Source organism: Companilactobacillus huachuanensis, assembly GCF_005404815.1.
Lineage (GTDB): Bacteria > Bacillota > Bacilli > Lactobacillales > Lactobacillaceae > Companilactobacillus > Companilactobacillus huachuanensis.
The window spans coordinates 1-57671 of sequence record NZ_BJDF01000011.1 but is presented as its reverse complement, the minus strand read 5'-3'; the positions used below and the strand labels follow the sequence as shown (position 1 = coordinate 57671).

46 protein-coding genes (1 of these 46 running past the window's edge) are annotated in these 57671 nt (G+C 37.6%); 16 read left to right on the top strand and 30 right to left on the bottom strand.

The genetic code is table 11. The features are described 5' to 3' along the window. From FFM71_RS07670 to FFM71_RS07655, 4 genes are all read right to left on the bottom strand, one after another. On the bottom strand, window positions 1–1682 hold the 5' portion of the coding sequence (locus FFM71_RS07670; protein ID WP_137611589.1) for an FAD-dependent oxidoreductase. It extends 97 nt beyond the left edge of the window; the window shows 1682 of its 1779 coding nt (coding positions 1–1682); its start codon is at window positions 1680–1682; its stop codon lies off the left edge, out of view. A gap of 57 nt (window positions 1683–1739) precedes the next feature. After that, on the bottom strand, window positions 1740–3239 hold the full coding sequence (gene glpK, locus FFM71_RS07665; protein WP_137611588.1) for a glycerol kinase GlpK: 1500 nt from the start codon (window positions 3237–3239) through the stop codon (window positions 1740–1742). A 131-nt stretch (window positions 3240–3370) separates the two neighbouring features. Next, entirely contained in the window at window positions 3371–4306 is a 936-nt protein-coding gene (locus FFM71_RS07660; protein WP_137611587.1) for a nitronate monooxygenase, read from the bottom strand. 692 nt (window positions 4307–4998) lie between these two features. Next, window positions 4999–5778 carry an alpha/beta fold hydrolase gene (locus FFM71_RS07655; RefSeq protein WP_137611586.1) on the bottom strand — a complete coding sequence of 260 codons (780 nt, stop codon included), beginning with the start codon at window positions 5776–5778 and terminating at the stop codon, window positions 4999–5001. Window positions 5779–6175: 397 nt separating this feature from the next. Between FFM71_RS07655 and FFM71_RS07650 the strand changes: the two genes are divergently transcribed. After that, window positions 6176–7090 (top strand): LysR family transcriptional regulator, encoded by a 915-nt coding sequence (locus tag FFM71_RS07650; protein WP_137611585.1) that lies wholly within the window; start codon window positions 6176–6178, stop codon window positions 7088–7090. Window positions 7091–7717: 627 nt separating this feature from the next. Here the strand turns inward: FFM71_RS07650 and FFM71_RS07645 are convergent. Both FFM71_RS07645 and fabV read right to left on the bottom strand, forming a co-directional pair. Then, entirely contained in the window at window positions 7718–9313 is a 1596-nt protein-coding gene (locus FFM71_RS07645; RefSeq protein WP_137611584.1) for an acyl CoA:acetate/3-ketoacid CoA transferase, read from the bottom strand. Between the two features lie 85 nt (window positions 9314–9398). Then, a complete protein-coding gene (fabV, locus tag FFM71_RS07640) occupies window positions 9399–10610 on the bottom strand; it encodes an enoyl-ACP reductase FabV (RefSeq protein ID WP_137611583.1) in 1212 nt (403 codons plus the stop codon). 578 nt (window positions 10611–11188) lie between these two features. Between fabV and FFM71_RS07635 the strand changes: the two genes are divergently transcribed. Continuing rightward, on the top strand, window positions 11189–11911 hold the full coding sequence (locus FFM71_RS07635) for an MIP/aquaporin family protein (RefSeq protein ID WP_137611582.1): 723 nt from the start codon (window positions 11189–11191) through the stop codon (window positions 11909–11911). A 642-nt stretch (window positions 11912–12553) separates the two neighbouring features. On the opposite strand, the gene FFM71_RS07630 is transcribed toward FFM71_RS07635, so the two are convergent. Continuing rightward, the gene (locus FFM71_RS07630) at window positions 12554–13306 is read right to left on the bottom strand and encodes an MIP/aquaporin family protein (protein ID WP_137611581.1); all 753 of its coding nucleotides are present in this window, start codon (window positions 13304–13306) and stop codon (window positions 12554–12556) included. Between the two features lie 387 nt (window positions 13307–13693). Between FFM71_RS07630 and FFM71_RS07625 the strand changes: the two genes are divergently transcribed. Next, the gene (locus tag FFM71_RS07625; RefSeq protein ID WP_223876499.1) at window positions 13694–14500 is read left to right on the top strand and encodes an enoyl-CoA hydratase-related protein; all 807 of its coding nucleotides are present in this window, start codon (window positions 13694–13696) and stop codon (window positions 14498–14500) included. A gap of 507 nt (window positions 14501–15007) precedes the next feature. Here FFM71_RS07625 and FFM71_RS07620 read toward each other — a convergent pair. Next, the gene (locus FFM71_RS07620) at window positions 15008–15445 is read right to left on the bottom strand and encodes a MaoC family dehydratase (protein ID WP_137611580.1); all 438 of its coding nucleotides are present in this window, start codon (window positions 15443–15445) and stop codon (window positions 15008–15010) included. Between the two features lie 686 nt (window positions 15446–16131). Between FFM71_RS07620 and FFM71_RS07615 the strand changes: the two genes are divergently transcribed. The 3 genes from FFM71_RS07615 (at window position 16132) to FFM71_RS07605 (ending at window position 18949) form a co-directional block, all read left to right on the top strand. After that, window positions 16132–17052, top strand: coding sequence for an aldo/keto reductase (locus FFM71_RS07615; protein ID WP_137611579.1), 921 nt, complete (start codon window positions 16132–16134; stop codon window positions 17050–17052). Between the two features lie 136 nt (window positions 17053–17188). Continuing rightward, the gene (locus tag FFM71_RS07610; RefSeq protein ID WP_137611578.1) at window positions 17189–17830 is read left to right on the top strand and encodes an FMN-dependent NADH-azoreductase; all 642 of its coding nucleotides are present in this window, start codon (window positions 17189–17191) and stop codon (window positions 17828–17830) included. A 258-nt stretch (window positions 17831–18088) separates the two neighbouring features. Next, window positions 18089–18949, top strand: a complete 861-nt coding sequence (locus FFM71_RS07605) for an NFACT RNA binding domain-containing protein (protein ID WP_137611577.1) — start codon at window positions 18089–18091, stop codon at window positions 18947–18949. Window positions 18950–19308: 359 nt separating this feature from the next. On the opposite strand, the gene FFM71_RS07600 is transcribed toward FFM71_RS07605, so the two are convergent. From FFM71_RS07600 to FFM71_RS07590, 3 genes are all read right to left on the bottom strand, one after another. After that, window positions 19309–20985 (bottom strand): glycoside hydrolase family 13 protein, encoded by a 1677-nt coding sequence (locus tag FFM71_RS07600; RefSeq protein ID WP_137611576.1) that lies wholly within the window; start codon window positions 20983–20985, stop codon window positions 19309–19311. A 180-nt stretch (window positions 20986–21165) separates the two neighbouring features. Further along, window positions 21166–21927 (bottom strand): YibE/F family protein, encoded by a 762-nt coding sequence (locus tag FFM71_RS07595; protein WP_137611575.1) that lies wholly within the window; start codon window positions 21925–21927, stop codon window positions 21166–21168. After that, the gene (locus FFM71_RS07590) at window positions 21927–23003 is read right to left on the bottom strand and encodes a YibE/F family protein (protein ID WP_137611574.1); all 1077 of its coding nucleotides are present in this window, start codon (window positions 23001–23003) and stop codon (window positions 21927–21929) included. The genes FFM71_RS07595 and FFM71_RS07590 overlap by 1 nt, the downstream gene beginning before the upstream one ends. A gap of 379 nt (window positions 23004–23382) precedes the next feature. Here FFM71_RS07590 and trpX point away from each other — a divergent pair, with 379 nt between their 5' ends. The 3 genes from trpX to FFM71_RS07575 are packed head-to-tail and all read left to right on the top strand — an operon-like array spanning window position 23383 to window position 26023. After that, window positions 23383–24390, top strand: coding sequence for a tryptophan ABC transporter substrate-binding protein (gene trpX, locus FFM71_RS07585; protein ID WP_137611573.1), 1008 nt, complete (start codon window positions 23383–23385; stop codon window positions 24388–24390). Then, a complete protein-coding gene (locus tag FFM71_RS07580; RefSeq protein WP_137611572.1) occupies window positions 24387–25277 on the top strand; it encodes an ABC transporter permease in 891 nt (296 codons plus the stop codon). The genes trpX and FFM71_RS07580 overlap by 4 nt, the downstream gene beginning before the upstream one ends. After that, a complete protein-coding gene (locus FFM71_RS07575; RefSeq protein WP_137611571.1) occupies window positions 25274–26023 on the top strand; it encodes an ABC transporter ATP-binding protein in 750 nt (249 codons plus the stop codon). Before FFM71_RS07580 ends, FFM71_RS07575 begins: the two co-directional genes overlap by 4 nt. 51 nt (window positions 26024–26074) lie before the next feature. Here the strand turns inward: FFM71_RS07575 and FFM71_RS07570 are convergent, their stop codons facing one another. The 15 genes from FFM71_RS07570 to sufC form a co-directional block, all read right to left on the bottom strand. Beyond that, window positions 26075–27115 carry a hypothetical protein gene (locus tag FFM71_RS07570; RefSeq protein ID WP_137611570.1) on the bottom strand — a complete coding sequence of 347 codons (1041 nt, stop codon included), beginning with the start codon at window positions 27113–27115 and terminating at the stop codon, window positions 26075–26077. Window positions 27116–27464: 349 nt separating this feature from the next. Then, window positions 27465–28589, bottom strand: coding sequence for an SLAP domain-containing protein (locus FFM71_RS07565; RefSeq protein WP_137611569.1), 1125 nt, complete (start codon window positions 28587–28589; stop codon window positions 27465–27467). A gap of 212 nt (window positions 28590–28801) precedes the next feature. Beyond that, entirely contained in the window at window positions 28802–29122 is a 321-nt protein-coding gene (locus FFM71_RS07560; protein ID WP_137611568.1) for a metal-sulfur cluster assembly factor, read from the bottom strand. A 28-nt stretch (window positions 29123–29150) separates the two neighbouring features. Then, window positions 29151–29417 (bottom strand): sterol carrier protein domain-containing protein, encoded by a 267-nt coding sequence (locus FFM71_RS07555; protein WP_506256162.1) that lies wholly within the window; start codon window positions 29415–29417, stop codon window positions 29151–29153. A gap of 10 nt (window positions 29418–29427) precedes the next feature. Continuing rightward, on the bottom strand, window positions 29428–30234 hold the full coding sequence (locus FFM71_RS07550; protein ID WP_171000507.1) for a GNAT family N-acetyltransferase: 807 nt from the start codon (window positions 30232–30234) through the stop codon (window positions 29428–29430). An 88-nt stretch (window positions 30235–30322) separates the two neighbouring features. Then, complete coding sequence (locus FFM71_RS07545) at window positions 30323–31693, bottom strand: family 4 glycosyl hydrolase (protein WP_137611565.1); 1371 nt, start codon at window positions 31691–31693, stop codon at window positions 30323–30325. A 28-nt stretch (window positions 31694–31721) separates the two neighbouring features. Further along, window positions 31722–32174 carry a PTS glucose transporter subunit IIA gene (locus FFM71_RS07540; protein ID WP_373278798.1) on the bottom strand — a complete coding sequence of 151 codons (453 nt, stop codon included), beginning with the start codon at window positions 32172–32174 and terminating at the stop codon, window positions 31722–31724. 13 nt (window positions 32175–32187) lie between these two features. Further along, window positions 32188–33606 carry a PTS transporter subunit EIIC gene (locus FFM71_RS07535; protein WP_137611564.1) on the bottom strand — a complete coding sequence of 473 codons (1419 nt, stop codon included), beginning with the start codon at window positions 33604–33606 and terminating at the stop codon, window positions 32188–32190. 12 nt (window positions 33607–33618) lie between these two features. Next, on the bottom strand, window positions 33619–34395 hold the full coding sequence (locus FFM71_RS07530; RefSeq protein WP_137611563.1) for a carbohydrate deacetylase: 777 nt from the start codon (window positions 34393–34395) through the stop codon (window positions 33619–33621). Window positions 34396–34481: 86 nt separating this feature from the next. Continuing rightward, a complete protein-coding gene (locus tag FFM71_RS07525; protein ID WP_137611562.1) occupies window positions 34482–35318 on the bottom strand; it encodes a PRD domain-containing protein in 837 nt (278 codons plus the stop codon). A 436-nt stretch (window positions 35319–35754) separates the two neighbouring features. Further along, on the bottom strand, window positions 35755–37146 hold the full coding sequence (gene sufB / locus FFM71_RS07520) for a Fe-S cluster assembly protein SufB (RefSeq protein WP_171000506.1): 1392 nt from the start codon (window positions 37144–37146) through the stop codon (window positions 35755–35757). Next, on the bottom strand, window positions 37139–37585 hold the full coding sequence (gene sufU, locus FFM71_RS07515; protein ID WP_137611560.1) for a Fe-S cluster assembly sulfur transfer protein SufU: 447 nt from the start codon (window positions 37583–37585) through the stop codon (window positions 37139–37141). Before sufU ends, sufB begins: the two co-directional genes overlap by 8 nt. Next, on the bottom strand, window positions 37582–38811 hold the full coding sequence (locus FFM71_RS07510; protein WP_137611559.1) for an aminotransferase class V-fold PLP-dependent enzyme: 1230 nt from the start codon (window positions 38809–38811) through the stop codon (window positions 37582–37584). Before FFM71_RS07510 ends, sufU begins: the two co-directional genes overlap by 4 nt. Then, window positions 38780–39970, bottom strand: coding sequence for a Fe-S cluster assembly protein SufD (gene sufD / locus FFM71_RS07505; RefSeq protein WP_137611558.1), 1191 nt, complete (start codon window positions 39968–39970; stop codon window positions 38780–38782). Before sufD ends, FFM71_RS07510 begins: the two co-directional genes overlap by 32 nt. 11 nt (window positions 39971–39981) lie before the next feature. Then, on the bottom strand, window positions 39982–40776 hold the full coding sequence (gene sufC, locus FFM71_RS07500) for a Fe-S cluster assembly ATPase SufC (RefSeq protein ID WP_137611557.1): 795 nt from the start codon (window positions 40774–40776) through the stop codon (window positions 39982–39984). Window positions 40777–40985: 209 nt separating this feature from the next. Between sufC and FFM71_RS07495 the strand changes: the two genes are divergently transcribed. Further along, window positions 40986–44771: a Cna B-type domain-containing protein gene (locus FFM71_RS07495; protein ID WP_137611556.1), complete on the top strand. Its 3786-nt coding sequence runs from the start codon at window positions 40986–40988 to the stop codon at window positions 44769–44771. 403 nt (window positions 44772–45174) lie between these two features. Here the strand turns inward: FFM71_RS07495 and FFM71_RS07490 are convergent, their stop codons facing one another. Continuing rightward, window positions 45175–46056, bottom strand: coding sequence for a helix-turn-helix domain-containing protein (locus tag FFM71_RS07490; protein WP_137611555.1), 882 nt, complete (start codon window positions 46054–46056; stop codon window positions 45175–45177). Between the two features lie 344 nt (window positions 46057–46400). On the opposite strand from FFM71_RS07490, the gene FFM71_RS07485 reads away from it, so the two are divergent. Then, complete coding sequence (locus tag FFM71_RS07485) at window positions 46401–47819, top strand: amino acid permease (RefSeq protein WP_137611554.1); 1419 nt, start codon at window positions 46401–46403, stop codon at window positions 47817–47819. Window positions 47820–48167: 348 nt separating this feature from the next. Here the strand turns inward: FFM71_RS07485 and FFM71_RS07480 are convergent, their stop codons facing one another. After that, the gene (locus FFM71_RS07480; protein ID WP_137611553.1) at window positions 48168–48815 is read right to left on the bottom strand and encodes a nitroreductase family protein; all 648 of its coding nucleotides are present in this window, start codon (window positions 48813–48815) and stop codon (window positions 48168–48170) included. A 421-nt stretch (window positions 48816–49236) separates the two neighbouring features. Between FFM71_RS07480 and FFM71_RS07475 the strand changes: the two genes are divergently transcribed. After that, window positions 49237–49623, top strand: coding sequence for a YxeA family protein (locus FFM71_RS07475; protein ID WP_137611552.1), 387 nt, complete (start codon window positions 49237–49239; stop codon window positions 49621–49623). Between the two features lie 279 nt (window positions 49624–49902). Here FFM71_RS07475 and FFM71_RS07470 read toward each other — a convergent pair whose 3' ends face one another. Further along, window positions 49903–51318, bottom strand: coding sequence for an NAD-dependent succinate-semialdehyde dehydrogenase (locus tag FFM71_RS07470; RefSeq protein ID WP_137611551.1), 1416 nt, complete (start codon window positions 51316–51318; stop codon window positions 49903–49905). Window positions 51319–51729: 411 nt separating this feature from the next. Between FFM71_RS07470 and FFM71_RS07465 the strand changes: the two genes are divergently transcribed. Next, window positions 51730–52668, top strand: a complete 939-nt coding sequence (locus FFM71_RS07465; RefSeq protein ID WP_137611550.1) for an AEC family transporter — start codon at window positions 51730–51732, stop codon at window positions 52666–52668. A 247-nt stretch (window positions 52669–52915) separates the two neighbouring features. On the opposite strand, the gene FFM71_RS07460 is transcribed toward FFM71_RS07465, so the two are convergent. Continuing rightward, the gene (locus tag FFM71_RS07460; protein WP_137611549.1) at window positions 52916–54079 is read right to left on the bottom strand and encodes a MalY/PatB family protein; all 1164 of its coding nucleotides are present in this window, start codon (window positions 54077–54079) and stop codon (window positions 52916–52918) included. 413 nt (window positions 54080–54492) lie between these two features. Between FFM71_RS07460 and FFM71_RS07455 the strand changes: the two genes are divergently transcribed. The 3 genes from FFM71_RS07455 (at window position 54493) to FFM71_RS07445 (ending at window position 57647) form a co-directional block, all read left to right on the top strand. Continuing rightward, window positions 54493–55881, top strand: coding sequence for an amino acid permease (locus FFM71_RS07455; RefSeq protein WP_137611548.1), 1389 nt, complete (start codon window positions 54493–54495; stop codon window positions 55879–55881). A gap of 253 nt (window positions 55882–56134) precedes the next feature. Further along, entirely contained in the window at window positions 56135–56335 is a 201-nt protein-coding gene (locus FFM71_RS07450; RefSeq protein ID WP_137611547.1) for a cold-shock protein, read from the top strand. Between the two features lie 277 nt (window positions 56336–56612). Beyond that, window positions 56613–57647: a hypothetical protein gene (locus FFM71_RS07445; protein ID WP_137611546.1), complete on the top strand. Its 1035-nt coding sequence runs from the start codon at window positions 56613–56615 to the stop codon at window positions 57645–57647. Window positions 57648–57671 lie beyond the last annotated feature (24 nt).

Genomic DNA, 57671 nt, shown 5'->3' with positions numbered 1-57671 from the left:
GTCCAGTCATAGTAAGCGGCCATTTCACTAATAACGCCAGCTTCAATATTCTTAATCTCGTCGTGGTTGAATAATAAATTATTTGTACGACGGAATAGATAATCTTCTGGAGTCATAGCCATTTCATTTTCCATTGAATAACGCAAGCTCAAAGTTTCAGCTAAGCTCAAACCTGGTGCTAATTTAGTATCTTTTGCGCCATCAAGGATTTGTTCCATATTTGAACCAAAGATGTTAGCCATCTTTTCAGCACCGACAGGATCAATTCCTGCAGCAACTGCTTCTTTGGCATAACCCTTAAGTGCATCTTCAGCGTGATCTGAGTCAAAGTCCCCACCAGAAACTTTGATATTTGCTGAATCTACTGGTTTGTAGTCGCGTGCATATTGTGTATTCATAATTTCGATGATCATCTTCATAGCGCCGTCAGCCATCTTACGATAGTCAGTTAACTTACCACCAGCTAAGGTAATCAAGCCATCATCAGCGCGCTTCAATGAACTACCACGTGATACTTGTGAGGCAGTTAGTTTATGGCTACCAGAGTCACTGGCACCAGAAACTACATCTGGTTTTTCTTCTGCTTTTTTATCATCTACCGGAGCAGGTTCTTCGGCAACAAGAGGTCTTACACCAGCCCAACTTGATTCAACATCGTCAAGTGTAATGTGAGCTTCTGGATACTTCTTGTTAATGATTCTTAGCAAGTAGTCAACATCGCCTTGATCAACCTTAGGATGTGTTAAATCACCCTTAAAGTCAGTATCAGTTGTTCCAAAGTATGTCTTACCATCTCTTGGAATTGTGAAGATCATACGACCATCATTTGTACCTGAACCGAAGTATGTTGGCTTTGGAACGTTCAATCTTGATTGATCAACAACTAAGTGAACACCCTTGGTAGGACGCATTTGTGTCTTAGCTTGATCATGATTTTCATCCAAGTCTTTGACAAAGTCAGACCATGGACCTGAAGCATTAAGAACAATTTTGGCCTTGATGTCGAATTCTTCACCAGTAACCATATCTTTGACAGTCATCCCACATGCATTGCCAAATTGGTTATGAAGAACCTTAACAGCCTTCAAACGACTAACCATCAAACCGCCCAAATCATGAGCTTTCTTAATGTTTTCGATAACTAAACGTGAGTCATTGTTCAAGTAATCAAGATAGATCCCACCACCAGCTAAATTCTCTGGGTTCAATTGTGGTTCTAGCTCCAAAACTTGTTCTTTGTTCAAAGTATAGTTAGCATATTGTTTCAAATGTTCTGATTTGTTAATACCTGCCAAGTGATCATATAGATCCATGGCAACTTTAACTGAGAACATGGAGAATGTTGTATCTGGTTCGTCATAAATTGGTAGCAACATTGGATCTGGTCTTGTTACGTGCGGTGCGACATGTTGGATAATTGCACGTTCTTGAACCGTCTCAGAGACAACCTCAACATCAAAGTTCTTAAGGTATCTAATACCACCGTGAACTAGTCGTGTCGATCTCGATGAAGTCCCAGCTCCAAAGTCTTGCATATCGATCAAGGCTGTTCTCATGCCAGCAGCGCTAGCTTGTAGAGCAACACCTGCTCCGGTAATACCACCACCAACGATTAATAAATCAAGTCTTCTAGTTTTTAATTTCTTTATTTCTTCTGCTCTACTCTTAATTGAAAATGTCATAAGTTCGTCCCTCGTTACTACGCAATAGACAACCAATTTGATTATCTTGACTGCATTCTAATTTTTAAAGCTTTGTGCTGATTTAATGGCTCTTTGCCAACCTGTATATAGATGCTCACGTTCTTCAGCACCCATTGCTGGTTTGAAAATCTTACCTGCTGAATGAATATTCTTTAATTCATCAACGTTATTCCAATAGCCTACGGCCAATCCAGCAAGGAAGGCTGCACCAAGTGCTGTTGTTTCCAAGTTAGCTGAACGATCGATTTCAGTATCGAGAATATCTGCTTGGAATTGCATCAAATAATCATTATTTGCTGCGCCACCATCAACTTTTAATTTAGCAATATCGATACCAGAATCAATCTTCATTGTATCGATAACATCACGACTTTGATAGGCTAAGGATTGAAGTGTTGCCTTGATGAAGTCTTCTCTCGTTGTTCCACGAGTTAAGCCAAAGACTGCACCACGGACGTCTGAATCCCAATATGGAGCTCCTAAACCGGTAAAGGCTGGTACAACATAAACTTCATTTTCGTTATCGGATTTTTCAGCTGCTTCTTGAGATTCTGAAGCGTGTTCGAATAAACGCATTCCATCTCGTAACCATTGAATAGCTGAACCTGCAACATAAATACTTCCTTCAAGGGCGTAATTCATCTTGCCATTGACACAGTAGCCGATCGTTGTTAATAAGTTGTTAGCTGATAATTTTGGAGTATCACCGGTATTCATAACAACGAAAGCACCTGTACCATATGTGTTCTTAACCATTCCTGGTTCGAAAGCTAATTGTCCGAATAATGAAGCTTGTTGATCTCCGGCCATACCAGAGATTGGAACTTCACTACCATAGAAGTGATAGTTTGCTGTGTGTCCATAAATTTCTGAATTTGATTTGACTTCAGGTAACATAACCTTTGGAATGTTTAACATCTTCAAAATGTCATCATCCCAGTCTAAATCATGAATGTTAAATAACATTGTACGACTAGCATTTGAGTAATCCGTTACATGTTGTTTCCCACCAGTGAGTTTCCAAACCAACCATGTATCGATTGTTCCGAATAATAATTCACCTTTTTCAGCTCTTTCTTGAGCTCCAGGTACTTGATCCAAGATCCAACGAATTTTTGTAGCTGAGAAGTAAGCATCAATAACCAAGCCAGTCTTCTCATGAATTTGATCTTTATAACCTTTTTCAATCAACTGATCAGCAATTTTAGAACTTTGACGTGATTGCCATACAACAGCGTTGTAAATTGGTAAGCCAGTCTCTTTGTCCCAGATAATTGATGTTTCACGTTGATTAGTAATACCGATACCGCTTATTTGACTAGGTTTAACACCTGATTCAATAAAAGCATCAGCTATAGTTGAAAGAACGCAATTCCAAATTTCATTAGCATCATGTTCAACCCAACCTGGTTCAGGAAAATATTGTGTGAATTCCTTTTGAGAATCGATCACTTTTTTTCCTTCATGATCAAAAATTACTGCTCTAGTACTTGTCGTACCCTCATCGATTGATAGAATATATTTTTTTTCTGTCATTTTAACCTCTCCATATATGGATTTACGAAAGAGGTGTGACTAGCTTAGTAGTCCCACGATTGCCACCATCCCTGGCGACAAATACTAAGTTAATTTTTATTAACTCCTAACATAAACCTATGTTGGTATCCCTATACCAATTCAATTTTTTTGTTAAGAACTTCTTGTGCTTCGTCCATTAACTTCTTAACGATTTCTCCAGCTGGTAATGATTCTTTGATTAGACCTGAAACTTGACCACTAAATACTAGTCCATCATCAACATCATCTTTTTGAACGGCATTTCTTAATCCTTCGTTCATAACTGAGTTGAATTCGTCACGTGATACTTGATCTAATTCAAGTTCTGTTAACTTGTTAGCAATGTTGTTCTTGATAATACGTGATGCATCTTTGATTGTTGCACCAGCAACGACTGTTGAAGTATCAGTAGCGTCGATAACTAACTTTCTCCAGTTATCTCCAACAGGACTTTCCTTAGCGATTGAGAAGATTGTTCCACATTGAACAGCTTGTGCACCAGCAACAAAGGCATTTACAACACCACGTCCGTCACCAACACCACCAGCAGCGATTAGAGGAATTGAAACAGCATCAGCAATTTGTGGCCATAGAGTTTGTGATGTTAGAACACCAATGTGTCCTCCACCTTCCATACCTTCGGCAATAACGGCATCGGCACCCATTTCTTCCATCTTCTTAGCAATCTTAACGTTAGGAATAACAGGACAAACTTTAATACCAGCGGCCTTCAAATCTTTCATGTAAGGTTTAGGTGTACCAGCACCAGTTGTAACTACTTTAACGCCTTCATCGATAACAACTTTGACAACGTCTGGTGTGTTAGGATCCATCAACATCAAGTTAACAGCAAATGTGTTCTTTGTTAGTTTCTTAGCTTTTTGAATTTCTTCTCTTACTTGGTCAGCTGTCTTACCACCAGCAGCGATAATTCCAAGTCCACCACCATTTGATACGGCGGCGGCTAATTCAGCAGTAGCAACTTCTTGCATAGCTCCTTGAACAACTGGGTACTTGATTCCTAAAAGTTCACATACTTTATTCATAATTAAATCCTCCAATAGAAAGTTAAGTGTGAAAAACAAATCCATAAATGTAATTCATAGGTTAAAAATCAATTTTCATTTACCTAGGCTAATTAGTGAAAATCGATCTTGATTTGCAATAAATTTATTTTTGCAATCGTTTACTTATGAAAAACATTTCTTTATCTCTCGAGCGCTCCTACAATTTATATTACAATCGTTATTTAAAATTGCAAATAGCGTTCAATTTTTTACTAATTATTAAATAATCAAAAATGCCGTTTTATCAGCTTTTAGCAAAAAGATGTTTTGTAAGCGTTTTCTATTTTTGAAGCCATTTTTCGCTTAAAAAAGTCTTATAATCCCTGTTATATCAGCGTTTGATAAGCATATAACCTACTTTTATGGCTATTATGATAAACAGTAAAGACTTTTTTCGATAATTACTTATTGATTATTGTTTTGGTTAGTTTACCGCACTTTTATTAAAAATAATTAGCAATTATTGACTATATAACCATAACTTCAAGTTATTGACCTTATGCAGACTGCTTATTACCCCTAAAAAGTGCTAAAATAGTCGGTTTCACTTTTTAGCTATGGTATTCAAAATATAATATGGAAAATTATCAAATAACGGTTCTCACATTTCTTATAAAAAAACGTATAATTTAGATATAGTAGTTTGAACATATTTATAACATTTTCATTGATCATGATTGCAAGAAATCCATCATGATAGTATTGAATAATTCCTGCTGTTCGGACATAATAATATGTCCAGAATCAGGTACAATGATGGCCTTGCCGTTTTCACATAAATTGGCAGAGGCCGTCGCATGCTCGGAAGACCAAAATGGACTTTCTTTTCCCGATAGAAAGAGAACGGGAACTTTCAAAGTTTTAATAACATCTCGCCAATCCTGAAAGGCATGGTCAAACAGCAAAGGTCGGTTCAGTTCATAATCGAATTTCTTACCACCCTGAACAGTTTTGACCAATTTATATGTCTCATCATCGATATTGCGATAGGTCGTGTGAACGTGATACATCTGTTCCGCTTCCTCGGGGAAATTGTCCCAGTTCAAATCCAAGAGACCGTATGGCCACGTTTTATCAGAAATCATCTTGGGTGATTGATCAACACTGATTATTTTATTAATTCGATCATCCCCATATAAGGAACAATATGCCCAGATAGTTGCTGCACCCATTGAATTACCCATCATACTGATCTTATTTATTTTCAAATAATCTAATAACTCAGCAACATCTTTTCCTTGGCGACTCATTCGTAATCCTTTGGTTGTAGTTTCTGAACGACCGTGATTTCTCCTATCTAAATTAATGACGCGATAATGTTGGCTCAGAAGTTCAACCTGTGAACGCCAAATCTCCTTATAGCCAGCGTAACCCGTCATAATTAAAATAGGTTCTCCTTGACCGACGTCATCGTATTCCAGTCTTACATCATCACTTGTAATAAATTGCATATTAGTAACCTCAATACTTTCTTATAGTTTTAGATTTCCGTCTCCGGTTGATGTTCTTTTATATTCAAATTCAGTCCAAATACACTGAAAGACAGTTGATTTAATGTGAAGTGCTGGTTAGTATTTTAATTTTTCCATCATTTTCATTCAGTAAATTTATAAGTATAATAGAAACAATTAATCATAAGAACTCAGAAATATTAGTTGGCGGTTGCACTGACAGTGCATATTTCCCAGTTCTGAAAACAGCACAACTAATCTTCAATTTATGATTGATTTAAATATGTGTATGTGGCCTCTACTATAAATTTTCATTATATTACTGCAGCATTCGTTGTAAGCGGTTACACGTCTAGACCACTTGCTACCGTTACCTTTTGAAAGGGGAAAATAAATTATGGATATTCATCAAATTCAATATTTAATAACCATCGTCGACAATGATTTTAATCTCACTAAGAGTTCACGGGTCCTCAATGTCTCGCAACCTGCATTGAGTAAACTTATCAGTGAATTGGAAAATGTTGAACAGATTCAAATTTTTACTCGTGGCAAAGGTAGAATTACTGGACTAACTCCAACTGGCGAGGACCTTATTTCACACGGCCGTACTATCAGTCAAGATTACGATGATTTGATCAAAAGTATCCACGACCGAGCCGATGATAAGACCGGAACCGTCAAAGTCGGAATCGCACCAGTCATTATTTCCACCGTATTCAATCGAGCGATTCCCAAATTCATTCAAGAAAATCCTAAAATCGACCTACAAATCGTCGAAAAAGGTGCCTATGAGCTGCAAAAGAAGTTAATTTTGCAAGAAATCGATCTGGCAGTGCTAGTTTCACCGGCTACCTACCCTTCAGTTCAAGAAAAGAAGATCTACGATGACTCTGTGGCCGTCTGGTTCAACAAAAATCATCGCTTCCACAATTTCAAAGGACCAATTCCCTTCAAAGAAGTGGCCAAGGAAAAAATCGTCACTCTCGATGACAGTTTCATGGTTACCTATCAAATAAATCAGAAGTTCATTCGAAACGATTTGCGCCCTAACTACTTCTTCAAAACAAGTTCTTGGGATTTGATCCTAAACATCTGTTCCGAAATGGACGATGCCGTCGGAATCATCGCTTCCCCAATTGGTGGAAATTATTCTGGAACTAACATCGAACATCGTGACATCGATCCAAACTTCCCATGGACAATCAGCATGTGCAGCATAAAAGACATCTATCAAAACGCCGTTGTTAAATACACTGAAGATTGGTTCATAAATTATTTCAAGGAACATCAAGATCATATCAATGATTAATTCTGTCATGCCGTCTCCAGAGCTGAGAAATATTCACTGGCTGTGCGGACCGGTCCGAGCCAAAGTGCGGTCTCGAACCTCGGTTTGAAGCCTTGCCACAGTTCGGCAAGGCTCCAAACGCGCCCGGTGGCGTAATGGCTAAAGCCATAACGCCACTTCCACTGCCCACAAATATTTCTCAGCTCTTCCGACTAGTTCTTTAGTTGGAATTGCGTCTTTGTAAATAATTTGTAAATTTCACTTTTCTACTTTCGAAATTAGAAGAATCATTAAATCCAGATTAATTTAAAAATCACCAATTCTAGATGTTAATTAACATAACATTTTAACTAATAACCCAGCCGGAGGGGGACAGTGATGGAATCAGCAGTGCAAGTGGTGTTAGGGCTTTAGCCCTTACTCCACTGACGTATTTTGAGATTCGCGTACCTTGCGAATCTCAAAATCGAGGTGTGAGACCTTGGCTCGCGCCGGTCACACTGTAGATTACCATCACTGTCCCCCTCCGGCGGACTTCAAGAAACATAAAAATGTCTAACTCACTCAAGTGAATTAGACATTTTTTATTCTGGCAGAAAACTAATTTGATCAGTTTGCTTCTATATTATTATATTTTAAGCCAGGACATTAAACAGTCAATGCTACTTTTTCACCTGGTTGGTTAGTGACATTGCCCATCAATGGTTCTTCAAAGATACGAGGATCCATATAGCGTAAATCATTGCTGATTTGTGGCTTGAAGTCCATGTGATCAAGAATATCCTTTTGAAGATTCATACCTGGTGCAATTTCAATCAACTCAATACCACCATCAACCAATTGGAAGACGGCACGTTCTGTAATGTAGTAAATATTTTGCTTGTTGTCGTGTGAAACTGGACCAGAGAATGTGATCTGTTCTACGTTATTAACAAGTTTATTAAATTTACCTTCTTGAAGAATATTGAGTTTACCATCTTTGACTTCTTCTTTAAGTCCACCGGCAGTAAATGTACCAGTAAAGACAACTGTTGGTGTGTTTTGTGTAATATTAACGAAACCACCAGTACCAGCAATCTTAGGGCCAAACTTAGAAACGTTGATATTACCAAGTTTATCCAATTCGGCAAGGCCTAAGAATGTGATGTCAATACCACCACCATCGTAGAAGTCAAACATATATGGTTGATCAATTGTTGATTCAGGTGAAATGGCACAACCGAAGTCACCACCACCCATAGGAACACCACCAAATGTTCCGGGTTCAACAGTTGTCGTAACGTTTTCAGCAGCTCCTTCTTCTTTTAAGATCAAAGAAACTGTTTCTGGATATTTACCGATACCATAGTTAACAATGTTGTCATTTTCGTTCTTATACATGGCAGCACGTCTGGCAATAACTTTCTTAGCATCAAGTGGCACGTTAATTGCACCAGCTGCTTTAACAACGGCTTGGTTAACATAATCCGGATTGAATTGTGTAGCAGTACTTTGTCTTGTCATCAATTCATCATTTGTTTCAACAACGTAATCGACCAATAGTCCAGGGATTCTGATATCCTTAGGTTTCATTGAACCCTTCTTCAAAATTCTCTTTACTTGAACAAAGACTTTACCACCGTTATTGTGAGCAGCCATAGCGATTGATGTTGATTCAAGAGTCAATGGTTCGTCATCAAAAGTGATATTACCATCTTCATCAGCATATGTTCCACGTAAAATAGCAACGTTTGGCTTTGGAACATCATATGCTAAGTAATCTTCACCTTTAATCTTCATCTTTGAAACTAAATCAGTCTTTTTAGCTGCATCGTTTAGCTTGCCACCTTCGATGTCTGGATCGACGAATGTTCCAAGGCCAACTCGACTAATTTGAATAGGCTTATGAGCGGCAGAATCACGGAAAATTTGTGACATAACACCTTGAGGGAAATTATATGCCTCAAAGTCATTGTTTGCGACTAAAGGTTCTAGTTGTGGAGCTAGTGCCCAATGTCCCCCAACTAATCTCTTCAACAAACCTTTAGCAGCAAAGTTATTAGTTCCTTTATCCTTACCATCACCAATACCTGATGCATGCCATACTTCTAGATCCTTAGGATGACCCTCTTTATCAAATCTCTTACGAATATTTTCTAGGATCTCTTCAGCAACATCTGAGCCTAAGAAACCTTCCAAAGCAATAGTTGCATTATCAGGAATAAGCTCTGCAGCCTTTTCACTGTTAATAAATTGTACAGTCATTAAAAACACCCCATCCTTTTCTAACTCATCGATCACAACTACCTACTGCTTTGAAAGTTATAGGTAAGATGCTATTCGAAAAATATTATGGTCTCAATTTCATTAATTTATCTAAATCTACAGTATCATTGTCAGCACCTGGTACTTCAAAACCGTTTAGTTGCATGAATTCTCTTCTAAATTCATCGTAACCAGTTAAGGAACTGTTAAAGTTATCTGGTGTAATCTTCTTCATTAATTCAGAAACTTTAGCTTGGATATCCTCACGTTGCTCCCAAGCATCCGGACGTAAGCGGCCTCTATCATCAGTCTCACGGCGATTTCCGTAAACCATGTCACGGAATAGACGATCTTTATGCATGATTGGTGTCTCGTGTGTTCCCGTTTCTTCTTCAATCTTATAAAGTGCGATACAATACATTGGAAAAATAGGAATAACAACGGATGCCTTAGTAGTAACGGCACGAGATACGGAAATTAGAGCTTCACCGTCAATGTCTTTGATTTTGTCTTGAATCTTGTGAGATGATGCTTCAGCTGCGTCTTTTGCAGCTCCTAGAGTACCTTCATGATAAAAATCATATGTACTCTTTGGTCCAATATATGAATAAAGAATTGTCTTGAATCCATCAGCCAAAACTCCAGCAGCCTTTAATTCATCAACCCAGATCTCCCAGTCTTCACCGCCCATGACGTGTTTCGTAGCTTCTACTTCATCGTCACTAGCAGGTTCAACTGTTTGTTCAAATAATTTATTTTCTTCTAGATTGATATTTTCACCGGTAACTGATTTACCAACGGTTTTAATCACTGAACGCCACGTTTCATCGGCATTGTCGGGATTTGTCCGTTTTGGAGCAGCCACAGAATATACTAAGAGATCAATCTTTCCCCCAAAGCTATCCTTAATATATTGAATAACTTGATCCTTCATATCTTGTGCAAAAGCATCGCCAATAAAGTTTTTACCGATCAAGCCTGCTTTTTCTGCTTCTTGACGGAAGTATATGTTGTTATACCAACCGGCAGTTCCGAGCATATTTTCATCACGAGGTGGTCGTTCAAAGGAAACTCCGATTGTGTCAGCTCCCTGACCAAAAGCTGTTGTAATTCGACTAGCAAGTCCATAACTAGATGACCCTCCAATAATCAAAGCCTTCTTAGCACCTTCATACTTACCTTTTCCTTGTACATAGGAGATTTGATTAAGAATTTCTTGACGGCATCCTTCAGGATTAACTGATCGAGCAACGTTTCCCTTGAGCTTTTCAGTAATTTTTACCATTGTGTCTGACATATTCAACTCCACCTTTATCAATAAATTAATAGAATGAATGAAGTCAATTATTATCTTTTAACATTTGATTGAAAGTACTCGCTGGCGTTTTGAGTTTTCAAATGTTTTTTGATAACTTAAAATGATTTCCCTCATTTGGTTGAAAACCTCGATAGCCACATCACATTGTGATATCAATAACTATCTTCACTTGCTAATGTAAGCCTTTACAATTACTCAAACCAATATTACTTGATTATCAGCGATATAACATTCGGTTATAATCTTGTCATATCAACGGTAAGCGCTGTTATCACTAAAAATAGACAACAAGATATTGCATGTTACAATATCTTGCTATTACTTAGTAAAAAATCGAATCATTTTTTGAATGTTTATCAGATAATATTCAGATTTTAAAAATAAAAGACCGTCTTTTCTCCTATATAACGACAAATTCCAATAACCTATAAAATCTTGTCATACTCTCCATAATAAATTCTCAATAGTTTCACAATAGAATTACATAGTAATCCCTTTATTAGCAATGTATAATTCAAATGTAAGCGTAATCATTGTGAAATTGGAGGAGATTTATTATGACGAATGATAGCTTAACGCTACAGTTACTTGGGGAATTTATTGGGACAATGGTTTTAATCATTCTTGGTGATGGTGTTGTAGCGGCCGTATCACTAAAGAAATCGAAAGCTGAAGGATCCGGTTGGATTGCCATAGCACTTGGATGGGGATTGGCAGTTACACTCGGTGTTTATTGTTCAGCATTCTTAAGTCCCGCACACTTGAATCCTGCAGTTACCTTGGGAATGGCAATCGCCGGATTGTTCAAATGGTCATACGTAATACCATATATGATTGCTCAAACATTAGGTGGTTTAGTTGGTGCCGTAATCGTTTGGATTAACTACTATCCACACTGGAAGGAAACCGATGATCCAGCAGCAATTCTTGGGACATTCGCTACTGGACCTGCAATTCGTGATTATCCAATGAACTTCCTTAGTGAATTTATTGGTACTTTAGTTCTTGTTTTCGCACTTTTAGCATTTACACGTGGAAAGTTCACAGATGGTTTAAATCCAATGGTAGTCGGAGTTTTGATCACATCAATCGGATTCTCACTAGGTGGGACGACCGGTTATGCCATCAACCCAGCCAGAGATTTGGGACCACGTATCGCCCACCAAATTTTGCCAATTGCTAATAAAGGCAAGTCAGATTGGGCCTACAGTTGGGTTCCTATCCTTGGACCTCTAGCCGGTGGTGCAGTTGCTGCCTGGTTGTATATGTTGATTCCTTAGATTTTGATTTTTAAAGTCGGGCCTGTAAAGGTTCGGCTTTTTTGTTTTGGGTTTGCCGCCTGTGGGTGCAAGAATTTTCACCTGATGTGGGACCGGTTCGAGCCTGAGGTGCGGTCTCGAACCTCGCTTTTGAGCCGAAGACCACGTCTCAAAAGACGTCCTGTGATATAAGGACTTACGTCCTTACATCACACTTCACTACAGGTGAAATTCTTGCACCCACAGGCTAGGTTATTTTTTGTACTTGATTGTTATTAGATATGGCTGAGTCTCTTAATACAGAGGGGTTTCTTGATAATGAATCCTCGATATATTGCATATCTGTTAATAAATCAGACTAATAAATGGGGCAAAGGTTGTCAGTCATATAGTACGCGCAATGAATCAGGTTTTAAGACACCTGTCTACGAAAAATCCACGTGTAACTCTGACTCCTTATCTCTGACTGATCCAGTTCATGACTTATAGACTAACTATCAGAGTAGATATATTTCAACACAACAAAAAGGGGCACAAGTGATGGAGACTGCTGTAGATTAAAAATCCACGGCAGGTTCCATTACTTGTGCCCTCAGGCGATTCTATTGGTTAAAACACGTTCGATCTGTTAAATATCTAGTCGGGAGACGACATCATTACATGTTATAGTCCGAAGAAACCTTTAAAAATAAAGATTCCGACAACTGCTCCGACAATTGGAGCAACTACTGGTACCCAACTATAGTTCCAATTTGATGACCCTTTATTTGGTACTGGCATGAATGCATGCACTAGTCTTGGTCCCAAATCACGAGCTGGATTCAAAGCTGGTCCAGTTGGTCCTCCGACTGACATAACTAACGTTGTAATAACTAAACCTACACCGATATTAGCAATATCAATACTTTGTTTGAAGAACATTCCACGATATAATCCCATAGCTGCGAAAACTAGGATTGCTGTACCAATTGCTTCAGTCCAGAAACCGTTCATTGTACTGCCGGCTGTATCACCAGTTGAGAAGGTTGCGAAGATTGCCCCTTCGTCTTTAGTACGTTTGTAGTAAGGCCAATAAATTACTAAGACTAGTAATTGACCTACCATAGCACCTAAAAATTGAAAAATAATATATGGTGCAACTTTGTCCCAAGGAAAGATCCCGGCGGCTGCCTGTGCAATTGTAATTGCTGGATTCAAATGGTTACCAGAGATTGATCCAAACATCATTGCTGGAATCATAACACCTAAACCATATCCGACTGCGATAAAGATCCAACCACCATTGGCTTGGCCGTTTTCCCCATTACCGGTCGTGTCTTTAAGAAATGAGTTAGCAACTGCACCATTTCCGAATAATACCAAAATCATCGTTCCAAAAAACTCTGCTGCGAAGCGTGCGTCCCAAGTTCCGCTCATTGTTAAATACCCCCAAAATAGTTTTACCAAGTCAAAATATAGATCAATACTTTAAGATTTAAATGAATTACGACCTCGTAATCAACTTAGCAAACTGAACTATAACGGAGAAATTTAGCTACGTAAATATTGATATTTATTCATGCTTTTAATAACTATATGTTATAGGCCTCGATTTTCGCCCGTATGATAGCGTTTACATTATCCTATAAAGACGTTTTTTCACAAAGTTTGGGGGTCTAAAAAAATTTTCAAAAATTGAAAAGGCTATGTTCTCGGCATTCATAATTGTCCGATTTCACACATAAATTTGCATTTTAAAAATTTATCTTTAGTATTGGTCTCGAAAGTACTTGCTGGTAACAACTTTGAAGGGAAGTTACTAACATGACAGAATTAACAGGTATGAAAGATTTCGAAAACGTATTACTAGAGGCTAACGATGGAATTGCTACATTAACAATCAACCGTCCAAAATCACTAAACGCTTTGAACTCAGCTACATTAGCAGAAATTGGTGAAGCACTCGATGTTGTTAAGAATAATGAAGATGCTATTAAAGTATTGATCGTTACAGGTTCTGGCGAAAAGGCATTCGTTGCTGGCGCAGATATTTCTCAAATGAGAGACATGAATCCTATTGAAGCCGCTGAACTTTCAAAACTAGCACACAATTCATTTGGCAAGATCGAAAACTTGAAACAATTTACAATTGCTGCCGTTAATGGTTTCTGTTTAGGTGGCGGTCTTGAATTAGCTTCATCATGTGATATGCGTATTGTTTCAGAAAAAGCTAAGTTCGGACAACCAGAAGTTACTCTTGGTATAGTTCCTGGATTTGGTGGTACACAACGTCTAACACGTCTTGTTGGCCGTGGCAAAGCTAAAGAAATGATTGCTACTGGTACAATGATCAAGGCTGATGAAGCTTATCGTGTTGGTATCGCTGATGAAGTTGCTGCTCCTGAAGAATTGATGGACAAAGCAACTGCTATTGCACAAACAATCATGAAGAATGGTTTGATTGCTGTTGGTATGGCTAAATACGTTATCGACCGTGCCGCTGATTTACCATTGGATACAGCTATCGACTTCGAAACACAAATGTGGGCACAAACATTTGCTACAGAAGATCAAACTGAAGGTATGAGCGCATTCCTTGAGAAACGCCACGCTAAATTCACTGGTAAATAAACTCTACACCATATAATTATCGCTGAAGAACAGTCCTATAATAGGGCTGTTTTTTTGTTTTTGGTCTCTTGCCGCCTCATTGTGCAAGAAATTCACCTGCTGTGGGACCGGTTCGAGCCATGGTGCGGTCTCGAACCTCGCTTTTGAGCTTCGCAAGGACCGCGAATCTCAAAAGACGTCCTGTTAAATAAGGACTTACGCCCTTATTTAACATTTCACTGCTGGTGAATTTCTTGCACAATGAGGCTCGTTTATTTTTGACTATTCGATATTGGGTTTAAAATAAACTGACTTAACATAGGAAGTAATTGGAATACTAAAATAGCGTTAGTAATCTTTTTTTTGATTACTAGCGCTGTTTTATATGTATATATGCAGTGGATTCAAAACGAGTTCCGACTGGGCAACTCCTTCCGCTTTGCGTAGCTTCACGAATCATCCGCAAAGTACGCGGATAATTCGTGAAGCTACGCAAATGCTCGGAAATTCCCGGGTCTGCTCCACTCTCTATTCTTTCTTTGCTGGCATTATCTGTGCTTCACCTTCAGTAACTTTGTCACCATTCTGATTAGTTACAATAGTTGATAATGTTACGATTTGGAAATGTGCTTTTTGATCGACTTTCTCAACTTTAACTGTTGCTACTAATACATCCCCAAAGTAAACTGGCTTATCGAATCGCAATGTTTGATTTAAATAAATGGCTCCTGGTCCAGGCATTTTAGTACCTAAACAGGCTGAAATCATACCGGCGGATAACATTCCGTGGGCAATACGTTTATGGAACTGAGTTTTTTCGGCAAATTCTTGATCCATATGCATTGGATTATAATCGCCTGTAACTTTAGCAAAGGTATCAACGTCTTCCTCAGTAATACGTTTGGAAACTGAACCGCTCATGCCCACTTTTAATTCGCCTTCATAAAGTATCTTATATTCTTTCATCAAAAAGCCTCCTATAAATCTATGTGCTTAAGTTCACATATAGCGTAGCTTGTAATCGCTTACATATAAAATACTTTTTATTTATAGACTATATAACTAAATGAAATGCATATACTTTTCAGAAATAAATTCAGCATATTTATGTAAATTTACATTAGTCAATCGTTATTATTTGATATAATTCCTTCGAATTTATTCAATATTTTAAGTTTTGCAAGATTTTGGCTTTTTTCAAAAGGTATACATATTGTAAGCGCAATCTTTTAGGTTGACTTCTACCGACTGGCACACAATAATTAAAGTGTTACGCATGGTGCTAGTTGATAATTAATTACAAATATTCGCTTCAATTATATTTTCCAAATTAAAATTTAAAACGGGCTGGATATAAAATAATTGAGCTTTTCTATACTCAATTTATGAACAATTAACTAGTCGGAAGAGCTGGAAAATATTTGTGTGCCGTGGAAGTGATATAAGGACGGGAGATTGATTCTCCCGTTCTTATATCACCGGGCGTGTTTGGAGACTTGACGACCTATGTCAAGGCTTCAAACCGAGGTTCGAGACAGTAATTTTGGCTCGAACCGTTCCGCACAGCTAGTGAAAAATTTCCAGCTCTGTAGACGGCATATATAACTAGCACCACAGGTAAGTGTTATTAAAAAATATTGGAGGCTTATTTTATGAAACAACTTTATCTTGGTGACACAAATTGGCAGGTATCATCAGTTGCACTGGGCATCATGCGCATGAACAGTCTAACTCCAGAACAAGCTGCTAAAAGCTTAGATGTCGCCGTTGATAGTGGTATCAATTATATCGACTCGGCCGACATTTATGGTGGTGGCGATTCCGAAAAGGTCTTTGGTGCCGCACTAAAACAAAGTAGCGTTAACCGTGACGATATTTATATCCAATCAAAAGGTGGCATTGTTTCTGGTGAAAGATATGACTTTTCTAAGCAACATTTAATTGATGCTGTCGACGGATCTTTGAAACGCATGGGAATCGACTATCTAGACTCCTTCCTACTACACCGTCCCGATCCATTGATGGAACCTGAAGAAGTTGCTGAAGCCTTCGACGACTTACAAAAATCTGGTAAGGTTCGTCACTTCGGTGTTTCTAACTTTAACCCACAACAATATCTCCTCGTTCAGGAAGCTGTTGACCAACGATTAATGATCAATCAACTCCAATTTAGCATTATGCACACTGGTATGATTGACCTAGGAATGCATACAAACATGACTGATACACGTTCAATCAACCATGATGGCGGAATTCTTGAATTTTCAAGACGTATGGGTGTAACTATTCAGGCCTGGTCACCATTCCAATATGGTATGTTTGCCGGAACATTCATCAATAACGACAAGTTCCCAGAATTAAACGAAATTTTACAAAAGTTAGCTGACAAATATAATGTAAGCAAGAATGCTATCGCTGCTGCTTGGATTCTCAGACATCCTGCTAAGATTCAAGTTGTTATCGGTACAATGAACCCTGAACATATCGCTGACAGTGCCAAAGGTGGCGACGTCGAATTGACTAAACAAGAATGGTACGACGTATACTTTGCTGCAGGCAATGATTTACCTTAGATCCCGTCTTCAATATCCAATTTTCTCGTTTCATCTTACAGCAAGTAAAAAAACAAAAAACTCATATATTTATGGGTTTGTTTTTTTATTCAGATATATAATATAAGTAAATTTGTAGAAAGGGGATTTCCTTAATATGCCAAAAATACTCGTAATTTATGCGCACCCCGAAACTGCCAAGGGTTCTTCAACACATGAATTATACAAACACTTTATCAGTTCATATATTGCCAAAAATCCAGATGATGAAATCATTGTCCACAATATCTCGGAATATATGCCTTTCAAATTGAACAAAATCGCGATTTCAATCTACAATAAGAATCTTGCCAAAAGTAAACTGAATCCCGATGAAGAACGTTTCAACGAGTCACGTCAAAAATGGATTAATGAATTCATTAACGCTGATAAATATGTTTTTGTAAATCCAATGTATAACCTCTTTATCCCTGCCGAAATGAAGAGATACATTGACTTAATTATGCAAGCTGGTCAAACTTTTCACTATAATCATGATGGTTTATCAATCGGTGACCTACATGGTAAGAAAGCTATCCACTTACAATCTTGTGGTGGTAACTATCACAATGATCACATTCAAAACGATTCGATGATTTATGATTTAGGCGACCAATATTTACAAACGATGCTCCACATGATGGGCATCGATGATTACTCAGGAGTTTTTGCGGAAGGTATGGACAAAGATCCAATACACGCTATCGAAATTTTGGATCATGCATATGCTAAAGCAGAATTAGCTGGAAAAGAGTTCTAGTCAAATAGAGCTCTTTTTTTGATGCTATCTAAAGTTTGAGAATTTAACATAGCCCCAGTTGTTACAGGCCCAGAGTCCATTTATTTAAATAATTGGGAGTTTTCGTTTTATTATTCATTCTATTAAAAAAAATAATTGGAAGAGCTGCGAGTATTCAATTGCTGAAAATGAATACTCGCAGCTCTAGAAACGGCATATTTAACTAAGCTTTCAACCTTCAGATGTTATAATTAAAGCATTAGGAATTGAGGCTCAAAAATGTCAACTGAACAAAAATCTACTGCTACTGAAGTTATCGAGGCTATGGCCTGGCAAATCGACCACACAAAAAAACAAATCACTTCATTAAAGAAAGCTATCAACAAAATCGGTGATGCCGAAATTCTCCAAGTTAAAGGCACCCTATTAAAAACTTACGTCAAACAAATTGATGGTCAAAAAGGCTATGTAGTTTTACCAGATTATAGCCACCCTAATCAGGACATCACAATTTACTTGGACATTAATAAGTCAGTTATGGAAAACGCTGAGGAATACTTCCATCAATACCATCGTGATAAACGTGGACTTGAGACAATCAAAAATAATTTATCTAACGCCGAATCAGCTTTGGACAAAGAATTGCAACGTCAACACTCATTCGATGCAGAAGATGAAGAACAGGCAAAATTAGTCAGGCAACAATTAATTGCTGAAGACGCTATCAAGACCAAAGTTTTACATTCATCAAAAGCTCCTGAACCAGCCCATCCTCGTCGTTTCTATACTACCGATAATGTTTTAGTTGAAGTTGGCAAGAGCAGTGTCCAAAATGATCATTTAACTCTGACTGCCAGAAAAGATTACTATTGGATGCATGTCAGTGAATTAGCTGGCTCCCACGTGGTTATTCACAGCACTGAACCAAGTGAACAAACTTTGCTTGAGGCTGCCAGCTTAGCTGCTTATTACAGTAAGGGCCGTGGTCTAAAGCAAGTTCCAGTCGATGTTTTGAAAGTTCGTCAGTTGCATAAGCCAAAAGGTGCAAAACCAGGATTAGTCTTGTTTACTGGTAAAGCCGACACCTTGACGGTTTATCCTGATGGAGAAATGGCTGAAAAGTTAGCCGAAAAAAAATAGGAAATTCCCAATTGGGAGTTTCCTATTTTTATCTGCAAATTACTCTTTTACTGAAGGTTGAAAGGCGAAAAATTGATCTGACGATTGCTATTACCGACCTAGAGCCACTTTATTTAAATACTCATAAACCTTCATTTTATTGTTCCAGCTATTAAAAAAATAAACTAGTTGGAGGAGCTGAGAGTATTCATTTGCAGCGAAAGTGGCGTTATTGCTTTAGCAATTACACCACCGGGCGTGTTGGAGACTCGCGGGTTTTGCGAGGCTTCAACCGAGGTTCGAGACCGCTTCCCAGGCTCGGGCCGTTCCGCGCAGCAATTGAATACTCTCAGCTCTGGAAACGGCATACTTAACTAACACTACACGTTAAATAGATAAACTTTACTTTCATAAGGACGAATTTCCATATCCAAATCATCACCATAATTACCAATCAACAGCTTACCTTTCGACTGACCATAATCTCTCGTCACTGTTTCTTTGGTAAAGTTACTGATTACCAGCAAAGTTTCATCGTTATAACGGCGTTTATAAGCAAATACTTGCTCATCCTCGGGATCCAACAATTCGTAATCACCATAAATAATCAAATCACTGTTATGACGAAGTTCAATTAATTTCTTGTAGTAACTAAAAATTGAATCTCCGTCTTCAATTTGACTACGAGCATTGATCTTACCAAAGTTAGGGTTTAAATCAAACCATGGTTTGCCACTGGTAAAACCGGAATTCTTATTCTTGTCCCACTGCATTGGTGTTCGGGCATTATCACGAGAATGAATTGACAAATACTTCAACATTGAATCTTTATCAACAATCTTCTCATCATCAACGAATTCATGATAGGCATTCAATGATTCCAAGTCTTCATATTGTGAAAGTTTCGTATAGTGAACATTCGTCATGCCCAATTCTTCGCCTTCATAGACATAAGGAGTTCCTTGCATCATGTGGAGTGTTGTCCCCAACATTTTGGCTGCACGAACACGATATTTAGGATCATCGGTCGCAAATCTAGAAACAGCTCGAGGCTGATCGTGATTATTCCAATACAAACTATTCCAGCCTTTACCATTGAGTTCAGTTTCCCATTTACTCAAAGAACGCTTCAAATCAACTAATTTAACTGGCTCATCATACCATTTACCCAAACGTTTATCAGGATTGCCTGAAAGTCCAACATGATCAAATTGGAAGACCATGTTCAATTCATGAGAATCCAATCCAGTATATTTAATCGCATCTTCCGGCGTTGAATCAGGCATTTCACCCACCGTCATAACGTCATATTTCGACAAAACCTTTTGATTCATTTCTTGTAAAAATTCATTCAAACGTGGACCATCAGCGACCACCTTACCAACATCCGCATACTTTTCATCGGGAGCCTTCTCACCATCTGGCAAACCTGCTGGTTTAGAAATCAAGTTGATAACATCCATTCGGAATCCATCGACACCCTTATCAAGCCAGAAACGCATAACATTCCAAACTTCATCACGTACCTTGGGATTTTCCCAATTCAAGTCAGGTTGTCCATCAGCGAAGAGATGTAAATAATATTGACCTGTCGTCTTATCAAATTTCCAAGTTGATCCGTTAAAGTAAGAACCCCAGTTATTAGGCTCATGTCCATCTACAGGATCGCGCCAAACATAATAATCACGATAAGGATTATCCTTAGACTTCTTACTCTCTTGGAACCACTTATTCTGATCAGACGTGTGATTGACAACCAGATCCATCATAATTTTGAGTCCTAAAACGTGGGCTGTTTGTAACATCTTGTCAAAATCATCCATCGTTCCATACGCAGGTTGAATACTGCGATAATCGCTAATATCATAGCCATTATCTTTGTCAGGTGACTTGTAAATTGGATTTAACCAAATTACATCAGCGCCCAAATCTTTAATATAAGGCAGGCGACTTGTTAATCCTGGTAAATCGCCAATTCCATCACCATTACTATCTTGATAACTACGTGGATAAACTTGATAAACGACTGATTTTTTCCACCAATCACTGTATGCCATTATGTAATCTCCCCTTTTTTTATTAATTGAAGTGTGTCATTTCCAGAGGATGAAAAATCAAATCTTCTTTTTTCAACTTTTAGAAATTAACAAGGATACATTTCCAATCCATATAACATCTATCTTAGGAGGATTACGTAATTATGGCAACGGTTTCAAGAAATCTGTTATCGTTCACATCTACTCACTTGTTTGCTTTTTTATCTTCTTATTGGCCTTCTGATAGACCAGATAAGAAGTTATTGGTACTGTTAAAATAACACCTATTGTACAGATCAGTGTCGTCAAAATTTCAGCAACAACTAATTTATCATTCAACACTTCCGTGAACTTATATCCTAATGAATGAATAACGAAGAATAATGGGAATGTTGAAGCGAAGAAGTTGAATAATAAGGTATTTGTCTGTGTATTGAGAATTTTATTACCTACTGAGAAACCATCATCAAAAATTTCAGATGGTGTCATTGTTGGTTTATTATCAACGATTTCATTCAAACCACTGGTAATTGCGACACTTGTTTCGGAAATAACTCCCAAACTGTTGATAACAATAATAGAAATTGCTAGTTTTGGATACGAAATTCCAGCTGCTAAGGAGAAGCCTTCCAGTTCGTCTTGATTTTCTGCCGCCATCCCTTGAGCACTAGCCCAGTATTCCAAAGGAATCGTAATCAATAAAATTACGACCATTATTAACAACGAAGTTTTGAAAGCTGTGCTGGCAGTATTAGGATTATCGACATTCATATAAATTGCCACAACTAGAATTACAACTGAAATAATGCATGTCGTAATCAAAGCGTTGAATCCATCAGCAATCAGTATCAATAGTGCAATAATTGAGAAAATATTGATTCCTAGTCCAAACAATAATGTAAATCCACGTGTTCCTGTGACCATCAGTAATAAGACAACGAAGGTCAAAAATAAATACAGCATTATTTCACCCTCTTTGTAATTACTTTACTAGCGATAAAACTCGTAACCGGCACGGTCAAAATAATTCCAATCGCGCTGATCAAAAGCTGCGTCAGTCCGAGACTTAGCGTCATTTCAACAGTATAGCCAATTGAATTGCCATTGCTTAAATACAATAAGACAATGTTTAAATTTTCAGCGATCACAATAAATAACAAAATATTGATCAACGGTCCAATCAATTCTCGACCAATATTAATGCCTGATTTGAACAAAGTTGCTTCCTCAACATCAGCCAATTCCTTTTTCATTTCAATCAATGATGAAGAAATATCCATCGTTTCATCGAGTATAACGCCTAAAACACTAAAAATAACTTGTGCAAAGAAAACGCCCTTATAAGGTTGTAATTCAAAATCATTTAGCTCCACATGGACTCCGCCATAGCCTGACATGCTCAATACAAAGACACTTAGTCCCAGTGCCACCGTTGTTGCAATGACTGTACTCGAATACGCCATTAACGCTTGGTATGTCGGTCCCAGAATAACTAATAGAGCCACAGCCGATATTAATAGTGCCGTTATAACGGTTAATGGTAATAGAACACTGTTATGCGTCTTAATAATTATGTTCAAGAATCCATAGAAAATAATGACATTAAGTAAAATACTGATAAATAATTTGCGACGATCGAATTTCATGCAATACATTAAGAAAACGACCAAACCAATGGTGAAAACTAGAGTCGTATCACGTTTTACATTCTTCGGTGTATAGGCGTGACCACTCTTGGTGAGAATAACTTGCTGACCAACTGTATATTTCGTATCGGTCAACTGTGATTGGTAATAAGTATTCTTGAAGGAAACAGTCTTACCTTTATCCTTTGTATTCAGAAATCGTCCTATTACTCGTTGGGTAATCTGAGTATCGGTATTCTTGTACTCGTCGGTTGAAGTACTCTTATCGAGTTGTTTTACTTGTTGCACCTTGATGACTGGATCATGATACATGAAGCTATCAAAGTATGTTAACCCAGTAACAAATGCCACAATTAAACCAACCAACAACAATATCCGTAAATTTTTTTTCATGAAATAGCCTCGCATTTATGCTCTTCTCTACATTATATGTTTTTTCAGAAAATATTTTATACTTTTTTCATTACAAATTTGTAGTTGACAAGATGACCATGTTGAAATATATTTGAGACATCAATTTGTTAGGAGATAACTATTATGAAAACTATTAATTCTCTAAACATCGTGAATGTTCGTTGGCAAAGCCGATAACTCAGACTAATCCGAGATGGATTCAGTCTGAATAGGATTGAATCCGTGTCGGCTTATTAAACTATGATAATTTCAAAGCCCGCATGGAAAAATTTTTTTAAATTTAACCATGTGGGTATTTTATTTTCTAAGACAATCCCACACACTCTGGGATTGTCTTTTTAATTTGGGGGATATTACGATGAAACATACGAGAAGACTTTACGTAACACTAATTGCACTAGCAATGTTCTTAATTTTTGCATACTTTTATACAGGACGCGCAGATAACCAAAAACAAAATGCGATTCCAAAAGTTGGGGTTCTACAATTGATGTCACATCCCGCCTTGGACCAGATCAATAAGGGGATTGACGACACATTGAAGAAAAATAGTTACATTGATGGCAAGAACGTCAAAATTGAATTTCAAAATGCTCAAGGGGATCAAAGTAATCTAAGAACTATCAGTAAACAATTCGTTCAAGATAACGTTGATGTAGCAGTCGGCATTGCCACTCCTTCAGTTCAATCATTAAAGAATGCCACTTCAAAAATTCCAATTGTCATGGGTGCTGTCACTGACCCTGAGGGTGCTGGTATCATCAGCAACAACCAAAAACCTGGTGGCAATATCACTGGTGTTTCTGACCAAGCCCCACTAGAGGCTCAATTGAAACTAATGAAACAAGTCATTCCTGATCTTAAAACTATCGGTATCATTTACACATCCAGCGATGCTTCCGCCACTAGTCAAATGAAAAAGATGGAAACATTAGCCAAGAAACAAGGTATGACCGTTAAAGTTTCCAGCATCAACTCAGTTAACGATATTCAACAAGTCGGTACTGCTTTAGCACAAGGCGTTCAAACAATTTACGTTCCAACTGACAATACGGTTGCTTCTGGTATGAAGTTGCTTTCTTCTATCGCAGCTAAACAAAATATCGCCGTTTTCCCTGCCGCAACTACTATGGTTAAAGATGGCGGACTAGCTACAGTCGGTCTCAGCCAATATGAACTTGGTGAAGAAACTGGAAAACATGTTGTCCGTATCCTTCAACACAAAGAAGATCCCGCTACAACACCAGTTACCTTCATGAAAAAAGGCCACCTAATGTTAAATGAAAAAATGGCTAAGAAGCTTAACATCGAATTCCCAGATTCACTTGTCAAAGAAGCCCAAAAGAAAGGACAGATCATCAAATGAGTTTAATCGTATCTACTATAAGTCAAGGTTTCATCTGGTCAATCATGGCCATTGGATTATTCATCACCTTCCGAATTTTGGACTTTCCTGATATGACCGTTGAAGGAAGTTTCCCATTGGGAGCTGTCACTGCCGTAAGTCTAATTCAAAGTGGTCACTCAACTCTTTATTCACTATTAATTGCCTTTCTCTTTGGTTGTTTAGCCGGATTTGCGACAGCCTTTCTGTATGCTAAACTCAATGTTCCGATTCTACTGGCTGGAATCTTAACAATGACTGCCCTTTACTCGATCAACTTGAGAATTCTGGGAAAAGCCAACATGTCACTTACGAAATCAACTAATATTTTCAACCAATTCGGTTTAGATAAATTACCAACTAATTTTAACGGTATCGTCTTAGGTATCATTATTATTGCCTTAATTATTTTCCTATTAATTATCTTTTTAAATACTGAAAAAGGGCAGGCTGTTATCGCAACTGGTGATAACGAAACCATGGCTGCATCCCTTGGTATCAATACAACTGTGATGAAATTTATCGGTTTGATGGTTTCTAACGGAATCGTCGCATTAACAGGTGGTTTGATTGCCCAACAAAACGGATTCGCCGACGTCAACATGGGTATCGGTGTCATCGTCATCGGACTTTCTGCCATCATTATCGGTGAAGTTATCTACCCTGATGTTCCACTAAGCGTTCGTCTCATGACAATTGTTATTGGTAGTATCGTCTATCGTTTAATTTTGATGATCGTATTACTACTAGGATTCAATACCAACGATTTGAAACTTATTTCAGCTATCATTTTGGCTCTCTGCTTGGCATTACCAACAATTCGAGCACAATTTTTAAAGACTTTGCGAAATGGGGTTAAAACTAAATGAAACCATTACTAGAAATTAAAGATGCCGTTAAGACAATTTATAACGACGATGATAATTTAAATATTTTGAATAATATCAATTTAACAATTAATCCCAAAGACTTCTTAGTTGTCCTCGGAACAAATGGTGCTGGTAAATCAACCTTGTTGGACGCCATTACCGGAACTAATCAATTAACATCCGGTAAAATTTTGTTAAACGGTGATGATATAACTAGCGAAAATCTAGCCAAACGTAGCCGTCACATCAGTCGAGTTTATCAGGATCCAAAATCTGGTACCGCCCCCAGAATGACCGTGGCTGAAAATCTACTGTTGGCTAAAAGACGTGGCTTACCCAGACGTTTAAGATTACGTAAACTAAATGATCATATGGAAGAATTCCAAAAATTAATTTCTAACCTGCCAACTTTGGATAACCGTTTGAATACATTTACTGAAAAGCTCTCAGGTGGTCAAAGACAGACGTTGAGTTTCCTGATGGCAATTATCCAGAAACCTGAGTTATTGTTGTTAGATGAACACACAGCAGCCTTGGATCCACAAACAAGTAAAGACTTGATGGAACTAACCAGTCGAATTATTTTGGAAAAAGAATTAACGTGCATGATGATCACACATGACCTTTCTGATGCTATGAAATATGGCAATCGTTTAATTGTTTTGAAGAAGGGTGAAATTATTTTAGATTTGAATCAGGAAGAAAAAAATAAGTTAACTGAAGCTGACTTGTTGCAATACTTCTAGGGTATAAAAAAAGTCAATCCAGAAATTAATTGGATTGACTTTTTATTTTCGCTATTTATAAACGTCAGTAGCTTTAACCCATTCGTTAGTTGCTACACGGAACATTTTTTCACCGTTGATCGTTGCATATTGATCTGTGTACCACTTTGAATCGCCACTTAAACCACGGTTTGTAATATCTTTACCTTCGATAGTGTAAAGATGTTTGAATTCACCACTGTTTGTTGTAATAATGCCTTCTTCCATAGTTGAAACTGGCTTGTTCTTGGTAACGTTTAGTTTAAGATTCTTGTTGCTGCTCTTATCAAACTTGATATCTGCATCTTTTGCGTTAACAAGTGAGTAACCTTTTGGTGCTGAGATTTTCCTTGTAGAACTTACATTTCCATTTAATTGTTGAAAACCTACTTCATCACCATATTGATCAATGAATGAGATACGTACTCTTTGTGATGCATGACCACCATGTTTTGAAGGTTTTTTAGTTGTAACAACAGTCTGTTTAGAATCTTCAACTTCAATTTTTGCTATATATGCAGCTACTCCATCAATTTTATCCTTAACAATCTCTACACTTTGACCAGATACAAATTTATATCCTGCAGGAGCTTCACCAGCATCTTTTTCAGTTATTTTTGAATCAATTTTTTTATCCTTAAGTACAATTGGCTTAATATTTGCCGCAGGAATATTATCACCTTGTTTATTCACAAAAATAATATGTACATCAATATTTTCTGATTTATCATCTATTTTTTTTACAGTTAAAGTAATGTTATTTTTGTCATCTATTCTTGCTTTCGTTAAATCTGTAATCAATTTGTACGTTTCAGGAATCCCCAAAAGATTTTCTGTAACGACAGTAGCAGAAGATAGGACATTTATCGATCTTTCACCAGTGAATCCACTATCTGTAATTGAATTTCCGGCTTCATCGATATAATTGACAGTAACTGTCTTTTCTTTGTTATTATCGGCACCTCCTGTTAAATTTTGTTCTGCTGCCATAGCAGTAATACTACCAACATTCACACTACCTAAAATACTTGAAAACAATAAACCTGTAATAATTAAACTCTTCCCTAATTTCATCTCTTATTCCTCCGAAAAGAAAATATTCCTTATTTTCAATAAGGTAGGACTAATATATTACATGTAAAATATTCTCGCAATAAATAAATCACATATTTAAATTTAGTTGAGTTTTTTATAAATTTAATAACCATCAATCAATTATATTTAAACCAGTTATTTATATAATTACATAGAATTTTAGTTGTGTAAGCGTCATTTTATCAGATAAATTTAATTTAAAAACGGAGTATTAGATACCAGTGACAAATCATTATGATAATTGTAAATTTTCTTTACTAATTCGATTTGGGGATAAAAAAAAGACCATGAATCATAAATCGATTCACAGTCATTTATCTAAACTAATTTAGGCGATATCTGAAGCCATCATCCATTCGTTAGTTGCAACACGATAATATTTAACATTATTGATTGTTTGCATTTGATCAGTAGCCCATGCTGAGTTTTTACCTAAGCCACGGTTGCTGATTGTTTTACCATTGCCATCATAAAGTGGTGTATAGTCGACGTTCTTTGTTGTAACAGTCTTTCTATCGGCCTTTTCAGCAGTTGAATTCGTATCTGTATTATTGTCTGTTTGTGAAATGACAGTAACTTTGTCAGCTGGAACCCATTCTGTTGTAGCAACTTGATAGTAAGCTTGACCGTTAAGAACTAACTTGTTGGCCGTCTTCCAGTCACTGTTTGGTCCTAATAGACGGCTTGTAATAGCTTTTCCATCAACGGTATACAATGTTGTAGCGACACTACCAACTCGAACTGTGGCAGTGAATGGTGTAATTCCTTCAACATTCTTTGTAACGGCAATAATTTGGGTATTGCCATCGCTTTGAAGTGTTAAATCATTGCTGATAACTGTGTAACCTGCAGGAATTTGGTCCGCAGTTAAAGTTACCTTGTCGCCTGCTTTATCGCCAAATACGGTTGTTCTACCGGCTTCAGTTGAGTCAGAAGTTTTGAAAATCACTGTATTTGAAACTTGCTTTTCAACGGGAACATTGTATTCCTTGCCTGATTCCAAAGTGATTGTCTTGTTGGCATCTTTAGGCCATGAACAACCAGCTGGTAGTGTAGCAATGGTATAAGCATTGCCGTCTCCACCATCAACTGTTTCTGACTTAACCAAGTTACCATTTTGATCAACAAAATTAATTTTTGAAGAAATCATTTGGGTAACTTTTACACCGACAGAACCACCATTAGTTGTAAAGACGGGTGTTTCGCCATCTGCTAATGTGTAACCATCTGGAACTGCTGTAATAGCTGCTCCCTTTGTACCAGTGACACTGTTTGAGGCAACAGAAGCACCTGCTCTGTTGTAATAATTTACTGTATTTGTGACATCTGTATCAGCTTGTGTAACGGCAGCTGCATCATCTGATGCGTGGACTGTTGCGGGTGTAACAATTGTTCCAAGTACCATACCTGAAACCAAAATTCCGCTTAATAGTAATGATGTACTCTTTTTCAAAATAAACCCTCCGTATTCTCTTGTACTCAGTCTTAATATTAGTTTAGTCAAACATATGTTTCAAGAAGATATTAAATTTATTATTATGCCGTTTCCAGAGTTGATAGTATTCAACTGAACGTGGAATAGTCCGCATAGCAGGTGAATATTCTCAGCCTTAGGGAAGGCCCAACTTAACAAAAATTCAAATGACTTAATAACTAACCTACTAATTAAATTCCAAAACCTTCTGGAATTCCTAATGCCACACGAGCATAACGACTCATTTTGCCAATATCCCAAATTGGATACCATACTAATTGAATCTCGCAAGATTTGATACCATCAACTGATTCTGCTGCCTTTTTGATTGAATCATGCAGCATGTCGCTCAAAGGGCAGCCCATTGTTGTCAATGTCATCGTTATAACGGCCTGATTATTCTTTTCAATTGTCACATCATAAATCAATCCTAAATTAACAATATCAATACCAAGTTCTGGATCAATCACTTTCTCCAGGGCTTCTCTAACTTGATCTTTCTTTTCTACCATATTCTATCCTCAATCTTTAATTACTAAATTAGAAAAAGTCCTTCAATTGGGCTTTCTTATGCACAAAAAGTTTATCCAATGTTTCAATTTCATCAGTATTCCCCAAAACGTTGCCTATTTTAAATGAATCCGACAACGATTGATAGCCAAACATGGCCTTAGTTAACGTCTGAATATCAACAATTACTTCCGGAATTTCTTTATCAGATTTTTCTAAACTGACTACGCCGTTTTTTACAGATAGAACCCAGATGTGATTGTTCCAACTCAGAGAATCATTAACCTCCAAATTGATAGGCTCAATATCATGGATTCGTCGAAAAATTATTGATTCGCATATTTGTATCAGTTGAATTGATCTCGATATTTTTATAAATGGAACGATGTTTATTAATGAAATGCATCAATCCTAAAAAGGCATCTGGTGTTTGATAATACATGTCACGCACGATGAAATCGCCGTTATGAAATGTATAACGCATATAACCATGAATTTCATCCGATGCATCATAGTATACTGCCAATAAATCATCTGGGTACCAAAGTGCCAGATTTTTCCACCACCAAGTTTTTCTCATGATAGTTCCTGACGTATTAACATCCGCAAATAATTCTCCAATTATATCTTGCGCTTGATCATATCGATAGCGCTTCAGGTGACCCATCGAAGGTTTAACATAGCGAGCTAATTTCGTAAATGGCAAGGTAATCTGTAAATTTTCAAAAACCTGCTCATATCCAAAACGACGGTAATAATCGTAAGAAAATGGCCCCAAATAAGACAAGGTCGTTCCATTTCGGTACATATCAGTCAACGCCTGCTCCATCAACGTGTCGACACCATTACTTTGCAGATATTCTGGGGCACTCATCACATTGCCAATTCCAGACATCCCAAACTCCTTGCCAAAGAAATTAACTTTAAATGGTACACAAGTAATCGACACTTGCAGCTGCCCATCCTCTTTGATGCCATATACACTTGAGTGATCGAATTCTCGTTTCAGAAATTCTTTTTCAGACTCAGTTTCAGGCTCATCAAATGAATAAAAGAATAAATCCCGATACTGCTCATAATCATTTCTATCTAATAAATATGTTAGTTTTGACAAGTTAATCACCACTTTCTTCAAACAGTCAACTTACCTGTATTATACAGGGTTCAACAAAAAAGCACCCTATTTAAGGATGCCTCAATATCTAAATTCTATTGTCTTCTTCCAAAACCGGTGCTGCATCTTCCTTCAATTCTGGCCAGTAGCCCTTGTTAGCAATAATCATTTCATCAAGCACTAACTTAGCTTTAGCTGCTGAATTAACTGTCTGATTCAAAGTAAAGGCCTGCAATGCTTTCGAATATGAGTGTTCAAAGAAAGCATCCACCAACAATTTTTCCGCGGCGTTTTGCGCTTCCATCAAACCTTTATGGAAATCATTGATGTGGTGACGCATTGCAACTGGCTCAGCACCTAGACGACCAACGTATGCTGGTACTTCAACTACGGCATCTTCACGGAGGTTTGGAATTGCTCCGTAGTTTGGCACAATCAACATGAATCTTCTATGTTCATCATTCAAGATTGATGTTGCCATATCAACGATATATTGTCCATGTTCACCAAAATCGAAGTCAATCACATCATCTGTTGCCCCGGAACGGATTAAGTTTGCAACGTCTTTAGTATGCTTTAACCGTCCGTCCATTACTTGATTAGCACGTGTATAGTTTGGATCAGCGTGGTCAACTACATCGTCTGAATATAAATAATATTCGAGGTAATTATTGGCAATTTGGTCTGGGAAATTAGTTGTGATCTTACTTAACATGTCCCAAGCATCTTGCCACGAATTATCGCCAGAGTTAAATGATGCCACCTTCATTGGTGTGTCCTTTAACTTCTGAATCAATTCTGGCATAACATCTCTTTCCAATTCTTTATCATAGATCGATGTATACCAGCCGAAATGATTCAAGCCATAATATTTTGGAATCCAGTTCTCACGATTGTAACCGTAGTTTCTAGCTATAGTCTCTTCTAATGAAATCGTCATATCACAAGCGTTCAACATTTTAACATTTGGATAAACTCGACGTACAGCTTCAGAAATCAATGTTTCCGGATTAGTGTAATTAAGTATCCAAGCCTGTGGCGAATACTTCTGAATAAAACCAACAATTTCAAGCAGGCCGCCAATTGAACGAAGTCCGTATGCAAATCCACCTAGGCCACAAGTTTCTTGACCAACTAAACCATATTTCAAAGGAATTTTTTCATCCTTTTCTCTCATTTCCATCCCACCAACTCGAATTTGAGAGAAGACGAAATCAACATCAGTAAAAGCTGTTTCGGGATCACTTGTCTGTGTCAATTTCACATCTGGTAAATCGTTATTTTGCAACATATAGTTGATTATTAGGCACATATCGTCATTACGTTCTTTGTCAATATCATAGAGAGTAATGCTTGAGATTGGGAAACGGTCGATATTGTTCAGAACGGCCATGATAATTCCTGGTGTATATGTGCTACCACCACCAGCGATTGTAATATGTAAGTTTTCAGTTTTCATTGTATTTTACCTACCCTAGATTTTATATTTAAAATTTGAATGCAATATCTTCAATTGATCCACTATCATTGGCATTTACACTGCCTTTTTGCACTTCTGGTAAAACAACCATAACGGCGCTATCCTTATTTTTTTCAGTTAACATTGGCAGATTCATTTGGGCCATCAATTGATTTTCATTCACCGTATCGCCTGCTTTAACGAATAATTCAAACGGTGCTCCCTTGAGATCAACTGTATCAAGTCCCATGTGGACTAATATAGTGACGTTTTTATTACTTTTAATGGTTATAGCGTGCAAAGTTGGAAAAATACTCTCAATTTTGCCATCGACTGGCGAGTATATCTTGCCATCATGATCTGTAACGGCATATCCTACACCCATCATGTTCGTTGAGAATACTTCGTCATTTACATCTGATAAAGGAATGATTTTACCATTAGCGACAGATTTTAAAGTCTTCTTTCTTTGAAATAACATCAGTCTTCCTCCACTATTCAGAATCGAGTAATTTTCCAAATTCGGCCATGACGTAAGTTACTTCCAGACCAACGACGACTTGGAAATTGTTTTCTGTAGGTTTAATAATTCCACTGACTCCCATTTGCTTGATTTTTTGCTCATCGACAATGGATGGATCTTTTACTTCAACACGTAAACGAGTGTTACAACTGTAGGCTTCTTCAATGTTTTCTTTACCACCGAAGGCTTGGAGCATCTTCTTAGCTGTATATTCATAATTCTTACTACCCATTGAAAGATTTTCTTCGTCAGCTGTTGCTTCTTCACCGTAATCCTGGACTTCTTCACGACCCATCGTTGGGATACTCTTCCACTTAATTAGATAGTAGAAAGTGAAGTAATACAGTGCGAAGAACGCGACACCAATCGGCAAAATAAGAATCGGGTTGGTTGCAATTTTAAAGTTTATCAAGTAATCAATAATACTGGATCCAAAGGTAAATCCTATCTTGATATTAAACAACGCACATATAAATCCGGCCAACCCTGCGTAAATGGCATGGATAACATAAAGCATTGGTGAGATAAACATAAATGTGAATTCAACTGGTTCAGTAATACCGGCAACAAATGATGTTGTAGCGCCACTTCCCATGATACCTTTGACTTCATCTTTTCTGTCTTTGTAAGCGGCGTTATAGATTGCCAAACAGATAGCTGGAACACCGAACATCATGATGACGAAAAATCCTGAGAGGAACAATCCGGCTTTAGGATCTCCGTTGATAAAGCGAGTAATTTCACCGTGGAAAACTTGACCATTTGGTGCAGTATATTTACCCATATCATAGTAAACATAAGTATTCATAACGTGATGTAACCCGAATGGAATCAAGAGTCGGTTCAAGAACATGAAGATTCCGACACCAATTGCGCCCATTCCCATTAATAATTTAGCAAATTGATCAATTCCGGCTTGAATAACTGGCCAGATGTAACCGAAGATAAATGCTGCAATCGTTTGAAATACCAAAACCATGGTTAATGGAAATTTCTCTCCTCCAAAGTAAGAGAAGACCATTGGTAATTTCTGATTCTTAAAACGGTTGTACGTCCAAGCAGCAATCAAACCAGAAATAATACCACCAAAGATTCCCATATCGATAGTTTTATCAATAATTAACAATCCTTGTTTTAAAGTAATGATTGCCAGAAATCCAGTCATCGCTGGAATCCCCTTGTCCTTGGCCTTTGCAAATCCAATTGCGACACCAATCGCAAACAGAATATCTAAGTTTCCAAAGACCGCATTACCAGCTGCCATCAGGATTGGTACATTCAACATATCTGGAGCAGCTAATCTCAAAATCAAACCGGCTAATGGTAGGGCTGCTACGGGAAGTAACATTGCCCGACCTAGGTTTTGTAGTCCCTTTTTAAATCCACCCATTGTCTTTTCCTCCTAATTGAAAACATCTCCATAATTAACTAATTCAATATCAGCGTCTCTTTTCACAGTCTTAGCAAAATCGGAATTTATCATGAATTCGACTTGGTTAACTCGTGGAACCGTAAAACTGGAACCATTCTTCAACGTTTGATCGATATAAGCGGTATGGCACATAACTTCACTTGTTTCATCACTACGTAATTGGTCTAATAATTCCTGAATTTGTTGTTCTCTAGTGCGATTCGTTTGCCACTTGCTTTGGTCCTCTTCACCAACATCATCAAAGTATGGTTCGAAGTAATCCACGTGGCCGACTTCGTTATGACGCTCAAAATTACATCTCACCGGCAAATCATATTTATGAGCCAACTCAATTACAACTTCCTGATTTTTTCCAAATGAATGTGTGTGATGATGGCTATCTAGGTGTGTGGGAACAATTCCAGCACGATAAACTTTTTGAATTTGTGCATTCCATTCTTGGTACAACTGATCCCAATCAATCTGGAAATCATCATCATGATAAAAACTCAATTTCTTAAAATGACCGTTATCATCAGTCAGCGTATCAACATTCTTTAATAGTGGATCCCCACAGGTTAGTGTTAAATGAACTCCAACACCTAAATTAGGTAAACTCTTTTTAAAATTCACAGCTTGTTCAAATCCGGGCATGTTGGCCATCAATGTTGTTGAAGTTAAAATTCCTTCTTGATAGGCATCAACAATTCCATGATTGACGCCACGACTATATCCAAAATCATCTGAATTAAAAATTACTTTTCCCATTTATGAATTCCTCCTATAAAAAAAGACCTCATTGAGTACACAAAAATGGTTCTGTGTATTCGATGAGGTCACGCCCGACTTAACGGTTACGCCCTGATATTATTATTTATTCGCATTAAATGTATTGCTAGGTACATCCGTTCACTATCATTAGTTTCTAAATCATATTTGGTATCTACTAATTCGGCAATTCTTGTTGCTAATAAGTACTCTTTACTCTTCTTAAATGAGTCGTTGAAAAATGATAAGTCATTATCTTGCGTCGATTCATGGTAAATCAATCTTTGAACTAAAAATCGAATGTGTATCATCAAGCGATTATATAAAAATGTATTCTTATCTAATCCCTTATAACCATTCTTATCAAGATAATTCAGAATATATTTAGTAACCTCCATAATCTTAAGGCTATTAAAACTATTCTTTTCTCCAAGCTCTGCATTAACAATATGCATTGTGATAAATCCAATTTCATTATCAGCCAAGTTCGTATGATATTTCTTATTAATTAAATCAACCACACCGGCGGCTGTCTTGAATTCATCAGGATATAGCATTTTCATTTCCGGAAGCATAATTGCAGCAACATTCTCATCATCGGCTTGTCTCTGAATTGCAAAATAAATGTGATCAGTTAGAGCAATGTATATATTAGAATCCAATGGTTTTGAAATATGTTTTGAAATATAATTAATGACTTCTTCCGAAAACTCAATATATTCCATTGGGATTTGATTAACCATTTCGCTAAACATTTTGGTTTTTTCTTTCGAATCGAGAATAAAAACCTTCTCGGCGTTTACTTCATCGAAAGAATCATCGGGCTTAGCTGAGAAACCAATTCCCTTGCCTAGAGCAATTTTTTCGGTCCCATTATCGTTTATTAAAATAGCATTATGGTTAATTTTTTTTATTACTCTCATTTACCCAATACTCTTTCCTTTAACAATATTTCGAACAAATTTACTCGATAAGCTCACCTGCCTTTATCAGAACAAATAAAAAACGACCCAAGAATAGTTACTACAACTCTTCCCAGGTCGTGCCTAATTTAATAGTAACACCCTTTGACTTCGTCCATAATCTATCATGTTTATGTAAGCGTTGTCAATCATTTTATTCTAAATATTTTTATATATTTTATTTTTTTGATTATTACCATCATTAAAAAAATGAATTAGTTGGAAGAGATGAGAGTATTCATTTGCAGCGAAAGTGGCGTCAGTGCTTTAAATTACACCACCGGGCGTGTTGAAGCCTCGCAAAACCAACGAGTCTTCAACCGAGGTTCGAGACCGTACTTTGGCTTGAACCGTTCCGCGCAGCAATTGAATACTCTCAGCTCTGGAAACGGAATTTTTAGCCAATCGAGCCTTCCATCTCATAACTGATCAGACGATTTAATTCCACTGCATATTCCATTGGTAATTTCTTAGTGAAGGGCTCAACAAAGCCCATAACAATCATTTCTGTGGCCTTTGCTTCTGAAATTCCTCGACTCATTAAGTAATACAACTGTTCTTCTGAAATCTTGGAAACTCGAGCTTCATGTTCCATTGAAACGTTGGCATTATCAATTTCATTATACGGAATTGTATCAGATGATGACTCATTATCCATAATGATAGTATCGCATTCAACATGTGCCTTTGAGCCATCAGAATGTTTTCCAAAACGAACTGTGCCACGATAATCAACGGATCCGCCTGTTTGAGCAATTGATTTAGAAACAATTGAACTGGAAGTATTCTTGGCGTTATGAATCATTCTTGCTCCGGAATCTTGATGGATTCCGTTACTGGCAACGGCAATTGATAACATTGTTCCACGAGCATTCTCACCATTCAAATACACACTTGGGTATTTCATCGTTACCTTAGAACCAAGATTACCATCGACCCATTCCATTGTTGCATTTTCATCAGCGGCTGCTCGCTTTGTCTCCAAGCTATACACATTATCTGACCAATTTTGAATCGTTGTATAACGGCAATACGCATCTTTTTTGACGTTTACTTCAACCACAGCAGCATGCAAACTATCAGATGAATAGTTGGGAGCTGTACAACCCTCGACATAATCAACTTTGGCACCTTCATCTACAATGATTAATGTCCGCTCAAATTGTCCCGAATTTTCAGAATTCAAACGGAAATACGATTGAATTGGAATGTCACAACGGACTCCTTTGGGTACATAAATAAACGATCCACCTGACCAAACAGCCGCATTCAAAGCCGCAAATTTATTGTCACTAGGCTTAACCAATTTTCCAAACCATTGCTTGAACAGTTCCGGATATTCCTTCAAAGCAGTATCTGTATCAGTAAATATAATACCTAATTTTTCAAACTCGGTCCGCATATTGTGGTAGACCACTTCAGATTCATATTGTGCTGATGAACCAGCCAGATATTTTCTCTCGGCTTCAGGTACACCCAATCGGTCAAAAGTCTGCTTCATCTTATCTGGAACATCATTCCAATCACGATATTTTTTATCGGTCATTTTTTGGTAATAGTACATATTTTCCAAATCTAATTTCGATAAGTCCGGGCCAAAATCTGGCAGTGATAACTTCTTATAAAGTGCATATGATTTCAAACGATAATCTAACATCCACTGAGGTTCTTGTTTTTCAGCCGAAATTTGACGAACTATTTCTTCGGTTAATCCACGACCTGTAGAATATTTTGGCTCAATATCATCATGAAAACCATATTCGTAATCTGAATTATTTAAATCAATCATCGACATTTTCTCCTAATGATTTTCTTAAGGCCCACCAACAGAGTGTGGCACATTTAATTCTGGCTGGAAACTGCATGACACTGGACAAAATTGCTGCATCACCTAGTTTTTTCAAATCAGCAGCGGAGCGTTTTTGGCCCATGACCATTTCAGAAAATATCTGTGCCATTTCCAAACCATCTTCAGTTGTTTTTCCCAATACAACATCCGTCATCATACTGGCTGATGATTGACTGATCGTGCATCCTTCACCAGTAAAGCCGATGTCAGCAATTTTCCCATCAACTAGATTGAGTTCCAAATTGATGACATCACCACAAGTAGGGTTTTTTAAAGTCACTTTACTTGTTGCCTGTTTTAAATTTTTTTTGTGATGCGGATGTTCTGAATGGTCCAATATCACTTCACGGTATAAACTATTTAATCCTGACAAACTCATACTTTAAAGAACTCCTTTGCATCTTGAATGGCATAAATCAACTGATCGACGTCGTCAACGGTATTATAAATATAAAAACTAGCTCTAGCAGTGGCCACAACATTCAAATATTTCATCAGTGGCTGGGCACAATGATGTCCCGCTCTGACCGCTACGCCGTCCATATCTAATGCTGTTGCCAAGTCATGAGGATGAAGCCCCTTTAAATTAAATGATATAACGCCGTTATGTAACTTAGGACTATGCGGACCATAGACTGTTATTTCAGGAATATTTAATAATTTCGGCAATGCATATTCAACTAATTTTTGTTCATAATTAGCAATATTTTGCATGCCAATTTCAGTCAAATAGTCGATTGCTTTTCCTAATCCAATTGCTCCCGCAACATTTTGAGTACCTGCCTCAAACTTCCAAGGAATATCAGCCCAGGTGCTTTGATATTTTTCAACAAAGTTGATCATCTCGCCACCATACTGATATGGGGACATTTTGTTTAACAAGTTATTTTTACCGTAAAGAACTCCTATGCCCATGGGTCCTAACATCTTATGTCCTGAAAAAGCATAGAAATCGGCATCCAAAGCTTGTACATCTACTGGCTGATTGGGAACTGCTTGAGCTCCATCGATTACCATAACGGCGTTGTGGATATGTGCAATTTGTGCCATTTTTTTAATATCATTGGTCACTCCCAGAACATTACTGACATGAGCAATGGCTACGACTTTAGTTTTATCAGTTATTTTTTTTTGAGCATCGTCCATATCCAGCCGACCATCATTTGTTAATTCAATATATTTCAATATGGCATGCTTTCGTAAGGCCAATTGTTGCCATGGAATTAAATTACTGTGATGTTCCATATATGAAACGACGATCTCGTCACCAGCGGAAATATTTTCTTCACCATATGTTGACGCTACTAGGTTCAAACTATCAGTAGTTCCTTGGGTGAAGATGATTTCTCGGCTTTCTTTGGCATTGATAAATCGTTGCACTTTGCCTCGTGCAGCTTCATATTCTTCAGTCGCACGCTCACCCAATGTATGGACACTCCGATGGGTGTTGGCATTGTCATTTTGGTAATAGCGAACTATTTCGTCAATCACTGCTTGGGGTTTTTGACTTGTAGCGGCGTTATCCAAATATACTAGACGTTCATTATTAATTTTTTGATTCAGAATTGGAAAATCATTTCGAATTTTCAGAAACTTGCTGTCCATTTTCCAGCTTCCTCTCGATTGTTTGGATTAATTGTTCACGAATTTGTTTTGACGGAATTGAGACGAGTACATCTCCCAAAAAGCCTCGAATCACCAGGCGTTGGGCAGTTTTCTTATCAATCCCACGACTCATTAAATAATACAGTTGTTTTTGATCAACTTGACCAACACTAGCCGCATGACCTGCTATCACATCATTTTCATCAATTAATAAGATTGGATTAGCATCCCCATGAGCCTTGCTAGACATCATTAAAACACGATTTTGTTGCTCAGCATTCGACCCTGACGCACCGTTAATAATATGTCCAATTCCGTTAAAAATAAGTCGTGAACGATCCATGATGACACCGCGTTGATTGATATGACCAATTGAATGTTTGCCATAATTAGTTACCCGCGTATTAATACCTTGTTGCTGACGACCAGATGTAATATCAACCACTTTAATTTCAGAATGCGAACCTTCACCATACAGATCAGTATCAAAGTCAGCGATAGTATTACCACTGTTCATCATCCCAATCGACCAATCCACGTAAGCATTTTGACCCACGTAGGCACGACGACTTAAATAGGAAGTAACATTCTCGCCCAATTCATCCACCGCCGCATATTTAATATTACTGTTGGCTTGAGCAACTATCTCCACAATACAATTAGCAATTGCAGACTGATCACCTGTTGTAGTCATTTTTTGAATAAATGAAAATTGCGTATTCTCTTCTGCCACAATCAAAATATGAGAAATAAAAGGTGCCTGAGAATTTTGCTCTAAATTAATCTCAATTGGATCCTCAATCACCGTATTTTTGGGCACATAGAGAAATATCCCTTGATTCATAAACGCTGTGTGATAGGCTGTAAACTTATTTTCATCTGGTTTAATAACCTTTTGCATATAATATTTTTGTAATAATTCTGGATATTCATTAATTGCATCAAAAATATCAGTTAATACGAAATTTTGATTAGGCTGCAAAGATGTCCTAATTTTTTGAGAAACATCTGGAGTCATTTGCCAATTATGAAAATCAAACCTCTGAATTTCTGGCAGTGGCAATTCGTCCATCACATCCAAAGCCATTCGTCTCTTTTGAACAAACCACTCAGGTTCATTGTTTTCAGTAGCGATTTGTACTAATTTGTCCGGCGTCATAACGCTGCCTCCTAATCCTCATCAACCAATTTTACATCAAGTCCAAGTTCATCCCTTAAACCAGCGTAACCTTCTTTTTCCAACTTCAACGCAAGGTCAGCTGGACCATTTTTAACGATTCGGCCACCCATCATTACATGGACGACATCGGGTTGAATGTAGTTTAAAAGCCGTTGGTAGTGAGTAATAATCAATGCTCCAAAATTATCACCGCGCATTGAGTTAACGCCCTTGGAAACAACTTTAAGCGCATCAATATCTAAACCTGAATCAATTTCATCAAGTAGTGCAAAATTAGGTTTGATCATCAATAATTGGAGGATTTCATTACGCTTCTTTTCACCACCAGAAAAGCCCTCATTTAAATATCTTTCGGTCATTTTTTGACTCATATCTAAGAGTTCCAGATTCTTGTCCAATTCTTTGAGAAAATCCATTACTGAAATTTTGTCATTTTCGGGACGACGAGCGTTGATAGCAGCACGCAAGAATTCAGCATTAGTTACACCTTGGATTTCAGCAGGATATTGCATTGCTAAGAATAATCCCTTACGAGCTCGCTCATCGACAGGCATTTCCAGAATACTTTCACCATTCAATAAAATATCGCCTTCAGTAACGTGGTAGTTGGATTGTCCCATGATTGTTTGTGACAAAGTTGATTTACCAGTACCATTAGGACCCATGATGGCATGGATTTCACCAGTCTTCATTTCAAGATTAACGCCTTTTAGAATTTCTTTTTTTGTCTTTCGTTCTTCGTCTTCAATTTCAACGTGTAAATTCTTAACTTCAAGTGTGGCCATGTTTTCCTCCAAATTGTGCAGATATAGTAATTATAGCTTATAAAAGAAAGGTTGAAAGTTTAATCGAATATGCCATTTCCATAATAGTATGATTTTATTAAATTTCATTATCAATATATTTATATTTGTTAATACGAGTAGTAATATTAATGGTATATACGGATTTAAGTAAGTATTCATGAATTACTGAACTAGGGGGAAAAATAAATATGTTTAAAAAGGGAAATAGCATATTTAGTCTACTGATCATAATCCTGTCTGTTTTTATGACCAGCTCAAGTAGCATTGTCAAAGCAGCAGATTCCACCACGAGTACGGCTTCGGGTCCAAATTGGGGAGATTCATTAATAACTTCTGTTCAGTTACAAGATTTGGATGGTAATAAATTAACTACTTTCGATCAAAATCAATCAATGAAAGCTTATTGGGAATTCTCAAATAAATTAAATGGCACTAATCAAGTTATTCACGCTGGTGACACAATGGTCGTTACCGTTCCGAAAGAACTTGCTTTAAGTAATGCCGATACAGCTAATGTTTATCAAAAAGGGAGTTCCACTGTTATCGGGACTGACGTTTTGGATCCTCAAACCAGGACAATTACGATAACTTTCAACGACACAGCCGAGAGTCTTTCAAAAGGAGACTCCCCTCTTATAGGGTCATTTTGGGTCAACCGAGTTTCTTGGGACGCCAATACTGACTTCAGCAAGGACATCGTATTGGATTGGACCAGTCAAGGAACGGCTAGTAATCCAGATTCCAATTCAACTGGTACCGTCAGTGTAAAACCATCATTGCCTGATAATAAAGAAGTTCTTTACAAATATGGTGGTTTTGACGGGAATATCATCCACTGGACTGTCAGAATTAACTATAAAGAAGCATCGATTCCTGACGCCATTTATAAAGATACTATCGGTCCTAATCAAAAATTATTAAATGATTCTGACCACCCAATTGTTGCTTATCCTACATCCTTCGATAAAACGACGGGCGTAAGGACAGATGACAAAGAAACTAACATGTTAAAGGGCTTAGAAACAACTGACCAAGGTTTCACTGCTAAATTCGGTGACATTAATCAAACCATAATAATTAATTATGATACACAAATTACTAATACTGACAATTTATCAGATTCATATGGTAATACTGGAGATTTGATTTCTAAAACAACTGAAATTCAAAGTATACCTGTCAATCTTTCAACCAATAAATTGGGTAGTGACGCAGGAGCCAGTAGCGCTATTACTTCAATAGTTGGTACAAAATTATGGGATCTTCCTAGTGTACTACCTACTGGAATTAACAAACCTACATCGGTAACTATCGATTTATTGGCCAATTCCATAAAAACGGACCAGTCTCAAACAGTTTCAGATGACAATAACTGGACGTATAGTTTCTACAATCTTCCAAAGTACGACGCTAATGGTAATGAAATCAACTATACCGTTCAAGAAGATGCAACTACAGCACCTGGATTCACGGGTACTGTGAATATTCCAGATCCAACACAGAGCACAACTCTACAAAATATAATTAATACTTTAACTCCTGATAAAACTAAATTTACCGTTAAAAAGGTTTGGAATGATGGCAAGGCTCAAGATGATCACGATCCTATCACAGTGAGCGCATTTACTGGAAATCATAAAGTTCCAAGTGATTATTCTAGTTCAGCAACTAATTCGGCAAAATTATCGAAGGAAAATGGATGGACATATACCTTCGAAAATCTACCAGAATTAACCTCACCCGACAGATGGTACGTATCCGAATCAGATATACCCTCAAACTACATTTCATCTGACAGTTACAACTACAATAATAATTACGATAAAGTTGTTACCAATACCCTTGCTACTAGTTTAACCGTCAACAAAGTCTGGGACGACGGCGATAATAAAGATGTCACGGATCCTACTTCTGTTCAAATTCAGCTGTATCAGAATGACAATAATCAAGGCGATCAGGCCCTTGGCGACCCAGTAACTTTGAATTCTGAAAATAACTGGACATACAAATTTGGTGCTAATGATTCCGCAGATACATCTAGTAAAACTAATCAGCTTCCAAAATATGACGCAGATGGTAATGAAATAACTTACTCCGCAAAAGAAGTGGATACTGTCGACGGATATACCCCATCAATCACATATAACGATGACAAAACGACAGAAACCATCACAAATACACACGATTCAACGACTACGCCAACTGACGATACGCGAGACTTCACCGTTAACAAGGTTTGGTCTGATACCGACAGTTCCAAGCGTCCTAGTTCAATCACAGTGCATTTAACAGCTAACGGTACTCAGACTGGTGATCCAGTAACTATCAAGCCTGATACTAATGGCAAATGGTCTTACACTTGGACTGGTTTAGCTAAGAACGATGCTGCTGGCAAAGCTATTCAATACTCAGCTAATGAAGATGATGTTACCGGTTATGCCAAAAACATTGATGTTGATCAAACTGACACTTCCGCGACAATCACTAATACGGCCAACACAACACCAACTGACAATCAGACGAATTTCCAAGTATCTAAAATTTGGAACGACAACAATAGTGCTAACCGTCCTACTTCAGTCCAAGTTCAATTAAAAGCTAACGGTGTAAATAGTGGGTCACCAGTAACTTTGAATAAGGATAATGGTTGGACATACAATTGGGATAAACTTGATAAGACTGCAAATGACAAAGATATTGCATATACAGTCTCTGAAATAAATCCTCCCGCAGGTTACACACCGACTATCGCATATTCAAATGCGACAACAGCTACGATCACCAATACATTACCAAATTCCGGTGGCAATACTGGTGATACAACAACCAATTTGAATGTCACCAAAATTTGGAGCGACAGCAATAATAAAGATAATCTTCGTCCTACTTCAGTCACAGTTAACTTATTAAAAGATGGTAATAAAGTTGATTCAGCCGTTTTAAATTCCGATAACAACTGGAACCACGACTTTACTGGACTTGATAAGACTGCTAAATATACTATCACAGAAGATAAAGTCGCTAACTACACAACAAACATTGATTCAACTAATGCAACTAATGTGCAAATCATCAATACGCATACACCTTCAACGACAACTCCAACTGATGACAAAACTAACTTGAATGTTACTAAAACTTGGAGCGACAATAATAACAAAGATGGCCTTCGTCCTAATCAAGTTACCGTTCATCTCTTTAAAGATGGTAAAGAAATCAATTCAGCCGTTTTAAACGCTAATAACAGTTGGAACTATAACTTTACCGGACTCGACAAAGAATCAACTTACAGCGTTTCTGAGGACACAGTTGCCAACTACGCATCTAACATTGATAAAACCGATGCAACTGACGTGAAAATCACCAATACACACACGCCAAGCACAACAACAGACGATAAAACTAATCTAACCGTTAATAAACTTTGGAATGACAACAATAACAAAGACAACCTTCGTCCTAGCCAAGTAACTATTCATCTATTAAGGGATGGTGTAGTAACTGGTCAAGCGGTTCAATTGAATTCACTCAATGCTTGGTCATACACTTGGAATAATTTGGACAAGAACGGCAAATACAGTATTAAAGAAAATAACGTTTCTGGCTATACTACCTCTCAGTCAGCAAATGGCGGCGTTATAACGATAACTAATACTCATACACCAAAGACACCGGAAAATCCTGATAACCCTGGCAATCCATTTACTCCCGGAAATCCTGATGGTAATAACGGCAACAACGGTGGTACTGGAGACCAAGTAAATACAGGTAACGGTGGTGGCGGTTCTAACACAACTACCAACTTCACATCTGGCAATCCAATGGTTCCATCCGTTCCTTATCAAAAGACTAATACTTCAAATGGCCTTTTGCCTCAGACCGGTTCCAAAGATGCCAATATTCTTTATTCAATTTTAGGAGTATTGATTCTAGGATTAATTTCAATCTTTGAATTAAAACGTAAAAGAGTTTAGATAAATTACGACAAAACAAAATGATAGAAAGCTTCCGATTAAGGGATGCTTTCTATCATTTTTATTTTCAAAACTGAAGGTTGAAAAATTAATATAACCATTGTTGTTAAAGGCCTAGAGCTAATTTATTTAAATAATCAGAAGTCTTTTTTTCTACTGCCATTAAAAAAATAAACTAGTTGGAAGAGCTGAGAGTATTCATTTGCAGCGAAAGTGGCGTTATTGCTTCAGCAATTACACCACCGGACGTGTTGAAGCCTCGCGGGTTTTGCGAGGCTTCAACCGAGGCTCGAGACCGCTTCCCAGGCTCGGGCCGTTCCGCGCAGCAATTGAATACTCTCAGCTCTGGAAACGGCATACTTACCTAAATAGCTCAATATTTAGAATAATCGGATTAACCATCCTAATTACTTTCTTCATACTGTTTACGTAATGCATTAATTCTCAATTCAACCACTTCATTGCGATTGATCTTGGCAAAGGCAGCGGCTTCTGTTAATAGTCCTAAAACTTCTTCAGATGATTTTCCCTGACCAATAGCAATCTTGGCAGCCAACAACTTCAACCGAGGCAAGTAGTAAGTCATGTGTTCTTCAGCACACAACTTAATCCCGCGATTAACTAGGTCTGTCCCCTTGTCAAAATCATTGACCTTAATATAGAAGGAAGCTGTAAAAAAGATAACAGTCAATAAACGTAAATAGTCATTCACTGTGTTTTTAGGATAGGTTTCATTTGCATGTAATTTAATAAAGTTCCAAGCTTTTTCAAAATAGAAATCAGCTTCTTTAATTTGATTGAGTCGAGAATAAAAGGTTCCCAAGCCAATATAAGCGATATACGAATAAATTGTCTGATGTTTTTCGTCTAAATCGTCCAAAATCTGTGAAAAGTAGAAAAACATCTCTTCAGGTTTCCCATTAGTTAGTGCTGTAAACAAGCCTTTTTGGTAGTAGTACTGGAGTTTCAAGGTCGGATTGTTGATTGTATTAACATCAATTTCACTCAAACCTTGAGCCACTTCAGGATAACTTTCCATCATAAATTTCTTTTCGATCTGCTCTAAAACTCGACGCATATGAGTCGTGGAATCAGTCGAGTTTTTATAAAGATCATCAACCGAAAGCCCCAGACGTTCACAAAGTTTATTCAAGATATTCAATGAAGGTACACGACCATTATTCTCAAATTTGCTCAAGGTCGATTGCGTACAAATACCCTCGCACAGCTTTACCTGTGACATTTTTAATGACTTTCTCCGCTCAATAAAAATATTAATATCCATAGTTTTGTCCTCGCTACATCTTCAAATCCAGTAGATAAATTATGCGGAATAAAAGGTAAAGCTTTGCCTTTATATCCCGCATAATTATTAAGATTCAAAGAGCCTCTCTACTATTATCCTATATTATCTAATTTATATGTTGATTTGTAAATATATATAAACAAATTTATATTGAATCACAAAATAAAAATATTTATCTAGAATATTAAGCATTTAACTTTACATCTAACTTTTTCATAATAATATGAAAAAACATATGACATTTTCACAGGACTGCGTTATCATATAATCCATGTTATTAATACAAGTGTTCATGAAACGTGAACAAAGAGGGCGGTTTATATATGGCTAAGGAAAAACTGAGTCGCAGTTTATCTTCAAGACAAATGCAAATGATTGCTTTGGGCGGAACCATTGGGGTTGGTCTTTTCATGGGATCTGCATCTACGATCAAGTGGACCGGTCCTTCAGTCTTATTGGCATATGCCTTGGCTGGGTTGATCCTATACATGGTCATGCGCGCTTTAGGCGAAATGCTTTACGTTGACCCTGCTACTGGTTCATTTGCCAAGTATGCGACTGAATATCTGCATCCTGTAGTTGGATATTTAACAGCTTGGAGCAATGTTTTTCAATACTTAGTCGTTGGTATCAGTGAAGTTATCGCCGTCGGAACTTACCTCGAGTTTTGGTTTCCTACGATGCCAAAATGGATTGCCGGGGTCGTCGTAGTCGTTACGCTTTGCCTAGCCAACTTAACTTCTGTCAAAGCCTATGGTGAATTAGAATTCTGGTTTGCCTTAATTAAGGTTCTTACAATTATTATGATGATCATCTTAGGGTTCTTCGTTATCGTCTTTGGTGTTGGTAATGGCGGTCATCCCGTTGGAATCAGTAATCTCTGGACAAACGGTGGTTTCTTCACAGGTGGTCTCAAAGGTTTCGTCTTTGCACTTTCAATCGTTGTCGCCTCGTATCAAGGTATCGAAGTTATCGGGGTTACAGCGGGTGAAGCTGAAAATCCTCAAGAAAATATCGTTAGAGCCATCCGTTCAATCGTTGGTAGAATCTTAATTTTCTATATCGGAGCGATTTTCGTTATCGTTGCTATCTATCCATGGGACAAATTAGGCACTATTGGTTCCCCATTCGTTGAAACATTTTCTAAAGTTGGAATTACCTTTGCGGCTGAAATCATTAACTTCGTTATGTTGACAGCTGCCATGTCCGGCTGTAACTCAGGTATTTTCAGCTCTAGTAGAATGCTTTACACACTTGGTTTGGAAAAACATTTACCTAAATCTTTCGTAAAACTTTCAAAGCACAATGTTCCATACATCCCTGTGTTGGCCATTTCAATTGGTATTTTATTAGGATTAATTTTGAACTATACCTTGCCACTATTCCTTCACACATCAAGCAACATCTTCGTTATCGTATACAGCTCCAGTGTCTTGCCAGGTATGGTGCCATGGTTCGTAATCCTCTTGAGTGAGCTGCGTTTCAGAAAAATCAATCATGAAATGATGAAAACTCATCCATTCAAAATGCCATTCTATCCAACGAGTAATTACCTCGCAATTATTTCACTATTAATTATCTTAGTGTTTATGTTCTTAAATCCTGAAACAACCGTTTCATTGATGGTCGGAGTCGTCTTTTTAGTCGTTATGACGATAATCTACTTCGTCAAAGAACGTAATAAAGTTCCAGTTACAAAATCTATTGAATCCACAGAAATAGATGATGAAGAATTGGATTAAAGCTGGCCGTCTCCAGGTCTGAGAATATTCACCTGCTATGCGGACCGGTTCGAGCCTGAGAAGCGGTCTCAAACCTCGGTTTGAAGCCTTTCCATAGACCGGAAAGTCTCCAAACTCGCCCGGTGGTGTAAGAGCTAAAGCTCTAACGCCACACCCACAACTGGTGAATATTCTCAGACCTTCCGACTAATTGAATTATAAATAAATTAACAACGCCAAAGCTATGCCATCACTCCACATTAAAATAGGCTTCATCCAGAATTGCTTAATTTCTGAATGAAGCCTATTTTTCATATAAACATTTATAAATTCAATACAATATTGAAAACATCAAAAAAACTGAAAAGCCTAAATAAATTCACTGACATCTTTAACGTCATAACGAACTGATTTAGTAAATGTACCTTCTGGTTTACCAATAGCGACTGCTGTAATGGGTATATAACGGTCACTATCCAAGTCAAATGCTGCGGCAACTTTATCGAAGAAATAACCAGACATTGGATTGGCTTCATATCCGTGAGCTCTTGCAATCAATAACAATTGCATAGCGGCCATACTTCCGTCGATCGTAGCATCTTTTTCCAAGAAACTTCTGTCAGCATGTTCGTATAATGGCAAGAATGTCTTGAATACTTTGTCACGTTCTTCTGGTGTGATTTGTCCATTTTCACAGGCTTTATTCCAAACGTCACGATACTTTAGGTGTGATTGTGTATCACCCAAAACGAAGATAACTGCGGATGCGCTGTCAATCTGTGGATAGTTGAATGGCATCACAACTGAATGAGCTTTTTCCTTACCCTTAGCGTCATCACAGACAACAAAATGCCATGACTGTAAATTACATGCTGAAGGAGCCGTGATTGCTTCCTTGAGCATCTCAGTGATCTCTTCACGTGGAATAACTACATCACTCTTAAAATTACGATATGAGTGGCGATTTAACATAATATCTTCAAAATCATTATTTACTAACTTTTTTGTCTCGTCCATAAACATTTCTCCCATCACAATTATTAGTACTTTAATTATACCGCGTAATCGCTTTCAGATGAAATAACTCCAAGCTGATTAAATTTCTTGCCTAGAGTTAATTTATTTAAATAATCAGGAGTTTTGTTTTATTATTCCTTTCATTAAAAAGAACAACAAGTTGGAAGAGCTGAGAGTATTCATTTGCAGCGAAAGTGGCGTTAGAGCTTCAGTTCTTACATCACCGGGCGTGTTGGAGACCGTACTTTGGCCCAGTCCGTTCCGCGCAGCAAATGAATACTCTCAGCTCTATAAACGGCATACTTAATTAAACCTTCAACCTTTAGTTTCTTACCCTTACGTAATTGTAAGTAAACTGTTAGAAAATCAAATGTGAAAAAAACAGTCGCCATTTTACACTATTATCAAGAGGTGGTTAACTATGAGAAAATTATTACATTCAATATTACTAACAATATCAATTGTCGGAATCGTCTATGTCGGAGCATGCGTATATACGAAGGATAAGACCGATGATTTTTCTTCAGCACTTGGACAATATAATTTTTTGGTCAAGAAGCAACCTTACTACGTTAAGATCGACAATGCCAAAGGTCGTGATGAAGATGGTTATGGCAACTATGATTACACACTCACAAGTTACGACAAGAACGGCAACGAGCATCCCATAAAATTCACTGGTATGGGCAAATTGAAACAAGGGCATTTTCTAGAAGTAACGGCAAAAGGTGCTTACGTTTATACATACCGAGAAGTATTCGAAAAAGATATGTCTAACGATGTTTACAATAAATTATCAGCACAGTAAAAAAGCGAATTACCAGTATTTGGTAGTCCGCTTTTTCAATTTTATATCATATTTGAGTTGTTTAATATTAAAACCAAAGTTATTAAATTTACATTAGCCTCTGGTGGCGAGGTATGGAGACCGCTGTGAAATTGTTGTTAGACCGGCGGTCTTCCGGCCTTACAACAAGGACGTCTTTTGAGACGCGATTTTCGGCTCAAAAGCGAGGCGCGAGACCTTGGCTCGCGCCGGTCCCATAGCGGTACTCCATACCTCGCCACCAGAGGCGGCTCTCTTAGTTTATTTAAAAACTGCCAACCCACCGGCTGGATTGTTCCAATCGGGTTCTTGAGCTGTAACAACTAACTTCTCATTAGTAAAGGCAGTCAAACCTAATTGACTCATTTCACGTCCATAACCTGAACCTTTAACACCACCGAATGGCAACTCAGGTAATGAAACAAGGAATGAATTTACGAAGACCATACCCGTTTCAATCTTTTCGGCAACAGCCTTACCATGTTGGGAATCAGCTGAGACGACAATGCCACCTAAACCTAGTTCAGAGTTATTAGCTAAGTCAATAGCTTCTTGATCAGAACTGACTTTGAATACTTGGGCAACTGGTCCAAACATTTCATCATAGAATTCTGGATTATCGGGAGCAATGTCCGTCAAAATCGTTGGTTGAATAAATTGACCGGGCAAATCGATCGGTTGATTGCCATAGTAAACTTTGGCGCCACCAGCGACAGCTTTATCAATTTGACCTTGCAACTTCTCCTTAGCACGCTTGGAATTCATTGGAGCAATCGTCGTCTTAGGATCCATTGGATCACCAGGAACTAATTTTTCGAAATTAGCCTTGAGCTTCTTCAAAAATTCATCGTACAAATTGTCGGCAACGATGAATCTCTTGTCTGAAGTACATACTTGACCAGCATTATAAATCCGGACACGCCAAGCCAAATCAACTGCTTTATCAACGTCAGCGTCTGACAAAACAACGAAGGCATCTGAACCACCAAGTTCCATCGAATTCTTCTTCAAACTCTTAGCAGCTGTTTCGGCAACTGATTGACCACCACGCTTGGACCCAGTCAAGGCAACCCCTTGAACACGAGGATCGGCAATGATGTCAGCTACTTGGTCATAGCTAGCAAATAAGTTTGTCAAACTTCCCTCTGGAGCGCCAGCATCTTTAACGATTTTTTCAAATGCTGCAGCTGAACCTGGAGTATTCGAAGCGTGCTTCAATATCATAGGATTTCCGACCATAAAGTTAGGGGCGAAGACACGCATAATTTGATAATATGGGAAATTCCATGGTTCAACCATCATCAAAATACCTGTTGCTTGATGTAAAATTTCAGCATCACCAGTATTACGACTGCTTAGTGGAGTTGGCTTTAACATTTCAGCACCGTTGTCAGCATAATAGTCAGCAATGATGGCACAGAGTTCAACTTCACCCTTGGATTCAGCGTAAAGTTTACCCATGTCAGTTGTCGCAATTTTTGCCAATTCATCCTCGTTCTCACGCAAACGGTCAGCAATTTCGTGCAAAATCACAGCTCGACTATTAACAGGTTCATCGCGCCACTTCTTATATAGTGAATTTCCAGTGCTCAATGCTGCTTCAATTTCCGTAGATGTAGCATCGGGATAAGACTTAACTAGTTCATTTGTATATGGATTGACTGTTTTATATGCCATAATCAATTCCTCCTATTTAATAAAACTATCTAAGGGGTTGAAAGTATGCCGTTTCCAGAGCTGAGAGTATTCAATTACTGCAAATGAATACTCTCAGCTCTTCCAACTAATTTATTGATAAGAACAATAAATTAGAGATTTTTGCTTATTAAAAAAATTAACTCCAGGTCTTAAAAACAAGGGTTATATTAATTTTTAATCTTTCACCTTTAGACAAAACCATAAAACATGGTCTTCATTTATAGTTCCATTGTAGGACAGCGATTACATTTTACAAGAATTTAGACTCGACCACTTTTTAAATTGGACCGTACCTATTATGAAAATACTTAAGAAGTCCGAACCTTTTTCAAAATTTTTCAAAAAAGTGTAACATAAGACATATACATAAATGTGAAGGGTGTTTTTCAAATGGGCGTATTCTTTTCCAGTATTCAAGGGATTCTTATAATCATCGGTTTAATTGCAGTTGGCTACGGCCTCAGTGCGCTTGGTTGGTTTTCTGAAAATTCAACTAGACTAATCGCTAAATTGGTTACCCAAGTTGCCTTGCCAACATATATGATTTCGACCATTACCAAAGATTTTACGGCCGCCAAATTGATCAAACTGTTACCCGACTTGGCAATTCCTGTCATTTCAATGACCATTTTGATTTTTATTTCGATTCTCCTGATTAAAATACTCAAAATTGACCCTAAGCATAAAGGACTCTTTGCTTCAATGTTCTTCAATTCCAATACTGTTTTCGTTGGTCTCCCTGTCAACATGGCTCTCTTTGGGGAAAAAAGTTTACCTTACGTCCTCGTTTATTACATGGCTAACACCACATTTTTCTGGACACTAGGAACCTATCTAATTCAAATGGATGGAGAAATTAAAGGACATTTCAAGCTCAAAACGACACTCAAAAAAGTATTCTCACCACCATTATTGGGATTCATCATAGGTTTAATTTTAGTAATGCTCCATATTCAACTGCCAAGCTTCTTAATGTCTGACTTTGAATACTTGGGAAATCTGACTATTCCACTATCAATGATTTTTATCGGTATTTCAATCTACAGCGCCGGGCTCAAGAATATTTCCTTTCACAAAGATAATGTGGCAATACTTTTCGGAAGATTTATCTGTGCACCTTTGTTGATGGCAGCGTTGTTCCTGTTCATACCCGCCACACCATTGATGAGACAAGTCTTCATCGTTCAAGCAGCAATGCCCGTTATGACGAATGCCCCCGTTGTTGCCAAGCTTTATCATGCGGATTCAAATTACGCAGCAATAATGGTTACCGAAACTACTTTGCTTAGTTTGATTGTTGTTCCAATTATTATGGTTTTGATCAAATAGTAATGTGAGACAAAACATGTTAACGTTCGAGCAATAAATCAAAGAGACACTGCAATCCGACTTTGGATTACAGTGTCTCTTTGATTTATGTGCTAAAGGTTGAAAAGTAAAAAATTAAACTAGTTGGAAGAGCTGAGAGTATTCATTTGTAGCGAGGTTCGGGACCGCACTTTGGCTCGGTCCGTTCCTCGCACCATGTGAATACTCTCAGCTCTGGAAACGGCATACTTAACTAAACTTTCAACCTTTAGTTAACGAATTTATTAATGCCTTTTCTCAATCTTTCTACACCGTCTTCAACATTGCATCTAGGTGTAGCCAAATTCATTCTCAAGAAGCAGTTCCCATTACCACGATACTTCGTACCTTCGGCCAAATACAATCCTGTTTCATCTCGCAAGTATTGATTAAAATCATCTGACCTATCAGTTAACTTACGGCAATCGATCCAGGCCAAATATGTTGATTCAGCGGGGATAACTTTGATTTCTGGGATATTGTCTTGAACGAACTTTTCCAAAAATTCCCGATTTCCCTGAATATAGTCACGTAGTTCATGAAGCCACTCATGACCCTCAGTATAGGCAGCAATTGAAGCGTCAATTGCCAAAATACCTGGTTCATTCAAACCATCGACAGAAACAGCTCTCTCAGCTCTTTGGCGTAATTGTGCATCTGGAATAATCATCGTTGCAGCATGTAAAATTGCCAGATTAAAGGTTTTACTTGGTGATACCAAAGAAATACTGTTGGCAATCACATTACTATCCAATGAAGCGAACGGAATATAATCATGCCCAGGCATTGTTAAATCACCATGAATCTCATCTGAAATTATCAAAACCTGATGTTTAATAGCCATCTGACCAATTTTAGTCAGCGTAGCTTTATCCCATATCTGACCGCTAGGATTGTGGGGATTGCAGACAATCATAGCGCTAGTTTGGGGATCAAGCATCTTTGTTTCTAAGTCTTTCCAATCAATGTTGTACTTGCCATTTTTGTAAGTCAATTCACTATTCAGGATATGACGACCATTATTTTCAATCGTTTTGAAAAATGAATTATAGTTGGGCTCTTGAATCAAAATATTGTCCCCAACGTCAGTCAAGTGGCGCAAAATTGAACCAATCGTTGGCATGATTCCATTACTGAAAACTAACCAGTCTATCTCAGGTTCAAAATTATGCTCCGTTTTATACCAACTAGCGACCGCTTGGTAATAGGATTCTGGAACAAATTGATAACCAAAAATTCCACGATCAACATCTTTATGCATGGCATCCATAATAGCTGGTGCCGTCTGAATATCCATATCAGCGACCCACATTGGCAACTCATGTTCCTTAACATTCCATTTAAAAGAATTAGCGCTTCGACGATCATTTATTTTATCAAAATTAAATTGCATTGGTCTCACTCCTTCTTCATTTACCCAAATGGTATCACTAAACTCCTAAAATTGTCGTCCATCTGTCATTGACACATCATCGCCTTTTACCGTTATAACGCCACGTGTGACATGAACTATTATTATTTTCATTCTAAATTTCCAATCAGCAATTATTAAAATGTCCTACCAATTCATGTAATTAATAATTTTATATTAATGAAATAATCATATTCATATGTTCAAAAGTTCAGCAATTATTGAAAACACAAAAAGACCTGGTATCCAAATTAAAAGAAAACAACACCTCCTTAGCACTTTTTCACAACATAATTCACTTACATTAAATTAATACTAATTACATTAGGTAAAACTGTAAATTTAATACCTAACATGTCATAATGAAATGTACATTAGTCAGGGGGATTCAATTTATGCCATCGCTGTTTCGCAAAAAAGATATTGTTAATGATCTACTGCATGAACAAACCAGTTTAGCACGGACTTTAACAGCTAAAGACCTTGTTATCATGGGTGTCGGTGTTATTGTCGGCTCTGGTATTTTTATCACGCCCGGAATTATTGCTGCAAATTATGCTGGACCCGGGGTTATTTTAACGTATCTTCTAGCAGCATTAGTCTGTATTGGAGCCGCTTTTTGTTACTCTGAATTCTCCTCAACTATTCCTTTAGCAGGTAGTGCCTACACCTACTCTTACTCAGTCTATGGCGAAATCATCGCATGGATCGTTGGTTGGTCACTGATTTCTGAATACCTCTTTGCGGCATCATCTACCGCCGTAAGTTGGTCAGCCTATTTTAGAAACCTCATTGCCGGCTTCGGAATTCATTTACCAAAAGTTCTGCAATCCGCCGCAGGTACTGTCGGAAACCCTGAAGGTCGTTTTGACATCGTTGCGTTCATTATCGTTTTAATCGCTACAACGTTACTTTTACAAGGCCTGAATGAATCGATGAAAGTTAACACCATCATGGTTTATATCAAAATATTTGTTATTTTATTATTCGTCGCTGTAACAGTCTTCTATGTTAAACCAAAGAATTACAACCCATTCCTTCCTTTCGGTATTGGTGGAATTGGTCGTGGTGCGGCAGTCGCATTTTATGCCTTCTTAGGATTTGATACGGTATCTTCGGCTAGTGAAGAGGTCAAGAATCCCAAAAGAAACATGCCAATTGGAATCATTGCATCACTTTTAATTGTCGCTATCCTCTACAGTTTAGTTTCATTAGTATTAGTCGGAGCGGTTAACTATAAACAACTAAACGTTGCCGATCCCGTTTCACACGCCCTCAACTTGTTAAATCTTAATTGGATCTCAGGTATTGTTTCACTCGGAGCCATTATGGGAATGACCACCGTTTTGCTGGTCGTTATCTATGGTGGAACACGTTTGATTTTTTCACTCAGTCGAGATGGACTTTTACCAAGTCAATTTAAAAATTTGAACAAACAAGGTGTTCCTATTAGAAGCACCTTTCTAGTCGGGTTAGTTGCTGCAACAGTCGCTGCCGTAATCCCGATTGAAAAAATCACTGAACTAGTTAATATCGGTACTCTTTTGGCCTTCGCCGTAACATCAATCGGTGTTATCTCCCTGCGCCACAGTAAAAATACTCGAGATTTGAAACCGGCCTTTCGTGTTCCGTTATATCCAATCTTTCCAATCGTTTCATTTGCGGCCTGTGTCTACTTAATGACACAATTACAATCATTCACTTGGAAAATGTACGCTGGTTGGACTGCAATTGGACTTATTATTTACTTCAGTTACGGATACAAGCATAGTAACGAAAAATAAATATATTTCAAAAAATGTCTAGAAACCGTGATTTACCGGGCAAATACCATGGCGTTTTAACTTTTAATTACGTCAAAGAAAAAAGAAATTGCATTAATTATTAAAAAGGGGTTCCATTTTCTAGAAAAAAAGAGCATAATGCAACTATTGTATTGAAGTTAGTAAGAGACTTAATTTTTCTTTTGAATGGTTACTTTCTGAATTGGCTTAAAATGCAAAAAATTTGCGCAAGAAGCGCTGGAGGTTCTCATTCATGGAACAAGGTACAGTTAAATGGTTTAACGCTGATAAAGGTTTTGGTTTTATTACTCGCGAAGATGGTAGTGACGTTTTTGCTCACTTCTCAGCTATCCAAGGTGACGGATTCAAGACTTTGGACGAAGGCCAACACGTAACATTCGACGTTGAAGACGGCGACCGTGGACCACAAGCTACTAACATCGTTAAAAACTAATTAGTAGTCTATAAAAAAGAAAGTCACAGAGATACAGAGATGTGGCTTTTTTTTGTGCTCTTTTTTAATATCTTTTTAAAAAGATTATCCTTCTTAATAAAATTATTTACATTTACTCCATTACAACATGTTAGAAAGTTAAATAATTATAAAAAAATACTGTTTTAGTAAAATATTTTTACCAAAAATGAAATATATTTTTTTATCTTAATACTATAATTTAGCGGTATGCCTATAGGCATTTCCTATTTAATTATGAGGATAGAGGGTAAAAATTATGAGGTTTCAACAGTTAAAACGCGACCCTAATTCGGTCATGAGAAAAAAATTAGTTAAGTCTAAAAAGGCATGGGTTGTGGTAAGCAGCCTTTCAATTGCCGGAGGAATGTTACTAATGACAGCACCTAGTTACGTCGCTAAGGCCGATGCAACTACTGCTTCAACAGTTTCAACAAGCCTAACAAGCGCCACACCTTCCAGTACGGGGACTACTTCGTCGGACAGCTCAAACACTGCCTCAACAACCTCAGCCCCAACTACATCTACTGATAGTACTTCTAAAGCTGCTACTGAAACTACTACACCATCTGTAGTGGAAAACAATACTGGAAACAAGGACACTACTGATGCTACTACAGCTAACACAAGCGATGTAGCTTCAACGGCAAAGGAAGATACTACTGTAGAAAGCGCACCTGTTTCGGCAACTTCCGAAACTCCAGTTACTGCAGATACAACTAATACTGCTATTAAAGCGGCCACTGCCGTAGATGAAACTACTCCTGTCACTGATAATTCCGTCGCAAAGACAACGGACGCAGCTTCAGAATCTAATCCAGTAACTACCGCTGATAATACTACTGATGCTACAGACGCTACGGCCACTGTAGATGCACCGACACTTACAAATTATAAATTAATGGCTGTGACTCCTGCAGCCGCCACTTTATCTGCCGATGTTTTAGCTGCTGATGCTGTTGTAGCTCCTGTAACCCCAGTTGCTGAAGCTGTTGCAGTTACAACAAATACTGGTAATGGTTGGAATTACGATTCAACAAGTACAACACTTAACATTACTGGCCAACTAGATGAAGGCAACGGCACTGATACTGATCGTTGGGGTGGCAACACAGGCGATATCACTACCATAAATATAGCGCCTACCACAGGAACTACAGTCACGGCTCCAACGAATTCATCGTATTTATTTGCTAATATGACAAACCTCACAACCATCGAGGCTGCTGAAAAAGTCCATAAGATATTTATAATGTTTTTTAAGCATCCAGTTATGGGTGCTTTTTTGATATAATCCACTTAATGAGGTAGATGACTA

Coding starts and splice junctions, on each gene's coding strand:
- glpK (WP_137611588.1), bottom strand. CDS start 3,239: ATGACAGAAAAAAAATATATTCTATCAATCGATGAGGGTACGACAAGT.
- FFM71_RS07660 (WP_137611587.1), bottom strand. CDS start 4,306: ATGAATAAAGTATGTGAACTTTTAGGAATCAAGTACCCAGTTGTTCAA.
- FFM71_RS07655 (WP_137611586.1), bottom strand. CDS start 5,778: ATGCAATTTATTACAAGTGATGATGTAAGACTGGAATACGATGACGTC.
- FFM71_RS07650 (WP_137611585.1), top strand. CDS start 6,176: ATGGATATTCATCAAATTCAATATTTAATAACCATCGTCGACAATGAT.
- FFM71_RS07645 (WP_137611584.1), bottom strand. CDS start 9,313: ATGACTGTACAATTTATTAACAGTGAAAAGGCTGCAGAGCTTATTCCT.
- fabV (WP_137611583.1), bottom strand. CDS start 10,610: ATGTCAGACACAATGGTAAAAATTACTGAAAAGCTCAAGGGAAACGTT.
- FFM71_RS07635 (WP_137611582.1), top strand. CDS start 11,189: ATGACGAATGATAGCTTAACGCTACAGTTACTTGGGGAATTTATTGGG.
- FFM71_RS07630 (WP_137611581.1), bottom strand. CDS start 13,306: ATGAGCGGAACTTGGGACGCACGCTTCGCAGCAGAGTTTTTTGGAACG.
- FFM71_RS07625 (WP_223876499.1), top strand. CDS start 13,694: ATGACAGAATTAACAGGTATGAAAGATTTCGAAAACGTATTACTAGAG.
- FFM71_RS07620 (WP_137611580.1), bottom strand. CDS start 15,445: ATGAAAGAATATAAGATACTTTATGAAGGCGAATTAAAAGTGGGCATG.
- FFM71_RS07615 (WP_137611579.1), top strand. CDS start 16,132: ATGAAACAACTTTATCTTGGTGACACAAATTGGCAGGTATCATCAGTT.
- FFM71_RS07610 (WP_137611578.1), top strand. CDS start 17,189: ATGCCAAAAATACTCGTAATTTATGCGCACCCCGAAACTGCCAAGGGT.
- FFM71_RS07605 (WP_137611577.1), top strand. CDS start 18,089: ATGTCAACTGAACAAAAATCTACTGCTACTGAAGTTATCGAGGCTATG.
- FFM71_RS07600 (WP_137611576.1), bottom strand. CDS start 20,985: ATGGCATACAGTGATTGGTGGAAAAAATCAGTCGTTTATCAAGTTTAT.
- FFM71_RS07595 (WP_137611575.1), bottom strand. CDS start 21,927: ATGCTGTATTTATTTTTGACCTTCGTTGTCTTATTACTGATGGTCACA.
- FFM71_RS07590 (WP_137611574.1), bottom strand. CDS start 23,003: ATGAAAAAAAATTTACGGATATTGTTGTTGGTTGGTTTAATTGTGGCA.
- trpX (WP_137611573.1), top strand. CDS start 23,383: ATGAAACATACGAGAAGACTTTACGTAACACTAATTGCACTAGCAATG.
- FFM71_RS07580 (WP_137611572.1), top strand. CDS start 24,387: ATGAGTTTAATCGTATCTACTATAAGTCAAGGTTTCATCTGGTCAATC.
- FFM71_RS07575 (WP_137611571.1), top strand. CDS start 25,274: ATGAAACCATTACTAGAAATTAAAGATGCCGTTAAGACAATTTATAAC.
- FFM71_RS07570 (WP_137611570.1), bottom strand. CDS start 27,115: ATGAAATTAGGGAAGAGTTTAATTATTACAGGTTTATTGTTTTCAAGT.
- FFM71_RS07560 (WP_137611568.1), bottom strand. CDS start 29,122: ATGGTAGAAAAGAAAGATCAAGTTAGAGAAGCCCTGGAGAAAGTGATT.
- FFM71_RS07545 (WP_137611565.1), bottom strand. CDS start 31,693: ATGAAAACTGAAAACTTACATATTACAATCGCTGGTGGTGGTAGCACA.
- FFM71_RS07540 (WP_373278798.1), bottom strand. CDS start 32,174: ATGTTATTTCAAAGAAAGAAGACTTTAAAATCTGTCGCTAATGGTAAA.
- FFM71_RS07535 (WP_137611564.1), bottom strand. CDS start 33,606: ATGGGTGGATTTAAAAAGGGACTACAAAACCTAGGTCGGGCAATGTTA.
- FFM71_RS07530 (WP_137611563.1), bottom strand. CDS start 34,395: ATGGGAAAAGTAATTTTTAATTCAGATGATTTTGGATATAGTCGTGGC.
- FFM71_RS07525 (WP_137611562.1), bottom strand. CDS start 35,318: ATGAGAGTAATAAAAAAAATTAACCATAATGCTATTTTAATAAACGAT.
- sufB (WP_171000506.1), bottom strand. CDS start 37,146: ATGATTGATTTAAATAATTCAGATTACGAATATGGTTTTCATGATGAT.
- sufU (WP_137611560.1), bottom strand. CDS start 37,585: ATGAGTTTGTCAGGATTAAATAGTTTATACCGTGAAGTGATATTGGAC.
- FFM71_RS07510 (WP_137611559.1), bottom strand. CDS start 38,811: ATGGACAGCAAGTTTCTGAAAATTCGAAATGATTTTCCAATTCTGAAT.
- sufD (WP_137611558.1), bottom strand. CDS start 39,970: ATGACGCCGGACAAATTAGTACAAATCGCTACTGAAAACAATGAACCT.
- sufC (WP_137611557.1), bottom strand. CDS start 40,776: ATGGCCACACTTGAAGTTAAGAATTTACACGTTGAAATTGAAGACGAA.
- FFM71_RS07495 (WP_137611556.1), top strand. CDS start 40,986: ATGTTTAAAAAGGGAAATAGCATATTTAGTCTACTGATCATAATCCTG.
- FFM71_RS07490 (WP_137611555.1), bottom strand. CDS start 46,056: ATGGATATTAATATTTTTATTGAGCGGAGAAAGTCATTAAAAATGTCA.
- FFM71_RS07485 (WP_137611554.1), top strand. CDS start 46,401: ATGGCTAAGGAAAAACTGAGTCGCAGTTTATCTTCAAGACAAATGCAA.
- FFM71_RS07480 (WP_137611553.1), bottom strand. CDS start 48,815: ATGGACGAGACAAAAAAGTTAGTAAATAATGATTTTGAAGATATTATG.
- FFM71_RS07475 (WP_137611552.1), top strand. CDS start 49,237: ATGAGAAAATTATTACATTCAATATTACTAACAATATCAATTGTCGGA.
- FFM71_RS07470 (WP_137611551.1), bottom strand. CDS start 51,318: ATGGCATATAAAACAGTCAATCCATATACAAATGAACTAGTTAAGTCT.
- FFM71_RS07465 (WP_137611550.1), top strand. CDS start 51,730: ATGGGCGTATTCTTTTCCAGTATTCAAGGGATTCTTATAATCATCGGT.
- FFM71_RS07460 (WP_137611549.1), bottom strand. CDS start 54,079: ATGCAATTTAATTTTGATAAAATAAATGATCGTCGAAGCGCTAATTCT.
- FFM71_RS07455 (WP_137611548.1), top strand. CDS start 54,493: ATGCCATCGCTGTTTCGCAAAAAAGATATTGTTAATGATCTACTGCAT.
- FFM71_RS07450 (WP_137611547.1), top strand. CDS start 56,135: ATGGAACAAGGTACAGTTAAATGGTTTAACGCTGATAAAGGTTTTGGT.
- FFM71_RS07445 (WP_137611546.1), top strand. CDS start 56,613: ATGAGGTTTCAACAGTTAAAACGCGACCCTAATTCGGTCATGAGAAAA.